Here is a 57,671-nt window from a genome sequence, read left to right as displayed (position 1 = left end):
TCGGCGTGGACACGGACAAACCCTTCACCCTGGCCGCCGTCCAGGCGATGTTGCTCGCCCGCGTCCTGCAGGCCTCGCGCGAGGCCGAGCCCACCCAGGCCATGCGGCAGCTCGCGGCGAAGAGCGTGGGCGCGAAGCGCTCGGACGCGGAGAGCCTCCGTCTGGCGGCCCTGCGCTCCTGGCTCGTTCCCAGCCCGGAACCCGCGCCCGCCACGTCCACCGCGCCGGCCTCGCGCAACGTGCTGGCCACGCCCCCGGCTCCGGCTCGCGAGGATCTCCAGACCTTCGCCGACCGGGTACGGCAGGCAGCGAAGGCCTCGACCAGCGGGCGCTTCGGTGAGGACAAGATCTTCATCTCCCACGTCTGGCGCGCCCTCCAGGGCCAGGTGCGGGGCCTGGACGAGCAGGCCTTCAAGAGCCGGCTCGTGGAGGCCAACCGGGCCCGGTTCCTCTCGCTGAGCCGCGCCGACCTGGTGGAGGCCATGGATCCCGCGGATGTCGCCGACTCGGAGACCCGCTACCTCGGCGCCACCTTCCACTTCATCTCCCTGTAGTCGCTTCTCCTCTCCCACGGTTGCCAGGGACTCCCCATGAGCCCGTCCGATCTCCGCCTCTCCGCCTTCCTCTCGGACCGCACCGAGGTCTTCCACTCCATCCAGCACCGCCACGAAATCTGGCGGCCGGATCCCTTCGACGTGGAGCGTGTGCACCAGGACGCACGTGCCTCCTTCGAGCGGCTGCTCACCCGCGCCACCACCCCGCCCGGCCTGAGCTCGGGGCGCATCCTGCTGCTGCTCGGCGAGTCCGGCTGCGGCAAGACGCACCTGGTGCGGGCCTTCCGCGCCCGTGTCCATGAGCAGTCCCTGGGCTTCGTGGGCTACCTGCAGATGACGACGTCCACGGGCAACTATGGGCGCTACGTCCTCTCCAACCTCATCGAGTCGCTGGACCAGCCCTACTTCGAGCCCTCGCAGCCCGGATCCGGGTTGATGAAGCTCTCCAGCGCGCTCTTCTCGCGCTGCGGCAAGTGGGCCGCCAGCCTCACGCAGACCGATACGGATGCGGACGACGTCCACCAGATCGTCAGCGACGCGGCCGACGAGCTCATCGATCAGCCCGCCTTCAAGGAGGTGGAGCTGGATCTGCTGCGCGCACTGCTCTACCTGCAGCGCGGCGAGTCGCGCATCAAGAACCGTGTCCTCAAGTATCTGCGCTGCGAGGATCTCTCGGATCCGGATCGCAAGGTGCTCGGCGGGATGGTGCCGCGCGTGCACGATGAGGATCCGAAGAGGATGGTGGAGCATCTGGGCCGGCTCATGCGGGCGCTGGGACACTCGCTGGTCATCTGCGTGGACCAGCTCGAGGACATGTATGATCAGAACAACGCGGGCGAGCCCTTCCGGCGCGCCATCCAGACGTTGTGCGATCTGGCCGATCGCGTGCCCTCGTCGCTGGTGGTCATCAGCTGCCTGAAGGACTTCTGGACGAAGCTGAGCCCCTTGCTCACGCGGCCGATGCTGGACCGCGTCACGTTGGATCCCGCCCCCATCGATCTGCACAGCCTGCGCACGGCGGAGGAGGCGCGGCTCATCGCGGAGAAGCGGCTGGAGTACCTCTACGATCAAGAGAACGCGCCCTTCGATGCCGCGGAGCCCACGTACCCCTTCCCCCACGAGAGCTTCGAGGCCCTCGCGGGCATGCGGGCCCGCGACGTGCTCAACGAGTGCCGCCGCTACCGGGAGCTCGCCATCCGTCTGGGCCATCTGCCCGAGCACTTCCCGCTCGTGGAGGGGCTGACGAAGCCGGACGCCCCGGAGACCATCACCGAGACCACGTCCGTGTCGGAGCTGGATCCGCTCTGGAACGACTTCCGCACCGGGTACAAGGGCTCGACGCCGGATGATGACTCGGAGCTGGCGGTGCTCCTCACGTGGGCCCTGGGCGTCAGCACGGAGGAGTTGGACGGAGGCCACCGTTTCGACGCCAGGACCCTGGGCGAGTCCATCCAGGTGGATGTGCTGCCCGGCGACACGAAGCTCCAGGTGGTGCTGTGCAACAGCAAGCCCAATGGTGGGGCCCTCGCGAGGGAGCTCGAGCAGGCGCGGAAGAATGCCAAGGGCCGCACGCCCGTCGTCGTGCGCACCACCGTCTTCCCCAGCAATCCCAAGACGCAGGCGGCCGAGGAGCTCGGCAAGCTCATCGCCAAGGGAGGGCGGCGCGCTGTGCTCGAGGACAGTGATTGCCGCACCCTGCTCGCGCTGCGGGACTTCCGTGCCCAGCACGAGTCCCGTGCCGACTTCGCCGCCTGGCTGCGCTCGGCCCGGCCCCTCACCCAGACCAAGGCCCTGCGCGACATCCTCGACCTGGAGAACCTGCGTCCCGTGGCCCGCACGCCTCCGGCCCAGGTGTCCGCGAAACCCGCCGTCTCGCAATCCGCCGTCATGCTGGAGCCGAAGCCCGCGGCGGGGTCGGCACCGCCGCGTCAGGCCGAACCGCCCCAGGAGCCTCCCCGGAAGCAGGAGCCCATGCGCATCGGTGAGCTGGAGAGCCTCTCGCGCGACACCGTCAATCTCACCCCCAAGGAGCTCATCCAGCACGCCGCTTTCCTGGGTGGCTCGGGCAGCGGCAAGACGACGCTCGCGCTCAACGTGGTGGAGCAACTGCTCCTGCAAGGCATTCCGGCCATCCTCGTGGACCGCAAGGGAGACCTCGCCGGGTACGCGAACGATGCCGTCTGGACGCGTCCCCTCGATGACCCGCGCCGCTCCGAGCGCCGGGCCCTGCTGCGTGATCGGCTCGACGTGGCGCTCTTCACGCCCGGGCATCCCCACGGCCGCCCGCTGGCCATTCCCATCGTCCCGGACGGGCTCGCCTCACTGTCCGAGTTCGATCGCAAGCAGGCCACGCAGCTCGCGGGCGACGCGCTCGGCGGCATGCTGGACTACAAGCACAGCGGGCGCGACAAGTCGTGCCGGACCGTCCTCGCGCAAGCGATCGATCAGCTCGTGCAGCTGTCGCCCGCCGGCGTCACCCTGGAGAAGCTCGTCTACTTCATCGACGAGAAGGATCCGCGGCTGGTGAACGCCGTGGGCAAGCTGGACACGAAGCTGTTCGAGAAGCTGGTGCAGGATCTGGAGACGCTGCGAATCAGCTCCTCGGCGCTGCTGGGCAGTGGAGGGGAGAAGCTCGACATGGAGCTGCTGCTCGGCCGGGGAGTGCACGCGCGGCCCGGGAAGACGCGCCTGAGTGTCATCAGCACCAAGTTCCTCGGCGACACCGACAAGGTGCTCTTCTGGGTGTCCCAGCTGCTCATCGAGGTGTCGCGCTGGCTGGGCCACCATCCCTCCACCACGCTGCAGGCGGTGCTCATGTTCGACGAGGCGGACATGTACCTGCCGGCCACGCGGCAGCCGGCCACCAAGCAGCCGATGGAGAACCTGCTGCGGCGGGCGCGCTCGGCGGGCCTGGGGGTGATGCTCGCCACGCAGAGCCCGGGGGACTTCGACTACAAGTGCCGCGACACCATCCGCTCGTGGTTCGTGGGCCGGGTGAAGGAGAGGAACTCGCTGGAGAAGATGAAGCCCATGCTCAGCGAGGCGCGGGTGGACTTCACCGCGAAGATTCCCAACCAGACCACCGGTCAGTTCCACGTGCTGCGCGAGGGCAACGTGCAGCCCATCAAGGCCGATCCGTCGGTGCTCGCCACCGAGCAGCTCCCGGATGATGAGTTGTTGCGGCTCGCGGCACTCACGCTGCCCGCGGCGGACACCCGGCGCACGGGCTCCTGACAAATCCCCTCTCCCAAGGGGAGAGGGGGCATGCGCAACACAGCGCTATTCCACCTTCGGGAGCAGGCCGGCAAGCCAGTTCGTCACCGCGTCCGAGTCCTTGCTGATCAACCCGAAGTGGATTCCAAGTTCCGGATCAGGGGCCGGCGGGACCAGAAGGTACGGCCTGTACGTGACCTTGTCTTCCCCGTTCGTTTCCTTGAGCTGCTCCACGAGGATGGTGGTGAGGGCCGCGTTCACGCGCTGGTCCGCCACGGCCTGCGAAATCCGGATCGGCGCCTGGATGGAGAGGTTCGGGTGCATGTCCCTGAACTGCTTGAACAGCGCGAGCCTGCTCGTGCTCTTGTCCGAACGAAAGAGCTGCTTCCCCGTCAACTTCCCCCAGGAGTCCGTGCTGCCCAGCCTTATCCGGCCCCGCTCCTCGACATGGTGGTACACCTTGAGGGCCTCCGGCCCCAGCACGTCCTCCGGCTTGATGCTCGGATCCCCGGCGAAGGCTCCGGAGAGGAACAGGGCGATGAAGGCATTGCCCTCATCGGGTTCCTCCCCCTCACAGGCGAGCGTGACGAGCGTTCCGATCGCGGAGGCGGGGGCCATCGCCGCCACGCCGTGCAAGGTGAGCTCCGGTGTCCACTCTGGCGCGTGGTGCGCGCCGAACAGTGCCGCCTGACCTCCCTGCGAGTGGCCGACGATGGCGAACTGATCGGAGAGCTCCGGGTGGAGCTGGCGCGCGGCCCGCACGATGTCGAGGATGCCACGGGCCTGGGACTTGCCGAGCAGGTAGGGATGAGGGCCCTCGGTGCCGAGGCCCTCGTAGTCCGTCATGACCACGGCCCAACCCCGGTCCAGGAACTTGTTGAGCAGGGGATGCGGGAAGACGTTGAAGCGGTGCGCCTCCCCGTCCACGACGTCACGGGACGGCGCGCAATGGTCGGCGCAGCCCACGGTGCCATGCGCCCAGCTGATGACCGGATAGCCACCGTCGATGGGCGCCTTCTTCGGCAGGGCGATGATGCCCGAGACGGCAATGGGCTTACCGTGAACGCTCTCCGAGAGATACACCACGAGCTCGTTGCTCCGGGCGTTGGCGAGGCAGGCCGGGCTGTTGCTGTCGAGATCGCGGTACCAGATCACGTCACCATGCGTGCCCTTCAGCATGGACGCGGGCGGACGATAGGCCTCCAGGCCCTCGGGGGCCTTCGGCGGTTGGACGGTGGTGGAAGTGGTCATGATTGGCTTTGGGTAGGTGGGGAAGGAAGGGAGAGAGCGGGTCTCTCCGTCAGGGTTTGACTTCCCGTTTCAGCCGCGAGTCCCACGGACACCAGTGGCAACCCGGGAGGAAAGCGCCGCACGCCTCGTCCAGATGATCCTCGACATAGGCCATATTGGCATCACACACCTCGATGGCCATGGTGAAGAAGGTGATCGTGTTTGGATCCAGATGGTACGACCACCTGGGGTTGTAGGGCGCCGGGCGCTTCACGATCCTGCCCATGACGTGAATCTGGTTCTTCTCCTTTCCTGAGAGGATGTCACGCGCCTGCTGGATCTTCGCCGGGTCGGTCAATTCGAAGATGAACTCCTGATCCTCCCGCTGCATGAATGAGAAGTAAGCGGTCTCGGCCATGGGCTTCACCTGGGTAGGCTACGGGTTGTGCGACCAGGTGCTGGGGAATTGCAAGAGCTGGGCGACGACCTGGTTCGGCGCACCGGCAGGCGCGAGGTCGACAGGCTGCTGAAGCTGGTAGACGTGGCCCTGCGGCGGAAACGCCGAGAGCTTGTCGTTCACCAGCCAGGCCGTCTTGGTATTCGACAGCACCAGGGGAGGGCCCCCGCCCGGCGGTTTCTCGATCGTCAGCGTGAAGTCCAGGAACTTCGTCTGCCGGAAGGTCGGCGGGAGATTGTGGGTGAGCTCGAGCAGGCTGAGCGGCGTCGTGTCGATATCGGCCTGACTCATGGTGACCTTGCCCAGCACGGGGCTGTCGGCCGACACCTCGAAGCCAATCACCTTCAGCTTCACGCCGCCGAGCCCGCCCGTGAGGTTCGCCTCCACCCGCTCCCTGATCCCCCCCTTGAAGTCCAGGTTGACGATACCAAGCACGTCGAGCTTGAGGGGAATATTGACCGCGTAGCAACTGCTCGGGATTTCCAGACCGATGGGAGGCAGCAGACCGAACATGGCTTCACTTTCCTTTGATGTGAGGTTGAAGGACGGCACGACGGGTGGCGTCGAAGGAAAGGAATAACCACCGAATCCCAATCAAGTCGATTCAGCGTTTTGTTGAATTGACAGACGGGCGAGGGTGTGCCGGTCCTCAGGCGGACGGGAGGGTGCAGCGGAAGAGGGCACCGCGGCCCGCGTGGCGGTGCTCGGCCTGGAGCCGGCCTCGATGCACCTCGAGGATGGAGCGGCTGATGGACAGACCCATGCCCAGCCCTTCCTGTTTGGTGGTGAAGAAGGGCTCGAAGATGCGCTTCAGGAGCTCCTCGCTCAGCCCCACCCCGGTGTCCTCCACCACCAGCTCCACCTGGCCCGGCTGCCGCCAGGTGCTCACCCACACCTGCCGCTCGCCGGGGACGTCACCCACCGCGTCCAGGGCGTTGATGATCAGGTTGAGCACCACCTGCTGGAGCTGCACGTTGTCTCCCCAGACGGGAAGGGGAGCGTCGAACAAGTGGAGCGTGAGCTTCGCCCCGCGCAGCTGGGCGTCCGTACCCACCAGACGCACCACCCCACTCACCAGCTCGTTGAAGTCATGAGGGGCGTACTGCGACTGGCCCTTCTTGAGCAGCGCCCGCATGTGGCGGATGACCTCACCGGCCCGCTGATCGTCGGCGATGATGTCCTGGAGCACCTCGTGCAGCAGGACCGTGTCCATGGGCGTGCGTTGCAGGAGGCGCTGGGCGGTCTCGGCGTTGGTGCGGATGGCGGCCAGGGGCTGGTTGAGCTCGTGGGCGATGGAGATGCCCAGCTCCCCCACGGCGGCCACGCGCTCCAGGTGGGCCCGCTCGTCCCGGGCCTGGCGCGCCTCCTCCTCGGCGCGCTTGCGGGGGGTGACATCCACCAGGGAGACGACAGCCCCACCCTCGGAGCGCTCCAGCCGCCGGGCGCGCAGCTCGAACCAGGTGCCCGGCATGAGGCCACGGAACTCCACCACGCCTTCATGGGAGCGCCTCGCGAGGACGTCCTCGACCAGTTCCACCACACCCTTCAGCCCTCCATGGCCCGCGCGCACCGCCTCGCGGAAGGGCTCCAGCCAGGAGCCTCCCGTCACCCAGTGCTTCCCGGCGGGCAGTCCATCCGGGCCCTCGATCCGGCTCGGGGCCGGGTTGGCGCGCAACACCACCCCACCGCTGTCGAGGATGGCCACGGAGCCCGGGAGCGAATCCAGCACCACCCCGTTCAGCCGCTGGGCCCCCATGCGCCGCCGCCGCTCCAGCAACAGCACGACGATGAGCGCCAGCATCAACAGGCCCGCGCCCAGGATGACCGTCACCTGCCAGCGGTAGCGCTCCCAGAAGCCAGGCTCGTGGAAGCGCATCACGCTGCCGGGAGGTAGCCTGCTGGTGGGAATGTGCAAGCGCACCAGCTCCCGGGCATCGAAGACGAGCTGGTTGGACTCCAGGGCCCCGGAAGGCAACTGGGCGAGGGGCTCGCCGCGGAGGACCCGCAGGGCTCGCCGCGCCACGTCCTGGCCCAGCAGCCCATAGTCCATCAGCACCCCCCCGACGATGCCACTGCCCAGCATCGTCCCGTGGACGCTGAAGAGGGGCGGGCTCCCGCCGGCGTGCAGCAGGCTCGTCACGTCGCGGGTGACGAGGCTCTGCCCCGCCGCGTCCTGCATGAAGCCCACGACGATGACGATGGTGTCCTCGGGCAGCGTCCGCGCCCGCTGCCGCAGCTCCTCCAACGTCAGCCCCGTGAGGGCGATGAGCTCACGGCCCGGCGCGGCGGCGCGGACCTCCCGCGCCACGTAGTCCCAGGCGGCCACCTCGCGAAGACTCGAGCCGAGGACGAGCGCGACGTGGCGCGTGTCCGGCAGCACTTGCAGGGCCGCCCGCACGGTGCCCGGCACGTCCAGGTCCGCCCAGTTGCCCTTCACGTAGGGACTCTGGGGCAGCGTGTCGACCAGGAACGCGTCGTTGTAGATGGAGAAGAGCGGCACCCGTGGCCACAGCTCCTGTTGCAGCTTGAGCACGAACGGGGTGGCGTCCGCGTAGACGACGATGACCTCGGGCCGCCGCTCGCGGTATTTGACCAGGAAGAAGTCGCGCAGCGCCCGCTCGTATGCGGTGCTCTCGAACCAGCCCATGTCCAGGTATTCGATGTTGACGACGACGGACCCCCGCCCCTCGTTCGTCATCGTGCGCTGGAAACCCTGGGTGAGGTCCGCGATGGCCGGCACCGTGGCGTCCTCCGGCACGAAGAGCAGCACTGTCTTCACCTGCTCGGAGGCCCCGGCGGGAAGAGTCATCAACCCCAGGAGCAGCAGGACCAGGAGGCGCATACAGGGTCCGGGAGTGTAGTCCGGGTCCTCGGGGTACGCACCCGAAGTCCGAGCGTGTAACCTGGGAGCTCGCCGCCGGGGGTACAGCGGGCCGGCGTACAGGGGACTCTCGCCGTGCAAATACCTCCACCTTCCACGCGGGGTTCGGTGTTCGTGATGGATGACGATCCATCGGTGCTGCGTGGCCTCACGCGCATGTTCCAGGTGGAGGGGTATGACGTGGAGGGTTTCTCGCACCCGCGGCAGTTGCTGGAGCGGGGACCCGGCCCACGTCCGGGATGCGTGGTGATGGACCTGCGCATGCCGGAGCTCAACGGGCTGGAGCTGCAGGAGGCGCTGGGCCGCGCGGGCTGGAAGCAGCCCCTCGTCTTCATCAGCGGGCATGGGGATATACCGGCGGCGGTGAAGGCGATGAAGGCCGGAGCGGTGGACTTCCTCTCCAAGCCCTTCAGCAGCGAGGAGCTGCTGGCGGCCGTGGAGCGGGCGCTGGAGCGGGATCGGGCGGCGAGCCGCGCCGAGCAGGAGCACGAGGCGTTGCGATCCCGCTTCTCCACCCTCAGTCCCCGGGAGTGGCAGGTGTGCCGGCTGGTGGCTCAGGGAATGCTCAACAAGCAGATCGCCGCCGAGCTGGGGACGGCCGAGCAGACGGTGCGGTTGCAGCGCTCCCGCGTCATGGAGAAGTTGGCGGTGGACTCGCTGGCGGAGCTGGTCCGGCTGTTGGAGCGGTTGGACTCCCAACCCTGACAGGTCTCCTCTGGCGTTCGCAGCTACATTCTCTACCCCACGGGACCCGTACGCGACGTGAACCGACCAGCGGAGGCCTGTGTCCGGGGCAAGGGAAGCCCACGGGCCTGCCAGCCGGGATGGGGTCTGCCAGGTTCCCTGGCCTCAGGCGGATGATACCGAACTGCTGTTCACCATCCACCGCCAGTGAGACACGCAGCGACATGCAGGTTGATGCCTACCCCGATCCGGAGTCTCCTGAAGCGGTCAGACTTCGCTGAAGGCTTGAACGGAATAACAGGGGCCAGACCATGAGAGTGATTTCTCTGCTCATGCTTGCTGTAATGGCAGGCGCCGGATGTGCCCACCCGCAACAACCACCGGAGCGGACAGTCTATGTTATTTCCGATGATTCGAGCGGAGTCGGGGGAGCGGGCGGTTACGACTGTGCCGAAGAACAGATCAAGTGTTTCGATAGATGCTGGAACCGGGCGCCCCCACTTACGAGCATTAAAAGGGGCTCTGGCAAGCACCATGAATACTGTACCGAGGAGTGCCGAAAAGAATACAATGAGTGTGTCGAAGAACAGGAGCAACTAGAACGTGAGAGGAAGAAGGATCGGCATTTCTCGAACATCGACGCGGCGCTTGAATGGCTAAGAAAGCATAACACTGAGGTGGCCATTGGAACCGTCGTTGTCGTTGCGGGCGTCGCATTCGTGGTTGCAACGGGTGGCGGCGGCGCTTTGATCCTGGCTCCCCTCGCTCTTTAAAAAGGCTCGGTGTTCAAATGACGCAAATCAAAGACTTTGAGATGGATGACGCCCTCAGAATTTTGGATACCGCGAGCAAGATGTATCAGACGGGCTCAAGAGAGGAGGCAACAATCCAACTTGCCGCGATTTCGCTGCTCTACGTCCGACGCATAAGAAAACTGGACGACTTCCTTGGGTATTACCAAGAGTTTTTCGACCCCGCGTTCAGGGTCAAGGTTTCTCATGCGTTTGTGACACAGAAAGAGGCTGATGAGTGGCTATCCAGCGGAAAAGCAGCCGACGGAGAACTCGTTAGCATTGGGGGCCAAGGCTTCCAAGTGGTCCAATCACCGAGGGGGCTGAGTTTTCTTCGGACGCCTCTTCCGGAAGAACTCGGGCCTCCAGCCTCTGAGTAAGGCCTGTCAGCCAGTCAGGGAAAGGTCACTCCATCGAAGAACTCACTCCCGCCGCTCGCCTCCTGGCCCCATAGCTTCAGGTTGAAGACGCCGCGCGCCGCCTCCTCCGTCGTCTCCACCTCCACTCCGACGCGGCCCAACTCCCCCGGAGCGATGGGCTCCAGTGGACTCACGCCGAGCGCCTTCCACTCCATGCCATCGGGCCCCACCAGCACCGCACCAGCAGGCGTCCAGGGCGTGCTCCCGTTGTTCATCAAGCTCAGCTCCACGGCCAGCCGCACCCTCTTGCCCCCGTCTTCCCCGTGCGTAGCGCTGGAGCGATAACTCCGTGCCATGATGCTGGTGAGCGTGTTGCCCGGACGCGAGATGACGCTCTGGGTGATGGTCTTGTCGGCGATGCCACCCTCTCCCAGCAACCCCTGGGCGAGCAGGCCCAGGAGCCCCGCTTGCCCGCTGCACCGTGCCTCCAGCCGCGCTTTGTCCTCCCGGCATTGCCACACTTCCGCTCGCGCTTGCTGCTCGCCCTCGCGGTAGGAGGCGAGCGTGCGCGGCTGGCGTGTCACCTCCACCTGCCGCGCGGCCTCGGATGCGTGCACTACCAGGATGAAGCGGGCGCTCGTCGGGGCCGTGCCCTCCTGGAAGAAGACCGTCATGGGCACGCGCTCTCCCCGCATGAGCGCCCGCGTGGGCACGAGAGCAAGCCCCCTCTCATCCTCTATCACCCGGAAATGCTCCCGCCCGGTCAGCTCCACGCGCCCCAGTTTCGCGTCGAAGAAGAAGCTGGTGGAGAGCCCCGGGTGGATGCACACCGCATGCGCCTCGCCGTATGTGTCTTCCGTCAGCTCCAGATGGCCCGTACCCGCCTCACAGCCAGGTGACGCGGACAGCGTAGAGGCCTCCAGGGGAGCAGCGAGCAACGCAAGTCGCAACAGGGCGGCGGAAGACAGCACGGGCATGGGGCAGGGGTCTCCCGAGGACGTGGACGGGACAGGAGAAGTGGGGCTCTACCACACCTCCTGCCCGGTCATGCCCGCCTCGCGCCCGTCCCATCACCGTCTCGCTTCCCGGATGCCCTTACGGGAAGCGATCCACCACCCGCACCTGCACAACGGGGTCCACCAGCATCTTGCCCGGCGCACTGCCGGGCCACAGCTCGAGGCCAACCTTCTTGTCCGCGTCGAGCAACTCCAGGCACACCGGGTACGTCACCCCCAGAGGCGTGCGAGCCTCGGTGAAGCGCCCGAACACCCGCCCCTCCTTGACGTACAGCCGCCCGGAGAGCCGGGTGTTGTTCGGCAGTGCGATGCGTTCGCCTCGGCCCCAGCGATTGGCATTCACCTCCCAGTGGCCCGGCACGTACAGGGGAGTGTCCTCGTCCACGCGCACGGCCCTGCCCCGCACTTCGGACCAGTGCATTTCCCTGATTTCTCCCAGGCGCAAGCCGAGCGTGACCGTCATGGTCTCCACGGCCCCAGCGGGACACGCCTGGGGGGGTGGAGCGGGGCGCTCGGGCGGCACCTGCTGCGGGGCACCCATGCAGGCCTGCAAGGCGGCACCGGTGAGGCCGAGACACGCATTGCGCAGGGCGGCTCCCCGGCGCTTGGGAGCCGTTTCGGGCTGGGGGCCAGACGTCTGCTGCTTCACGGGGGCACTGTCCTTTCGGGGCGCCAGCGGCGGGGCGGCGGCCGGGGGAGGGGGCGTCTCGGCGGGAGGCGCGACCACGGCCCGCACAGGTTCCGGCGCGAGCCCTTCCGGCGCCATTTCCTGGCCAGGGGTGAGCCACCAGGCTCCCAATGCCACGGCCAACCCCACGCCTACCGCCGCCAGCATCTTCCAGCCGCGCGCCCATGGCTTCGCGACGGGCCGGCGCTCCGGGTGCAGCGGCACCGTCCACACCACGTCCGTCCGGGCCCTCAACGCCTCGAGTGCCTCGTACAGCGCCACCGCGCCCGGGTAACGCGCCTCGGGCGTCTTGGCCAGCAACCGCAGGCACACTTCCTCCACCGCCCGGGGCACGTTCGGGTTGACCAGGTGTGGCGGCAGGGGCGGCTGGTGCAGCACTGCCTCCACGTCCTCGCCCCCGTGCTCGGCGGGCCGGAAGGGGAAGCGGCCCGTCAGCAGCCGGTAGAGGACGACTCCCACCGCGTACAGGTCATCCCCCGGCCCTGCCCGGTAATGCGCGCCCGGCTCGCCCGCGTGCGCGCGGCCATAGGCCCACGCYTCGGGGGYCCGGTAGGGCAGCGTGCCCGGGGGAAACATCCCCTTCGTCAGCGTGGGGTCKCCCTCGTGGTAGCCCACGCCGAAGTCCACCAGCACCGCCTGGCYGGTGCTCAGGYGCACCAGGATGTTGGCCTCCTTCACGTCGCGGTGCACCACGCGCGCCTCGTGCATCACCGCCAGGCCGCGCACCACCTCCAGCACCCGGTCCATCACTTCGCCCAAGGTGCGCCCGGGGTCCCGCCCCCACTCGTCCAGGGTGGGGCCCTCAATCAGCTCCAGCTTCAGCCACAGGAAACGCGGCGTGTCCTCGGGCCATTGGCCCGCGCCCACCTGGCGCCCGAGGTTGGGGTGGCGCAGGCGGGTGCCCAGGGACAGCTCACGCCAGGCGCGCTCGGTGCGTTCGGGGCTCTCCTCCAGCGGCAGCAACTTGAGAGCGAACAGGCGGCCCTCGGGGCTGCGTACCCGGTAGACGATGGCGAAGCCGCCGCGGCCCAGCACCCCCTCCACCACGTCTCCGCAAATGAGCGTGCCAACAGGCAGCGGAGGGAGGTCGAGCGGATTCAGGGCGCCTCCGCCGTGACGGGGGATGGGATGAACGGGGGCGGGGGATGGCGAAGGTGCGGACACGCGGGGCCTACCTCGTAGAACCTCAACGTATCAGGTCGTGCGCCCCGGGTGGAGTCCGGCCATCCGTACTCGCGGGTGACAGGTAGTCCCGCCCAACCGCGACGGGTAGAATCCGCCCATCGACACGAAACGAAGTGATCCATCAAGCAGCGACCTCCTCTCCCAGGAACCCGATGAGAAGGCCGGAACACAGTGAACGAGTGCCTCGATGAAGATCAGAATCGAATGGCAGAAACCCATCCTGCTTTTCAGGAACAAGCAACCCGTCTACACAGACGACGAGATCGAAGCCATTGATAACAAAGCGGGGGTCTATTACTTCGCTCGAAAACACGGGAGCAGTGTGGAGCAGCCATTCTACATTGGCGAAACGCTCGCGCTTCGAACCCGGCTGAAGCAGCACCTGAATTCAGTCAAGATCATGGACGCTCTCCGTGGATACGAGAACCCGAACACGGTGCGCATCGCGCAAGGTCCCCGGTTCTTCCACTATGGCTATCTTTCAGGAGATGCCCGGGACAAGAAGAAACGTCTCAAGATAGTCCAGCGCTACCTGATCAACGAAGCCCTCTCCATGCAATGGCTCTTGTTGAACAAGCAGGGCACCGCCATCCGTCCCACCCATACGCTTTCATTCGAGGGGAATTCGGCGGGAAGAGGCTGCTATCCCAAGTCCGCTGACGTGGAGGACTAGCGGCCCTGGGAGTAGACCCTCACCCCAACCCTCTCCCAGAGGGAGAGGGAGTTCTCAACGCTCGGGGATGTCCGCCAGCTTGAGCTTGAATTGCGTCGTCTTGCCCGCCCGGATGGGAACCGACAGTTGCCGCCGCTTTCCATCCGCTCCCTTGATGCGCAGCAGGTGTCTGCCCACCGGCACCGGCTTCTTGATGAGCGGCGTCTTCCCCAACGAGCGCCCGTTCAGGAACACCTCGGCCTCCGGCAGGACCACCAGCGTCAACGTGCCCTGCTTCACGCCTCGCACCGGCTCGTCGTCACCGTCCTTCTTCGCCGGCTCCTCCGGGGTCTCCTGCGTCCGCTCCGAAGTCCGCGCCTGCTCGGCCGCCAGTGCGGTGGGCTCTGGCTCCGCCTTCCTCTGCCCCCCTGGAGGCTCGATGGGCGTCATCGGTGACACGTCCGCCAGGGGCATGGGAATGGGCGTTCCGTCCGCCTCCTGGGCCTTCATCGCCGCGAACAGCTTCACTGCCCCGTAGCCCGCGCTCCCTCCCACCACCAGCAGCGCGATGAGCGCCGCCCAGAACATCCCCGTCCCCTTGCGCGCGGGCTGCTCCGTCGTCCGCGTGTCCTTCGCCTCCAGGGGCGCCTCCCGCGTCACCCGCCTCCCCGTGGTGTGCACCGCCCCCGCCGGCGCCTCCCCCGTCTCCGCCCTCCTCGCCCTCTGGCCCCGCGCGAGCATCGTCTCCTTTGGATCCGCCCGCCGCGGCTCCTCCGGCTTCTCCGCACGCGCACCCGGCCGCGGGGCGTCCGGCGCCGTGGATGCCATGGCCGGCTCCTCACGGCCTCCCAGCATCCGCGCCGCCTCCAGGTCCACCGGCTCCTTCGCCGACTCGACGCTCTCCAGCAGCCGGCGCGTCGCCTGCATCCGGTCCTCGAAGTGCTCGAGCATGAAGGCCGCTCGCTGCTCCGCGTCCATCAGCAGCCCGCCCGCCGCGGCCTCGATGGCCCTCGCCATCTCCCGGCCGCTCGCGAAGCGCTCCTCCCGTTTGCGCGCCAGGGCCTTGAGCACCACCGTGGACACCTCCGGTGGCAGCGTGGGCACCTTGTCCCCCGGCACCGGAATGGGCGCGTCCAGGATCATCTCCATCTCCTGGCGCTCCGTCTCCCCCGAGAACAGGCGCTCGCCCGTGAGCAGCTCGTGCAGCATCACCCCGGCGGCGAACAGATCACTGCGCCCATCCAGCGGCTCGCCCCGCACCTGCTCGGGGGACATGTACCCGGTGGTGCCCTTCACCATCCCCGCCTGGGTGCGCACCACCGCGCCGCGCGCCTTGGCGATGCCGAAGTCCAGCAGCTTCACCACCCCGTCGTACGTCACCATCACGTTCTTCTGGGCCACGTCCCGGTGGATGACGGGAGAGGGCTTGCCCCCGGGCGTGGTGAAGGCATGGGCGTAGTGCAGCGCCAGGCACACGTCCCGCACCACCGCCAGGCTGAAGCCCGCCGGCAGCACCTTGCCCCGGCGCTGGCACACGTGCGCCACCTTGTTCAGGTTCTGCCCCGCGATGAACTCCATCGCCAGGAAGAAGCCCTCTCCGTCCTGCCCCAGCTCGAACACCTGGCCGATGTTCGGGTGGCTGAGCGCCGCGGTGATGCGTGCTTCATCCAGGAACATCTTCTCGAACTGCTCGTCCCCACGAGCGTCCGGCAGCACCCGTTTGAGTGCTACATACTTGCGGAACCCGCCCGGCCCCGACGTGTAGCCCAGGAAGAGCTCGGCCATGCCACCCACCGACAGTTGGGTGAGCACCTCGTATCTTCCGATTCGCTCGCCCTGGTGCGGATCGGGAATGGCGGAATGCATGGCCGCACCATAGCCCACACACCCTGTGGACGGCCTGTGGATGGCGGGGGCTGCCTCTGTGGATAACCCAGGGGATGATCCACACCCTGTGGAAGGCCGGGGATAAGCGCCAACTTCCCCACATGTAGCAGGTTCGGGATTCCTCAGTGGTTCCGCGAGCTTACTGATTTCTCCACAAGCCCACAGCCCCTACTGTTACCCCTGATCAATATAAATACCTATTCACTCAGTACAGAAACAGAGGGCCCTGGGGACAAGTGGAACTGTGGAGAACGGCCCCCGGCCCGAGCCTTCAATTCCGGCCACGGATGAGCGAGACGAGGGTGAGGCGGGCGCGGGGTGCGTCCAGCTCGATCCCCACGTCGCAGCCGGCCAGGAGGAACTCCAGGGTGACGGGGCCGTGGCGGGGCAGCAGGCATCGCTCCTGCCAGGCCTGGACGGCGAGCCGGAAGAGCTCTCCCAGCAGGGTGTGCCGGGTGTCGGAAGGCAGCTGGTCCATTCCGGGCTGGAGCTCGTACGGGATGCAGACCGTGAAGGCCTGCGCCAATTGCTCGGAAATGGCGGATTCGATGGAAGCCATGACCTGGGAACCTGCCAGAAGCATACCGGGGGTGAGGCCCGTGATTCCGAGGGGTTGGCGGGGCTCCCCCGGGGGTGGACCGTAGAAACGCCAGTGCGCGCGAGGGTGGGCTGGTGAACGGGACGGAGGTGGATGTGGGGCGGGCCCCCTCGTCGCTCGGGGGGGGCGAGGCCTATAGGCGTGAGAGCGGGGGCTCACGCATGGCGCGCGGAACGACAGTGGACGGCTGGGGACGGGTGCTGGCGGCGATGCTGCTGTGCGGGCTGCTAGGGGCCTGCCGTGAGGAGCGGCCGCCCCTGGTGGGGTCCTCCAGCCAGGTGCGCTTCTCGCAGGAGGCGCTGGCCTTTCCGGCCACGTACGTGGGTACCTCGCGGGAGGCCTCGGTCCGGGTGGTGAGCGCGGGCCGCTCCGGGGTGGGGGTGGTGTGGAACGGGGTGCAGGGGCCCTTCTCGGCGGAGGGGCTGCCCCCGGAGGTGAGGCCCTCGGAGGAGGCCACGGTGAAGGTGCGCTTCACCCCCAGCGCCGAGGGGGCGTTCTCGGCCACGCTGGTGGGCACGGACGAGGCGGGCCGCACGGTGACGCTGGAGCTGTCGGGGGAGGCCCGGCTGGCGCCCCCCTGTCCCATGCCCTCGGCCTGCCACCGCTTCCGGTTCGACACCGGGCGCGAGGAGTGCGTGGAGGAGGTGCTGGAGGACGGCACGGGGTGCGATCCGGGCAACGCGTGCGTGCTGGACGCGGTGTGCCAGCAGGGCCGCTGCAAGGGGCGCGAGCGCGTGTGTGACGACGGCAACGCGTGCACCACGGACGTGTGCAGCCCGCTGGACGGGTGCCAGTCGGTGCCCGCGCCGCCGTGCCCGGGGGATGGGGCGTGCCAGGAGGGGTGGTGCGATCCGGCGCGGGGCTGCCAGTCGAGGCCCGCGCGCAACGGCACCTTCTGTGGCGAGGCCCGGGGGTGCGATCTGGCGGATGTGTGCGTGGAGGGGACGTGCGTGAAGCGGGATCCTCCGGACAACTTCGTGTGCGCGCCGGCGTCGCCGTGCCAGGGCGAGGGCCGGTGCCGGGGCTCGGTGTGCGAGCGGCCGCCGGCGAGGCCGCTGGTGCCGGACTGGACGTACGACGCGGCGGCCCAGGATCAGAAGCTGCACGATCTGCTGGTGGGCCCCGAGGGGGACGTGACGCTGGCGGGCTTCTTCGAGAAGCCGGTGCTGGACGCTGCGGGGGACGCGCCGGTGCAGGCGCAGGTGACGGGGCGGCGGTGCATGTTGTGGAACGAGCGGCTGCTGTGCATGGACCTGCCGCAGCAGGGGACGGTGTCGCTGATGGAGCGGGCGACGGCGGCGCCGCGGTGGAGCTTCACCCTGGGGAGGGCGAGGCCGGACATCGCGCGGCAGTCCTCGACGCTTTTCATGGCGCGGCTGGCGGTGATGGCGCCGGACCGGTTGGCGGCGCTCTTCGAGGCATACCCGGCGGGGGAGGACTCGAGGACGCAGTGCCGGCTGTACTACCTGGTGGTGCTGGACGCGGCGGGAGGGCTGGTGTCGGCGCAGCTGCTGGAGGATCCGCTGCTGTCCGAGTGCAACCACCCGCACCCGTTCGGGCTGGCGTCGGATCCCGCCGGGGACCTGTACGTGACGTTCAGCCCGACGGTGAACCCGGGGGCGCCGCTGAGGGCGGGGGCGCCGACGCTGGTGATGGCGTTCTCGTCGGATGGGGTGCCGCGCTGGAGGAGGACGCTGCCCTTCCCGGGAGGAGAGCTGGGGCTGGTGCGGGGGCTGCTGATGCCGGAGGGAGGAACGCAGCCGTTGCGCACGTCGGATGGAGAGCCGGTGGGGACGCTGCCGTTGAAACTGGGGAGGGCGGTGGCGACGCACGAGGTGCTGGTGCCGAGCCCCGCGGGAGCGACGGTGAACCCGGACGTGGTGCCGCCGGAGTCTCCGCGGTTGGAGGGGTACGCGGTGCCGGGGTTGGAGCCGGAGTGGACGTACCAGTTGCCGGCGGGGATGAGCTTCGTGTCGAAGGAGCTGCGGCTGGGAGCGTGGCCAGAGGGAGGGGTGAAGCGGACGATGGTGATGGGTTTCGCGACGGAGGGACGGCAGCCGGTGCTGGTGGGCGTGAGGGCGGGGGATGGGAGCGAGGCCTTCCGGTGCGAGCTGGGCTACACACCGCGGACGATTCCGCAGCTCTTCGAGCTGGGGCCGGGGTCGCTGACGATGATGGACGGGGCGACGAGCTGCGGGGAGTGCGATCCGCCCTTCTCGGAGAGCCGGGCGCGGTTCCAGCGCTTCACGCTGCCAGGGCTGGAGCCGGCCGAGGCGCCCTGGCCGGGGACGTTCGGCGGGCCGGGACATGATCACCACGAGGACCCGGTGCGCGCGGCGCCGTGAGAGAGGAATTCCGAAACACCACGTTCGGTCCGAGGGACGCCCGGGGAGCATCCAGGGGAGCACCCGTTCCTGCCTCGCGTTCCCGCCCCTAGCTTGAGGGGTATCGACGAAAGGCGGTGACACCGTGACACAGCCCCCGTTTCCGAGGCGCGGCCTCCTCGCTCCCCTGGCGGCGGTGCTGGTGCTGTGTCTGGGACCGTTCGCCACGGCCCAGGTCACCGTCTCCGTCCAGGAGCCCCTCCTGCTCCAGGTGGGCGAGCACCGCTTCCAGCTCCAGGTCGGCTCCCAATCCATCTCCGGCGGCGGGCTCGAGCTGTACCGTGTCCAGGGAGGCCTGCGCGGCACGCTGAAGGGCCAGCCTGTGGAGCTGAAGTGGCGCGGGGACGGTTCCATCAGCGGACGGGTCGCCGGAGCGTCCGTACAGCTCGACGCCATCCGCCGTTCCTCCCAGCCCGGGCTCGTCCTGCGCGGTTGGTTCGGCGCGGACCCGGCCGAGCTGACGCTGACCCCCACGGGCATCGCCGGCAGCATGGGAGGCTGCGACTACTCGCTGCCCCTGGCCGGCAACCGCTACATGGGCTGGCGCACGTGCGACGTCACCCGCGGCCCGCCCGCCCCCGTGACGCTGCGGATTCCCGAGAACATCGTCCCGCTCGGCCTCGCGGAGGAAGGCGCCCTCCTGGCCCTCCTGCTCTCGGACGAGGCCCTCCCTCCCGCTCCCTCCACGGGGGAGACACCGGGCGTGGGCGGCGCGGGCACCCCATCTCCATAGAGGAGAACCCAGACACAGGAGGCTCCCATGGCACGCAAGGCGTTGGCATGGCTCGCCGTGCTCGGGCTGGTGGCCCCGGCGGGCGCGCAGGAAGTATTGGGAGGAGAGCGCGGCGATGCCGGCACGCAGCGCCTGCCGGAGGACCTCCCCGACAACATGGGCGAGTTCCGCCAGACGCCCCACGATGACACTCCCGTCACCGGCGACGAGGCGGGCGTGGGCGGCTCGGGGACGGCCGGTACCGGCGACGAAGCACGGGCGGGCGAGCTCTACGGCGAGGTGGTCAGCGTGCGGGGGGAGCAACTGTGGCTGCGGCATGGCGGGGCCGTCTTCCCGCTCGAGCTGACAGAGGAAACGCGCTTCGCTCCGGACCGGAGCCAGGCGCTCCAGCCAGGACAGGAGGTGCGGGCGCGCTTCACGCTCGAGGGGGACGGTTATGTGGTGAACGCCCTGGAGCCAGCCGGGCAGGTGCCAGCGGCGAAGCAGCCAGGGGAACGGTGAGGGAGAAGAACGGAGTGCGTGCACGCGGCGCCGGTCTGGGGTAATCCCGAGCCTCGTGCCGAGCGGGAGAGCGATGGAAGACCGTCCGTACGTCCTCATGTCCAGGGACGAGCCGTCACAGCCTCCCGCGTCGACCCGGTTACCGATGCAGACCGAGCCCACCGCGATCACCTTCTGCCGGGAGGTGCTGCCAGCGGTGTCGCGCACCTTCGCGTTGAACATTCCCGTGCTGCCGCGCCCGTTGGACACGGCGGTGATGGTGGCCTACCTGCTGTGCCGGATCGCCGACACGCTGGAGGACGAGGCCCACGGCCCGGCGAGCGAGGTGTTGCTGGCGGAGCTGGCGCGGCTGAGCACGCTGCCGGCGGGGTGGGAGGAGGATGCGCGGCGCTTCTCGGAGGAGGGGGCGCGGGTGCTGCGGGCGCAGGCGCCAGAGGCGGAGGTGCGGCTGGTGGAGGGGACGGCGCGGGTGCTGGAGGCGCTGGCACTGCACGCGGCCCCGGTGCGCGAGCACGTGGCGGCCTGCGTGGCGACCATGACGAAGGGCATGGGGAAGATGGGGGACAAGGGGCGCGCCTCGGGAGGAGGCCTGGGGCTGGCGAGCATCGAGGAGACGCTGGAGTACTGCTACTACGTGGCGGGGACGGTGGGGGAGATGCTGACGCGGCTCTTCCAGTGGTACTCGCCGGCCATCGCCGAGCGTGCGGCGGCGCTGGAGCCACGGGCGGTGGCCTTTGGCAACGCGCTGCAGCTCACCAACATCCTCAAGGACGTGCGCGAGGATCTGGAGCGGGGCAGCTGCTGGCTGCCGAGGACACTGTTGGCCCAGCACGGCCTGACGCCCGAGGCGCTGCTGGAGCCCGGCAACAGGGGCGAGGCGATGAAGGCTCACGGGCAGATGGTGGCGGTGGCGCACCGGGAGCTGCGCAAGGCCTTCGAGTATGTGATGGCATTGCCGGGGCAGGAGCGGGGCATCCGGCTGTTCTGCCTATGGCCGCTGTTCCTCGCGGTGATGACGCTGCGCAAGCTGTATGGCAACGCGGCGGTGCTGGAGCGGCGGGCCGTGAAGGTGTCGCGGCGCACGGTGAAGTGGGTGGTGGCCTCGACGAAGCTGCTGGTGGGCCAGGACGCGGCGTTGAAGCTGATGTTCTCCACGCTGACGGCGCCGCTGCCCCGGTAGGTGACGTTTCGGGCAGAGCCCGCCGGTCCCGCTTCGGATGAACTTGTCCAACTGTTGGACAAGTTCGTGAAGACCGCGCCCGGGAGGTCCCCTCCCGGAGGAGCTTTCAGTTCCATGGCAGGGCGGAGCGTTTCGCCCAGTAGGTCTCCGGAGGCTCGCCGAGGCGGCGCAACTTCTCCCACGCCTCTTCCCCGAGCCTCACCTCCAGCGCACGCACGTTGCTCTGGAGTTGCTCCACGGTGGTGGCTCCGCTCAGCACCACGGACACCCACGGCTGGGCGAGCACCGCGGCGATGGCCACCGCGTCCACCGTGGCGCCCAGCTCTCCGGCCACTTCACGCAGGGGGCGCAGCGCTGGATCCTCGTTGCGAGCCGTGAGCCGTCCGTTGGCGGCGGCCTCCTTGATGATGACGCCCCAACCCGCCGCATGGGCTTCGGCGAGCACCGGGCCCACGGAGGGCTCCAGCAGGTTCCACGTGGCCTGCACGCAGGAGAACAGGGGTGCACCGCCGGCCTGGATCTCCAGGGCACGCCGCAACACCTCGGCCTGCCGGGGCCCGCTGAGCGATAGCCCCACGCGCACCCCCGAGTCCCTCAGCCGCCCGAGCTCCTCCCGGACTCCCGTGTCCTCCAGTACGCCGCTCTCGAAGGTGGCCGAATGGATTTGGTACAGCCGCAGCCAGGGTCCGAGCAGTGTCTGGCTTTCACCCCACTGCCGGCGCAGGGTGGGCAGCGAGTGGTCCTTCACCTCGTGGCGCTCGGCGTCCACACGCCAATCGGCGGTATAGGTGTAGCCCCACTTGGAGCCGGCCACGACGTCCTCCGGGCGCAGGCCACGAGCCTTCAACCACGAGGCGAGGAAGGCCTCGGCACGGCCATAGGAGCGGGCGGCATCGAAGTAGCGGAGGCCCGCGTGGTACGCCGCATCCAGCACCTCATGGGCCTGGCGCTCCATGGCCTCGACGGAGCGATCTCCGTCGAAGTCCTCCGCATGGCCGAGGGTGATGTACCCGGGGCGGCCGAGCGCGGCGAGTCCGAGGCCCAGGGGAGACACGGTGGGCCCGGAGGCCCCGAGGGTGCGTGGCATGGCCTCCTGCCTACCCGAAGCGGGCGGCCACGGGGAGGCTCGTGTGCCGGAGCCGTGGGGGAGTGGACGGCCGGATTGTGGAGAACTTGGGGACGGAGCCAGTGCCTTCCTGTAACCGGAAGGGGCCGAGCGACTTATCAACAAGATATGAGCCAGGAGAGACGAAGCCGACGCGGGGTGCTGGTGTTGCTGCCGCTGCTGGTGCTCGGGGGGCTGGCGGCCGGGGGGACGGAGCCCGGGCATTCACACGAGGAGGGCACGAAGGTGTACGCCGTCCAGAAGACCGATGCGGAGTGGAAGCAGCAGCTCACGCCCGAGCAGTACAAGGTATTGCGCAAGCAGGGCACGGAGCGGGCCTTCACGGGGAAATACTGGGACCTGAAGGCCGCGGGCACCTACCACTGCGCGGCGTGTGGCCAGCCGTTGTTCAGCTCGGAGACGAAGTTCGACTCGGGCACGGGCTGGCCGAGCTTCTGGCAGGCCCTGCCCGATGCCGTGGACACCCACGAGGACAGGAGCTGGCTCATGGTGCGCACCGAGGTGGTGTGCGGCCATTGCGGCTCGCACCTCGGGCACGTGTTCGACGATGGACCGGAGCCCACGGGCCTGCGCTACTGCATGAACTCGGTGTCGCTCGACTTCCGGCCGAAGTGAGCCTCACCCTTCGCGCTTGCGGAACACCACCGTGAAGTTGTTGCCAGGCATGTCGATGACCTGGTCGCGCTCCAGCCCGTGGGCCCGTGCCTCCTCGGTGACGGCGCCCAGCTCGCGCACACCCCAGGCCGGGTTCCGCTCACGCAGCGAGGCATCGAAGGCGAGGTTGCTCGGCGCGGTGGGGCGGCCCTCGATGAAGTACGCCCCGTAGAGGATGAGCGGCCCTCCGGGTGGCAGCACGCGGGCGGCGCCCCGCATCAATCCCTGACACGCCTCCCACGGGGAGATGTGGACCATGTTGATGCACACGATGGCGTCGGCGGACTCCACGGGCCAGGTGGAAGCCCTGGCATCCAGCGCGAGCGGCTCGCGCACATTGGGCAGACCCTCCTCCCGGCGCCAGGCCTCGATGCTCGAGCGGGCGATGGAATCCGCATCCGTGGGCTGCCATTCGAGCTGCGGAAAGGCGCGAGCGAAGAAGACGGCATGTTGCCCGGTGCCACTGGCGATCTCGAGCACGGTGCCGCGCGAGGGCAACAACTGGCGGAGGACGGAGAGGAGGGGCTCGCGGTTGCGTTCGGCGGAGGGGGCGTGCTGTTTCATGGGTTGCGCATGCTCCCTCTCCCCCTTGGGAGAGGGCGGGGGGTGAGGGTCGTCACGGACAATACCCATTGCGCGCCCGTCACAAAAATCCGCCTGATATCCCCTCTCCCCCCGGGAGAGGGACGGGGTGAGGGTATCCGAGTCCGTGTTCATCCCCGGAAGCGAGACTCCGCGTGCCTTGACCCCCTCCGTGCCCAGGGAGAGGCTGGCACGGTGTTGCCCTTCCTGCAGAGCCATCTGCCGCTGATCGCTGGTGTCCTCCTCACGCTGTTGGTCATCGGAGTCCGGGCGGCGAGCTCGGACGCGCAATTCCGCAAGGAGCTGGGAGGATCGCTCGGCTTCCTGATGACGTTCCTGGTGCTGCGCGTGGTGGACGTGCAGTTCGGTGAATCGTTGCACCCGCGAGTCCTCCCGCTGCTGCACGTGGCGTGGATGCTCACCTTCGCCTTCGGCAGCATCCGGGCGGCGATGTCGCTGGCCATCCTGACGGCAACGCGCCTGGGCATCCGTACCGCGCCGCCGAAAATTCTCCGGGACGTGGTGGAGATCTCCCTCTACGTCATCGCCGTGGTCCCCATCCTGCGCGCCGAGCTGGCCATCGATCTGACGAGCCTGCTGGCCACCTCGGCCATCGTCTCGGTGGTGCTCGGTCTCGCGATGCAGGACACGCTGGGCAACCTGTTCGCGGGCCTGTCGCTGCAGCTCGAGCGTCCGTACCAGGTGGGGGACTGGGTCACCATCAAGGAGATCACCGGGCGTGTCGTCCAGGTGGCATGGCGGGCCACGCGGCTGGAGACGTCGCGCAAGGAGATCATCACCCTGCCCAACAACGTCTGCTCCAAGGAGGCGGTGAAGAACTACTCGCGGGGCGGGCAGCCGGTGGGGATGGACCTGTCCTTCCATGGCCCGTACGACCGGGCGCCCAACGAGGTGAAGGAGGCGGTGCTGGAGGTGTTGGAGCAGGTGCCGCTGGTGCTGGGCTCGCCGCCGCCGATGTGCCGCTCGGTGGGCTTCGAGGAGCTCGGCATCCGCTACCAGGTGCGCTACTTCGTGGAGGACTACTCGCAGGCCGACGCGGTGATGGCCGAGTTCTACACGCGCATCTGGTACCGCTTCCGGCGCGAGGGCATCGAGCTTCCGGCACAGCGCAAGCTGAACATGTCGCTGGGAGCGCCGGGCTCCGAGTTCTCCGAGGAGCTGGTCGCCGACATGCTGCGGCGGGTGGACCTGTTCAAGGTGTTGCAGGAGGAGGAGCGGACGAAGCTGCGGCGGGAGATGGTGGCCCGGCGTTTCGCCCGGGGCGAGCACGTGATTGAGCAGGGCGAGAAGGGCAACACCTTCTACCTGGTGGGCCGGGGCGAGCTGAGCGTGCGCACGGGAGGGGTGGAGGTGTCCCGGCTGTCCCGGGGCAACTACTTCGGGGAGATGTCGCTGCTGACGGGCGAGCCGCGCACGGCGACGGTGGTGGCGCTCACGGACGTGGTGCTGCTGGAGCTGGGCCGGCCGGTGTTCGCCCGTCTCTTCGAGGAGCACCCGGAGCTGGCGCCCAAGCTGTCCGGAATGCTGGCGCACCGGCGCATGCAGTTGGAGGCGGCGATGGCGGCCTCGGGCGAGACGCTGCCCATCACGGAGGAGGTGGACATCCTCGGCCGGCTCAAGGGCATCTTCCGGCTCGACTGAGCAAGCCCCTGGAAACGAGAAGGGTGGAGACATGGAGCCCCCCAGCCCCGTGTCTCCACCCCGGTACCTCGTGATCTGCCGCGAGTCCTACTTCAAGAGCTACTCGTACTGCACCTGAGAACCGCCGGAGCTGTTCACCTGTACGCTCGCGGGCTTCTTCCCGGCCTTCACCGTCGAGCCACCGGACAGGTTGCCCTGGATGCTGCGCTCGGGGGAGGCCTCGACGCGGGTGCCGCCGCTGGCCGTCACGTGGAGCGACTCGAGCCGCAGCTTGCCGGCCTCGATGACGGATCCGCCGCTACCGGCAATTTTCAACTCACCCGTGCTTCCCTCGAGCGACAGCTCCGAGCCGCCGCTGGCCGCCAGCTCGACGTTCTTCGAGTCCACCTTGGTGAGCTCCACCTCGGAGCCCCCGCTGGCGGCCACCGCGAAGGAGTCCACGCGGGTGGCCTCGGCGTCCACCTCGGCGCCGCCGCTGGCCGCCACGCTCTCCACGCGCGGGCTGGTGACGTACAGGCGTACGTTCTTGAGACCCTTGTTGAAGAAGGACGAGCCCTTGTCCACCTGCGTCGTCAGCACGCCGTCCTTCACCTCGAGCTTCACGCGGGCCAGGTCGTCCTTGTTGCCCTCCAGGCGCACCGACTTGGGGCCTGGCTTCACCTCGGCGTGGATGCCGTGGCCCACCGCGATGCCGCGGAAGTCGGGGACCTCGATCTGCCCCGCCCTGGCGGCGTCCTGCGCGAAGGCGGACGTGGAGGCCAGGAGGGCAACGGGGAGGAGCAGGGAGCGCAGCTGCATGGTGGGTACCTCGGAGAAGGGAGAGGCGCGGGGCCTCGTGTCCTTCACGGTACGCACCCGGCCGCGAGCGATTGCATGCGGGCCGTCCGGCCGCTCACTCCCGGCCGAGCTTCTCGAGGGGCGCGCGGATGGAGGTGACCTCGCCCGCCTTGATTTCCACCTGGAGCTTCAGGGGTTTGAAGTTGGGCGCCACCAGCCGCAGGGTGTGTTTGCCCGGCGCGAAGGGCAGCCGGAAGAGTGGCGTCTCGCCCAGCGCGCGGTTGCCCAGGTACACCTTGGCGTAGGGCTCGGTGGCGAGCGTCAGGAAGCCCTTGCCACCCGAGGGCTCGGCCGCGCCCGTGCGCTCGCGCTCCAGGGCCTGCCAGGCCCGGTCCGCCTCGTCGGCGGTCGTCACCTGCTCGGGCGACGTCTCCACGTTGGACGCGGTGCGTGAGGCCGTCCGGCGCGAGGGTGTCACCTTGCCGCGCTTCGCCGGCTGCACCGCCTCCGGGGCCTCGGCCTGGAGTTCCTCGTCCTTCGGGGACGCCTCCGCCGGTTCTCCACTCGCGGCGGGGGCCTCGGTCTTCGTCTCGGTCTTCACCTCGGGCGAGCCCGGAGCGGTGCCGGCGTTCGCCTCCGGAGGTACCGCCGCCAGGGCGTCGGTGGGGGCCGGGGTTTCCGGTGGGGCGCTGCCTTCCGGTGCGGCACCCGCTTCCGGCGCGGCACCCGCTTCCGGTGTGGCGGTAGGCTCGGGGGCGGCTGCCTCCGGCGTAGCGCTCGCGGTGGCGGACTCGGGAGACTCGGGAGCCGGGGCCGGATCACCCGGGTTGGCGGGTGCGGCCCGGGCCTCCGGCGGGGACTTCGTGGCGGGAGGCTCGCTGGCCGCGGGTGGGGGCGGGAAGAGCCGCGAGGACACGAGTCCTCCATCCAGTCTCAGCATGACGAGGGCGGCGATCCCTCCCATGAGGAGCAGGACGAGGAGCGCGGCCCACGGCACCCTCCGGTGTGAAGGTGCCTCCGAGGCCTCGTTGGTCACGGTGGCCGCTTCCGAGGCGTTGTCTCCGCGCTTCACCGGGGTGTGTCTGCGGGAGATGGGCTGGGGATGCGCGGGCGTGAGGTCTTCCTCGTCCGTCACCTCGTCCCGGGGCCCAGGGAGGGGCCGGGAGGCCGAGGCCGGTGGCGACAGGAAGGGCACGGTGCGCAGCTCCGGCTCGTTGTCGTCGTCCTCGGGCTCCACGGGCCGGGAGGCGGTGGACGGCGGCCGGAGATACGGAACGGTGAGGAACTCGGGCCCCTCGTCGTCCTCGGGCGGCACCGCGGGAGGCCGGGAGGGCGGGGCCAGCGCCGGCAGGACGGGCATGGTGCGCAGCTCCGGCTCATCGTCCTCGGGCTCCGGCGTCCGGGCCAGGGGCGCGCGCCGGGCGGGCACGGTGGGGCTCTCGGAGGGGAGCGGGGGCGCGGCGGGCCCGGGAGGGAACGTGGGCGAGCCGGTGGGCAGGGTGACGGCGTCCAGGTGCGCCAGCGAGGACCGGCGGCCCGCGCGGGTGGAGTCGTACCGGGGCTGGGTGGCGTCCGGGTCCGAGGCGGCGGGCTGCTCGCCGGTGGGGGTGGTGCGCTGCGGCCGGATGATGGCGGTCTTCAGCCCGGGCTCCCGTGACTCCGAAGGGGCGGGCACGGCGTCCGAGCGGCCCAGGCTGCGCCGCGGCTCGGCCCGGGTCTGCTCCGGAGACGCGGTCCGGCCCTGCTCCACGGGCGTGGGGGAGCGCACCGGGCGGGGAGGCTCGGTGAGGACGGGCAGGGAGGGCAGCGTGGAAGGATCCACCGGGGCCCGGGGCGGCGTGGACTGCGGGGGCCTGGGAGGCTCGGTGAGGACGGGCAGGGAGGGCAGCGTGGAAGGATCCACCTGGGCGCGAGCCGGGCGGGCGCGGGAGGTGGAGGAGGGCGCCGGCGGATGGAGGACCCCGGTCTCCTCGGGAGGAGGAGGCGGCGTGGCGGGGAACTGGGAGGAGGAGGCCGTGCGCTTGTCCCCCGGGGACGAGGCGGAAGGCTTCGCGACCACGGGGTAGGGGACGAGCTCCGTCTGATCCGGCCGTGCGGGGGCGGGCGGCGAGAGTTGGGGCGCGGAGATGGTGGGGAGGCGCGGCGCGCTGGGGGTGGGGGTGCGCGGGGGCGGCGCGGCGGGAGCGGGAGGCGGAGGGGTGGGGGCGTCCCTGTCGGGGAAGAGCTGGGCGAGCTTCACCACGCCCGTGCTGTCCACGCCGGCCCGGCCGCTGCTGGCCAGCAGCTGACGCGTCTGCTCCAGGCGCTCGGCGAAGAGGCGCTTGAGCAACTCACTGCTCTGCTCGGGCAACCAGATGAGGGGGCCCACCGCGCGCTCCAGGGCGCGGGCGAACTCGAGCGTGGTGGCGTACCGGTCCGCCCGCTTGCGCGCGAGCGCCTTGAGCACGATGGCGTCCAGCTCGGGGGGAATGGCCTTGTTGGCGCGCGAGGGCTCGGGGATGGGGCCCTTGAGCACGGCGTTGATCACCGCCATGGGCGCCTTGCCCGGGAAGAGCCGCATGCCGGTGAGGCACTCGTGCAGCACCACGCCCAGGCTGAACAAGTCACTGCGCGCATCCAGCGGCTCGCCGAGAATCTGCTCCGGCGACATGTAGCCGCTGGTGCCCTTCACCATGCCGGCGGCGGTGCGGCTGACGGCGGACAGGCTCTTGGCGATGCCGAAGTCCAGCAGCTTGGTGACGCCCTCGTACGTCACCATGATGTTCTTCTCGGCCACGTCGCGGTGGATGACGGGCGAGGGCTGGCCGAGCGCATCCGTGAAGGTGTGCGCGTAGTGCAGCGCGAGCGCGGTGTCCCTCACGGCCGCGAGCCCGAAGCCGGGAGGCATGGGCTCGTTGGCGGCGCGGCAGGCGCGGGCCATCTCCAGCAGCGTGGCGCCCGGGACGAACTCCATGGCGAGGAACAGCTCGTCATCGTCCACGTCCAGGTCGAACACCTGGGCGATGTGGGGATGGTTGAAGGCGGCGGTGACCTTGGCCTCGTCCAGGAACATCTGGACGAACTCCTCCTGGCCCTGGATGTCCGGGAGGATCTTCTTGAGCACCACGGGTTTGTGGAAGCCGGCCAGGCCCCGCTTGGTGGCGAGGAAGATTTCCGCCATGCCACCGGTGCTCAGACGGCAGAGCACCTCGTAGTTGCCCATCTGCCGGCCGCGCACATCACCCGGCGCGAAGGGGAGCTTCGACCCAGCCATTCGAGAAAACCAAGCTTATAGGACTCGGCGCCCCAAGGTGAAAGCCACCACCGTGATTTTCGCGTGGGAGCGCAATGCCAGCGGATTCCACCCACACTTCCCTCCTCTGGAGCTGCGGGAACGCGGGCCTCGGGGCGCGGTGGGAGCCAGGTGACGCGGCACCCCTTCTTGAGAACCAAAAGAAAACTCCAGGGTGCATGGAATCCCCATGCCCTGGGTGTGACGGGAGGAGAGGGCAATCCCTACCGGCGGTACGAGGGAGCTGTTCACTGTCTGGCGCGACACGGGGGCGGGGTTGGGGAGCAACGCTTCCAGAGATCCGGCCCCGGGGTGCCGCTGCAAGGGCTTTGGCGTGTGTCCACATTGGCGGAACCGAAATTCCATCCAGGTGGCCGGTACGACGGTGGGGCAAAAAACTTTCAGTGTTCACGTAAATCAGCTCTCCACGACAAACGGAGTTCCCATGGCGACGGAGAAGGCGGAGCGCGTGCGAACGCGGGAAAGCGGCCTGGGTTACCGAATGGGTCCGGGTTTGGCGGCGGTGGCGAAGGTGGAAGGGGAGCTGCACTCGGCGGGGAGGTTGGTGCAGCTGTCACCGGAGCATCTGACGTTGAGCCTGACGAGGCCCACGGGACTGAGGCCGGGTCAGCGTACGAACGTGTTGTTGGGGTTGGGAGGAGAGGCCCGGATGCTGAGGGCCGAGGTGATGAATGTCTACGAGCCGGGCCCGGAGGAGCAGCCGGAGCTGAGCCTGCGGTTCGTGGCGCCGGCGTTGGACCAGGGCCGTCACATCGTGACGATGCTGGAGGGTTGGAGGGATCAAGGCCAGCTCGAGGCGCCGAGCTCGCATCCCATCTGGCGGGAGCGGATTACGCGGGTGGACAGGATTGGCCGCATCTTCGAGGCGCTGACGGCGAGACGGTGCCGGGGCATGGCGCGCTGTGCGGCGGGGGATGTGGAGCTGGTGGCGGCGCTCTACGACAAGTACGACGGGCGGGTGTCGTGGGAGGTGATGGGCTCGCTGCCGCCGGTGCCGTTCACGCTGGAAGTGTTTGGCTTCAGCTCGGTGCTGCACTTCCGGGTGGAGCAGGCGGTGTACGAGGACGGGCTGTGGGGCGTGCCGCTGCCGCGGGAGCTGGTGCGCTACCGGCACCGGAAGCTGAGGAGGGCGCCGGCGGGGGACGGGTGCGTGGCGCGTTTCGCGCATCCACTGTGGCCGCAGGTGAGGGTGGAGCGGGAGCTGACGGATATCTCCTACGAGGGATTGTCGTTCGCGACGCAGCCGGGGGAGGACCTGCTGTACCCGGGGCTGGTGCTGCCGGAGCTGGAGGTGGGGCTGCCGGGGGAGGAGGCGGTGAGGCTGCGGGCGGAGGTGCGCAACATCACGGGCACGGCGCTGGGGAGGCGGTGCGGGATGAAGGTGGAGCCGCTGGGCGAGCGGGCGCTGGCGCGCTGGCAGCGGCTGGTGGAGGAGCAGAGCCATCCGAACACGCGGGTGTCTGGGGATTGGAACCGGGGGACGTGGGATTTGTTCGAGCGCTCGGGGTATTTCCGGCTGTCGGGGAAGAGCCCTGGGGACTTCGAGCGGATGCAGGCGGAGTACCGGGAGGCGCACGAGAAGCTGGAGGGGAACCGGAGGCTGGGGTACCGGGTGGTGAGGCCGATGCCGAGCGGGGAGTCGGTGGAGGCGAGCCTGTCATGGCTGAAGCCATACTCGGGGAGCTGGCTGGCGCACCAGTTGGCGAGACACCAGCCGCGCAACGAGAAGCTGAGGAGCACGGCACGCGAGGCGTTGCGGGACGTGTATTTGAGAGGCTTCGAGCCGGCGCAGACGGATCCGGAGGTGAAGTGGTTCCTGGCGTACTGCGAGGCGAACGTGAGGTGGGTGCGCTTCACGGCGTTCGACTTCGCGGAGTGGTACCAGCACACGGGGCAGGCGTGCATGGTGCCATTCCGCTTCATGGAGGCGGACGCGAAGCGGGAGTGGGAGATGCCGGAGGGCTTCAGCCTGGGGGCGCCGACGGAGGAGGAGAAGGCGGCGCTGTTCGAGCGGCTGAAGGAGACGAGGCCGGAGGCATACCGGGAAGCGCTGGACCTGGTGCCGGAGCGGTTCGGGCTGGAAGGGCTGAAGCGCAAGTGGGCCGAGGCCGGACTGAAGCGCGAGCGGGACGTGCTGGTGGCGCGGAAGGACGGGCGGGCGCTGGCGGTGGGGATCCTGGAGACGGCACACGCGGGATTGAACCTGTTCCACGTGTTGGACGGGCTGCGGGTGATTTCGCTGGTGGACGAGGCCTCGGAAGAGGGGCAGCAGGCGCTGATGGCGCTCTTGGCGGGAGCGGCGGAGTGGTACCGGGCGAGAGGGCTGAGCGTGTTCGTGCACTACGTGGAGACGGAGCACACGGGGTACACGGAGAAGGCGAAGCTGGTGGACCTGGGAGAGGGGCGGATCTGGATCCTCTCGGCGCAACTGTTGCCGGACTTCATCGAGCACCTGTGCGAGGCGACGACCCCGAGGGGAGATCTCTGAAAGTCTTTATCAGCAAGTAAGCCCAATCCCTACCAATCATCACCCAATATCCCCTCGCCCTCCGGGAGAGGGACGGGGTGAGGGTGCCACGGATCCCGGGTTGAGCCCGTGCGATGCCCGTGGGCCGAGCAGGAGGCGGGTCCGTTGAGGCATGTGGGAGGGGTGTGCCACACTCCTCGCATGGCGGATCCCCTAAAGCCTGACACGGCAGTCCCGGTGGTGATTGACCGCCGCCGGTTCCTGACCTGGGTGGTGGCCTCGCCCGCGTTGATGGTCGCCGTGCGGCTGGACTCCAGCTTCGCGCAGACCGGCCCCGTGGAGACTGAGCCGGCCTCGTTCAACCTCTACATCGCCATCCAAACCGATGGGCGCGTCGTGGCGACCCTGCCCCGCACCGAGATCGGTCAGGGCATCACCACCGCCGTGGCCATGCTCGTCGCCGAGGAACTCGACACCCTCCTCGACTCCGTGGAGGTGCGCACCGCCGACGCGGACCCTCGCTGGCTCATCCAACTCACCGGTCTGTCCTCGACGATGCGCTATCTCGCAGGCCCCGTTCGCGCCGCCGCCGCGAGTGCCCGCGCCCGTCTCGTCACCGCCGCCGCGCACCGCTGGCAGCTCCTCGCCTCCCGTCTCACCACCGCCCGGGGTGAAGTCCTTGCTCCCGATGGCCGCCGCGCCGGCTACGGTGAGCTGGCCCTGGAAGCGGCGAGTGTGCTGCTGCCCGAGGTCTCCCCGCTGCCCAAGGACGTGGACGCGTACACGCTCGTCGGTCAGCCCACCGGGCGCATCGATGCCCGGGACATCGTCACCGGTAAGGCGCGCTATGCGCTCGACCTGTCCATCCCCGGGGCGCTGCCCACCGTGGTGGCCCGGCCTCCCACGCTGCGCGGCTCCGTGGTCAGCCATGACGCGTCGGCGGCGCTCGCCATGCCCGGCGTGGTGGGCGTGGTACCCCTTCCCACGGGCGTGGCTGTCTCCGCCCAGACTTTCGCCCAGGCGCTCGCGGCCCGCGACGCCCTGCGCGTCACCTGGGCTCCCGGTCCCGCCAGCCACCTCTCCGACGCGGACATCGAGGCCAGCCTGCGCGATGGGATGGGCCCCCGCCCCCTGCCGCCCCTCTTCACCGCGCGCACCCTCGAGGCCCGCTTCGACTTTCCCTATCTCGCCCACGCCCCCATGGAGACGCAGAGCTGCGTCGCCCGTGTCACCTCGGACCACGCCGAGCTCTGGCTGGGCGCGCAGGATCCGAAGTTCGCGCAGCGCGAGGTGGCCGAGGCGATCGGCTGGGCACTCACCCCACAGCGCGTCACGGTGCACACCACGCGCGCGGGCGGTGGCTTCGGCCGGAGGTTCTTCAACGAGCCCGCCGTGGAGGCCGCGCTCGTGTCCCGGGCGCTCGGGCGGCCGGTGAAGTTGATGTGGACCCGCAACGACGACATGCGCCAGGGCCGCTACCGCCCGGCCAGTCATCACCGGCTCCTCGCCTATCTGGGCTCGGGCGGCTCCATCCTCGGCTGGCACCACCGCTCCGTCATCCCCACCGTGGAGTTCCCCCACGGGTTCGGAGATCTCCTCACCTCGCTGGTGGGCACGGTCCTGCCCGGGGTGACGAGCCAGACGTTCTTCGCGCTGTCTCAGAAAGTCCCGTATCGTTTCGGGCTGGTGACGCAGCAGTTGCGCGAGGTGCCGATTCCCATCCCCACCGCCTCGTTCCGCTCCGTGTACAGCAGCCAGGTGGCGGTGGCCAACGAGCTCTTCGTGGATCAGGTGGCCCGCGAGCTGGGCCGTGACGCGGTCGAGCTGAGGCGCGCGCACCTCTCGTCGAAGCGGCTCGAGGCCGTGCTGGACACGGTGGTGCGCGAGGGGCAGTGGGGCAGGACGCTCCCGTCCGGGGTCGCGCAGGGCGTGGCCGTCCACGAGGAGTGGGACAGTGCCATCGCCCACCTCGTCGAGGTGGACGTGAGCGGCGCGGAGCCCAAGGTGCTGCGGGTGGTCATCGCCGCGGACGTGGGCCTGCCCATCAACCCCCGCGGCATCGAGGCCCAGTTGCAGGGAGCCACCATCGACGCCCTGTCGACCACGTTGAGCGCGGGCCTCCACATCGACGCGGGTGCCGTGCGCGAGGGCAGCTTCGCCGACTACCGCTGGCTGCGGATGAAGCACACGCCCGCCACCATCGACGTGCACCTCGTCCGCTCGGATGACCGGGTCGGAGGGGTGGGCGAGCTCGGTTACCCCACCGCGGCCGCCGCCCTGGGCAATGCCCTCGCGCGGGGGACGGGCACGCTGCCCACCCGCTTTCCCATCCTCGAGGCAGGAGCCTGAACATGCCGGTCCACCACTTCACGCTCAATGGCGACACGGTCTCGGTGGAGGCGCCGGAGGACACGCCCCTGCTCTGGGTGCTGAGGGATGCACTCGGTGTGACAGGCCCCAAGTACGGCTGCGGGGTGGGCGTGTGCGGCGCGTGCACCAGCCATCTCGAGGGCAATGTCTTCCGTCCCTGCATCCAGCCCGTGGGCGGCGTGGCGGGCCGGCAGGTGACCACCATCGAGGGCCTCGGAGGCGAGGGGCTCCACCCCGTGCAGCAGGCGTGGATCGACGAGGACGTCGCGCAGTGCGGCTTCTGCCAGCCCGGGCAGATCATGGCCGCGGTGGCGTTGCTGCGGCACAACCTCAATCCCTCCGATGCGGACATCGACGCGGCGATGAGTGACAACGTGTGCCGGTGCGGGACCTACGTGCGGATCCGCGCGGCCATCAAGCTCGCAGCCCGGAGGCTCCGGGGCGAAGCCACCGGGACGTGACGTTCCTCCGGCCTCGTGTACCAGCCGACGCGGGGTGCATGCCGGCGTCTGGCCATGAACGCATCCCGGTGTGTCCTTCGAGGCGCCTCCTGCACGGGCCGGTGGGAGGGTCTACCCATGCCGGGAATGACATCCCGATATGTGGTCCGCGCCGTTCTCCCGCCATCCTGGCCCATCCTCGCCGTTGCCTTGCTCGTGCTCCCCCCTTCCTCCGCCCGAGCCTTCTGTCCCACCAATGGGCTCAAGTGTGGCCTTGGCGGAACCGGGGTCACCCACGAGGACATGACGAAGCGGGCGATGACGGAACTCGGTGCCGAGTTCTTCGGGACATCGCACCAGACCCGTGCGATGCGGAGCGCCATCGGGGAGATCGCCCAGGCCAACGCCGAGGTCGACCAGGACCAGACGAATGGCTTCAAGCACTTCGACGGTGAGAGCTTCGTTCCGGGCAAGCAGCGGCTCGTTGCGCTCTTCGATGGGGTGGTTCTCTCCCTTCGGGCCGGGGATGCCCGGGGCGCCCGGCGCCAGCTCGGCCAGGCCCTCCACACGCTCCAGGATTTCCATTCCCACTCCAACTGGCTCGAGTCGGGTCACGCGGGCGCGCTTCCCGCTCTATGGCGCTCCGGCGAGCCGCTGCCCGCTTCCGCCGGGGCACAGGCCGCCACGTGCGAGGATTGCGAGCCCGTCATCCTCTCGGACGGGAGCCTCTTCCTCGACTGCGGCGGCAATCTCCTCACGCCCCTGCTGACCAGTGGCTACTACGGCGGTGAGAACGAGGTCCCCGCCACGGCTTCCAAGTGCCGCCATGGTGGGCCCTTCGACACCGGACCCGGGCCCTCCGGTGGCATCAACAAGGACACCTTCCATCAATTCCTGTCACCGCATTTCCGTCTGCACCTGGAGGCGGCGGACTCGGCCGTGGAGGCGAGCAGGCAATTCATCCGGGACCTCCAGGCCCGGCTGACCCGGAGCGAGCTCGAGCTCCTGTTCGGGGTGGGCCCCACCTTGACCCTGGCCATCGGCCCCACGGGGAGGCTGGGCCCTCTCCTCACGCTGCTCCAGTCCCAGCTCTCCCAGCTCGTCGACTCCCGGATCGGCACCGGCCAGGAGCCCTTGCGCTACGTCCTGGTGCCCTTCACGGATGCGTCCACCGGTCCGCTCCTCGTCACCCATGACCCGCTCGAGCTCAAACGCTTCCTCGGCACGCTGCTGGCCGCGGCGGGGGGTGGTTGCTCCGGGCCGTCCATGGCGGCGGTGCTCCAGGCGCTCGGTGCTTCGGGCGGGGGCGGGGAGCTCTTCCTCTTCGCCCCGCGGGCGGCCTCCCGAGATGGCCACCTGGCGTCCCAGGTTAGCGGCCTCGCCTGGCACCAGGGGACGCGGATCCATGCCTTCCTGTCCGGCTCGTGTGGAGGCGTCGCCAGTGCTTCCCCCGCTCCCGAGTACCAGCGGCTCGCGTCGGAGACGGGCGGACAGGTCTTCCTGCTCCAGCCCCTCGAAGCCGCGTCCATCACCCACCTCATCGATGCCACCGTCCGGGCCAACACCGTGGAGCTCCTCTCCGTGGCGGACGAGAGCGGGGGGAGCCGGGCCGTCTTCCCCGTGCCCGTCGACTCCACGCTGTCGCGGGTGACCTTCTCCCTGAGCGGAAGCCCATCCCTGCGCCTCACCCGGCCCGATGGCTCACCGGTGCTGGGCGTGGAGCCGGGAGTGCGGCGTCTCCAGCTCTCGACGGGCGTGCTGGTGACGGTGCTCGACCCGGCGCCCGGCGTGTGGACCGCGACCCTCGACCCGAGCGGTGGATACTCCCTCCACGTGCTCGGCGAGAGTCCGGTGGGGTTGGATCGCTTCGCGCTCGTCGAGACCGCCGGACGTCCGGGGCACCAGGGATACTTCGCGCTGGAGGGCCTTCCGGTGCTCGCCGGCCCTTCCACCGTGGTGGCCGGACTCTCCGGTGGCATCGCCTCCGCCCGCTTCGAGCTGAGAGACCCGGCGGGAGCGCTCCTCCAGCCGCTGGAGCTGACGCCCGCGCCCGGTGCTCCTCCGTTGGAGCTCACGGGGACGGTGGAGCTTCCCTCGCGTCCGTTCACCGTCTACGCCTTCGGCACCCTGCCCGGCGGAGAACCCTGGCAGCGGGTGCTGACCCGGCGGTTCCAATCCCAGACAGTGCGTCTCTTCGCACCGCCATCCCAGAGGCTCGTTCCAGGGCGGACCTCCTATACCTTCCAGGTGGAGAACTCCGGCGCTCCGGCGGCTTTCCGTTTCACCGCGCGGGATGACCGGGGTTTCGTCACTGGTGTCTCGCCCGGATCCTTCACACTCGGAAGTGGCGAGCGCCGTGCCCTCACCGTCCACCTCGAGGTGCCAGAGGACGTGGCTCCGGGCACGAGCGACACGCTGCTCGCGATGGTGGAGAGCACCGCTCCGGCGGGGACGCGCAACTTCGCGGTGGTGACGAGCGTGCCGGACCCCGAGGTCACGGTGGACTGTGGTGGAGCCCGGCCCGGCGTCGCGACCTTGTGGCCACCGAATCATGGCTTCGTCCCGGTGGGAGTGGAGGGGGTGGCGAGCTCCGATGGAAGTCCGGTGCGCATCACCATTGACCGGGTGCTCCAGAACGAGGCGCCGGGAGAGGGCGCATGCCCGGATGTTCGAGGGCTGGGTGGTTCGACGGTGGAGCTGCGCGCCGAGCGAAGCGGCTCCGGTCCCGGCCGTCTGTACCAGCTCCGGTTCACCGCCCGGACGGACACCGGGGGCCACTGCACGGGAAGCGTCCAGGTGTGTGTGCCTCACGGAAGGAAGGACTCCTGTCCCACCGCCCCTGTGGCCTTTGATTCCCATGTCTGTCCTGGGACGAAGTGATCTGGGCGGCGCACATGCCCGACCCGCCCGCCTGGATCGTCGAATTCAGCATGGACATGCTTCCCTGGAGGCGCCTCGCCATTCTCGGAGGGCTCTGTCTGGTGGCCCTCGGGGGTGCGGCCCTCCTCATCCGTGCCTTCCGGGTCCACGTGCTGCGGACCGCGGAGCCCCTCTCGGGTCAGACGGAGTAGGTGGAGTCTCCAGGCCCCGCTACTCGGACCAGACGAGCGCCAGGTCGAGTTCGATGGCCTCGAAAGGCTCGGCGCGCACCCGCTCGTTTCCGGCGAAGGAATGGACGAGCAACCATTCCCTCTCGATGAGCCGGAACACATCGAGCGTCTGAGCCAGCGGATCCACGTGCCACACGTGCCGCACGCCTTCCCGGGCGTAGATGCGCATCTTCTGGCCCTTGTCCCTGCGCCGCGTGCGCTCGGAGAGGACCTCGCACGCCCAGTCCGGTGCGAGGTCGTAATACGCCGGGGCCTCATTGCCTCCCACCGCGCGCGGCAGGCGCTCGCGCCTCCACCCGGCGAGGTCCGGCACGAGTTTGTCCGGGCGGGGGCCGAGGTGCAGCTCAGGCTCATCGATGATGACCCATCCGCCCGGTCCACCGCTGCCAAACTTGAAGGGCCCCATGAGGATGCCGCCCAGGTTCGACGTCACGTTGGCATGGGAGCGGGCAGGACGCGGGCTGAGGTGCAGCTCGCCCTCCAGAATCTGCGCCACCATCTCCTCCGGTGCCGCCTGGAAGGCCGCCTCGACGGACGGGGCGTTTCGCTCGGTGGACTCGGACTCGGGTGGGCGACGGAGGGCCATGAGGGACGATTTCATCATGCCCCTTGCCCTGTGCAATGCCGGGGCCGGGAGCCGTCTCCTTTCGAGACCCTCCGCTCAAGGTTCTACGCGCACGTCCTTCCACTGCAGCTCTGTCAGCTCCCGGCCGAGTTGCTCCCGACGGCCCTCCGCCTCGGTGACGGCCCGTCCCAGGTGTCCGACGTCGTAGGCCCGTGCCTGCTCGGGCGAGAAGATCTCCGCCACCTTCCGCAGCAGCCCGCACAACCGCGCCACATCGGCGCGCGAGCTCTCCGTGGCCTCCTTCAGCCGCCGCAGCGAGTCCTCCAGCAGGGGCTCGGCCACCACGCGCTTCAACTCCTCGGCGGTGTTCACCTTCGTTCCCCTGCCCAGCAGGCCCGCGAGCACGCCTCCGACGAGCGCCGCCCCCAGCACCGCCCAACCTCCATGCTTGCGCGCCACGCCCGTCATCATCGCCGCGCCCACGCCCGCCATTCCGCCCGTCCGCGCGAAGCCCCAGTCGAAGAAGAGCGAGCGCGGCTCCACGAGCCGGCCGAAGTGGTCCGCCAACTCCAGCTGTGCCTTGCCCTCCACATCCCGCGCCAGCTCGCGCACCAGCACCTCGTCGAGCCGCTGGCGCAGCGCGTGCGAACGGGGCTCCACCCGCGCGCTCAGCTTCTCCCGGAAGGCCCGTGTCAGCGAGCGCTGCGCCTCGGGCAGCCGCGACTCCAGCTCGCGCAGGCTCTCCTCCGCGAGCCGGGGCAATTCTCCCTCCAGCCGCTGGCTCTCCTCCCGCAGCAGCTCGTCCAGGCACAGCCGCAGGCGCGCGAGCGTCTCCGGCCGCAGCCTGGCCAGGTCCTTCATCCCCAGCAGCGCGTGCACGTCCGCGAGCACGCCGCTCCAGTTCGTCAGCGCCTCCTCCAGCAGCACCCGCTGCCGCCGCGCCAGCGCCTCCGCCAGGGCCTCGCGCACGGCCTCCAGCCCCTCACCCGTGGTGCCGGAGACGGTGAGCACGGGCAGCGTCCGTTCCGGCACCGCCTCCCGCAGCACCTGCTCGAGCCGCTCGCGCACGGTGCCGGCGGAGCTCCCCTCGGGCAGCGCCTCGCATCGTGTCAGGACGATCTGGAGCGAGCCCTCGGGAAACTCCTCGGCGAGCCGCGGCAGCCACGCCAGCACCCCCCGCGACGGAGCCTCCCCCGCCGGGAGCACCAGCAGGCAGTGCTCGGCCAGCTCGCCCACACTCAGGCCCCCGTCTCCCGCGCCTCCCGCCTCCACCTCCAGCCACTTCCAGGGGACGTCCGCGCCCAGCTCCCGCCGCAGCGTGCTCTTGCCCACCCGGGCGGCGCCCGCCACCGCCACCACCGGCCGGGCGATGCGCTCCAGCTCCGGCTCCCCCCGCTCCAGCTCCCGGGCGAAAGGCACCTGCTCCAAAAGCCGGCTCCGCTCACCGGCGAGCTGCCGGGCCAGCCGTGCCTGCTCCCGGATGTGCTCCTCGTGCCTCATGGCCCTCCTCCCTTGCCCTCCCAGCGTATCGCACCGGGCTTGGAGACATGTCCGTTGCAGGGCACTCGCGAGTCGTGGCATCTGTGTTGCAATCACAACAATTCATGCCGCGAAGGCGCTCATCAGGCGGGTGTTGCTCCCTGCCAGGGATGTGGGGGGCAGCAGACAGGGGGGAGATGCCGATCGTGGCCGAAAAAACCGAGTCGGTTTGAGGCCATACCATGATGAACATCCCGGGCCACACGTTGCTCGAGCCACTGCGGGCGACGGGCGCGAACCTCCTCTTCCACGCCGTGTGTGGGGCGGACGAGCGGCGCGTCATCCTCAAGACGCCCCTGCAGCCCTTGCCCGGCCCGCGCGAGTGGGAGCGCTACCGCCATGAGCACGGCATCCTCCAGCGGCTCCGGGACGTGGGAGGTGTACCCCGCGTCCATACGTGCGAGCTCGTCCAGGATCGCCCCCTGCTGCTGCTGGAGGAGGTGGAGGGCGAGCCCCTGTCCAAGCGCGTGGGTCAGCGGCTGGAGATCACCCGCTTCCTCTCGCTGGCCATTTCCCTGGCGTCGACGCTGGGGGAAATCCACCGGCGGGGCGTCATCCACAAGGATCTGAAGCCCTCCAACCTCATCCTCACGCCGGAAGGAGAGGGGCGCATCATCGACTTCGGCTCGGCCACGTTGCAGCGGGTGGAGCACGTGGACTCGGGGTTGCACCACGCCATCGAGGGGACGCTGGCGTACATGTCCCCGGAGCAGACGGGGCGGATGAACCGGGCGGTGGACTACCGCACGGACTTCTACTCGCTGGGCGTGACCTTCTACGAGCTGCTCACCGGCGTGCTGCCCTTCCAGGCGCAGGATGCGCTCGGGTGGTTCCATGCGCACCTGGCCCTGCGTGCGAGGCCGCCGCACGAGCTCGTCGAGTCCGTGCCGCCGTCGTTGTCGGCCATCGTGATGAAGCTGCTGGCGAAGGTGGCCGAGGAGCGCTACCAGGGCGCCGATGGGTTGAAGGCGGATCTGGAGCTGTGCCGGGAGCGGCTGCTGCGCGGCGAGCGGGACGTCTTCCCGCTGGGCGAGCACGACTTCCCGCACCACTTCCAGATGCCCCAGCGGCTCTACGGGCGCGAGGCCGCCGTGGCCACTCTGTTCGAGCGCTTCGCGCGGACGGCGCGGGGAGGGCGGCCGGAGCTGATGCTCGTCAGCGGCTACTCGGGCATTGGCAAGTCGGCGGTCGTCCATGAGTTGCACCGGCCCGTGGTGGAGCGGCGCGGCTTCTTCCTGCGGGGCAAGTTCGATCAATTCCAGCGGGACATCCCCTACGCCATGCTGGCGCAGACCATTCGCGGGCTGGTGCAGCAGCTGCTGGCGGGCACCGACGCGGAGCTGGCGAAGTGGCGCGAGCGGCTGCTCGCGGCGTGGGAAGGTCAGGGCCAGGTGCTGGTGGATCTGGTGCCGCAGCTGGAGCTCGTCGTGGGCAGGCAGCCGGCCGTGCCAGAGCTGCCGCCCGCCGAGGCACAGCACCGCTTCCACCGGGTCTTCCAGCGGTTCCTCGGTGCCTTCTCCAGCGCGGGACACCCGCTCGTCCTGTTCCTGGATGACCTGCAGTGGGCGGACCTGGCGAGCCTGAGGCTCATCCAGCACCTGCTCACGGGCCCGGAGGTAACGGGTCCGGAGGTAACGGGCCCAGAGGTGCCGCCCGTGCTGTGGGTGGGGGCCTACCGCGACAACGAGGTCAGCCCGTCCCACCCGCTGATGCTGATGCTGGACGAGGTGCGCAAGACGGGCGCGCCGGTCACGGAGCTCCGGCTCGAGCCGCTGAGCCGCGGGCAGCTCCAACAGCTCGTGGCCGATGCGCTGCCGGGGGCGGGGGAGGACATCGTCGCGCCCCTCTCGGCCGTGGTGCTGGAGAAGACGGGGGGCAATCCCTTCTTCCTCATCCAGTTCATGCTGACGCTGCATCAGGACGGGCTGGTGACGCGCACGGCGGAGGGGCAGTGGCGCTGGGATGCCGGAGGCGTCCGGGCCCGGGGTTACTCCGACAACGTGGTGGACTTCATGGTGGGCCGGTTGCGCCTGCTGCCGGAGCAGACGCAGCACCTGCTGCGCCTGGCGGCGTGCGTGGGCAATGTCTTCCCGCTCCAGATGCTGGCCCTCGTCTCCGGCCTCACGCCGGACGAGGTGGAGTACGGCCTCGAGCCCGCGCTCCAGGAGGGACTGGTGGCGCGCGGTGGCATGGAGGAGTTCCGCTTCCTCCATGATCGCATCCAGCAGGCGGCGCAGGAGCTCATCCCCGTCCAGGAGCGCAATGCGGTGCACCTGCGCATCGGCCGGCTGTTGTTGGAGCGCCTGACGCCCGAGGCGCTGCGCGAGAAGCTCTTCGACGTGGTGGGGCACCTCAACGCCGGGCTGGAGTTGCTCACCACCCCCGAGGAGCGCCTGCGCGTGGCGCGGCTCAACGCCGAGGCGGGCTGGAAGGCCAAGCGCTCGACGGCGCACCGCTCGGCCATCGCCTATTTCACGACGGCCTTCGAGCTCATTCCGGGGGACCCCTGGACGACGGACCCCGCGTTCGCCTTCAAGCTGCGGATGGATCAAGCCACCAGCGAGTTCATGAGCGGCAACACCGCCGCGGCGCTCGCCCTGGCCGGAGTCCTGCTCTCCCGGGCTCGGACCGCCACGGACATCGCCGCCGTGCACCGCCTCCGGAGCGATCTGCACCTGGCCGCCGGGGAGATCCATGCGTCCATCTCCTGTCTGCTGGAGGGCCTGGAGCGGCTGGGGATGCCCATGGCGCTGCATCCCTCGTGGGAGGAGGTGGTGGCCGCCAACGACGAGGTCTGGGCCCTGATGGGGGAGCGCTCCATCGCGAGCCTCGTCGAGCTGCCGCTGGTGGAGGATCCGGACCTGAAGGCGGTGCTCGGCATCCTGGGTGCCCTCTTCACGCCCGCGCTCTTCACCGACGAGCACCTGCTCACCCTCACGCTCTCGCGGCTGGTGGCGCTCAGCCTGCGGCATGGAAACAGCGAGGCGGCCGTGCACGGGTACTCCTGGTACGGCCTGGTGTTGGGGCCCGCCTTCAAGAAGTACCGGGAGGGGTATGCCTTTGGCGAGCTCGCCTGCGCGCTGGTGGAGCGTCACGACCTGGCCGCGGCCCGGGGCATGGCGCTCTACAGCATGGAGCTCATCAACTACTGGACGCGGCCCATCTCCCGCTCCCTGGAGCTCATCCGTGGCGCCTTCCATCACGCGCTGCAGGGCGGGGACTTCCAGGTGGCCTGCTATTGCTGCAACCACATCGTCACGGACTGCCTCGCCCTGGGCTACTCCCTGGATGATGTGTACGCGGAGTCGGTGGCCCGTTTCGACTTCGCCCACCGGGCCGGCTACCAGGACGTGCGCGAGGTCATCCGCTTCACGCGGGCCTACATCCAGCAGCTGCGCGGGCACACGCGCTCGTTCAGCACGCTGAGCGGTGAGGAGTTCGACGAGGAAGCGTTCGAGGCGGGGCTGACGCCCGAGCGCATGAGCACCCTGCGGTGCTGGTATTGGACTCTGAAGATGCAGTCGCGCTTCATGTGCGGCGCGTACGAGGAGGCGCGGGAGGCGGGAGACAAGGCCGCCGGGCTCGCGTGGTCCTCCCTCGGCCACATCCAACTGCTGGACTTCCACCTGTACCGGGGGCTGACGCTGGCCGCGTGTGTGCCGGGGGCGGCGCCCGAGGAGCGGGGGCGGTGGTTGGAGGAAATCCAGCGGCACCAGCAGCAGCTGGCGGAGTGGGCGAGCCATTGTCCCGAGAACTTCCTGGCGCCCGAGCGGATGGTGTTCGCGGAGCTGGCGCGGGTGACGGGCCGGAGCGAGGAGGCGGCGCGGGCCTATGAAGACGCGGTCCACTCGGCCCGGGAGCACGGCTTCACCCAGAACGTGGCGCTGGCGAGCGAGCTGGCGGCGGAGTTCTGGCGCGGGAGGCGCTTCGCGACCATCGCCGATGCCTATGCGCGCTCGGCGCGGGAGGCGTACCTGCGCTGGGGCGCCCTGGGCAAGGTGAAGCACCTGGAGGGCCGCTGGCCGGACCTCGTGTCCGCGGTGGGCTCCTCCCAGGTGGAGCACAGCACGGGCTCGACGCAGATCGACGCGCTGACGGTGGTGAAGGCTCAGCAGGCCATCTCCGGGGAGATCGTCCAGGAGCGGCTGGTGACCACGCTCATGCGGGTGGCCATCGAGAACGCGGGAGCCCGGCGTGGCGCCCTGTTGCTGGAGCGGGGTGACGAGCTCCGGGTGATGGCCCTCTGCGGCGTCTCACCGGGAGAGTCCCTCGTCCAGCCGGAAGAGGGGACGTCCCAGGAGCTGCCGTGGACGCTCATCTCCTACGTGAAGCGCACGCGCGAGCACGTGCTCATCGGCGACGCCACGCGGGCCCATGCCTTCCCGGCCGACGAATACCTCACGCGGGGCAAGGCCCGCTCGGTGCTGTGCCTGCCGCTGCTGCGCCAGGAGCACCTCTACGGTGTGCTGTACCTGGAGAACGAGCTGGTCACCGAGGCCTTCACCCCCGAGCGTCTCGCGCTGCTCGGGCACCTGGCCTCGCAGGCCGTCATCTCCATGGAGAACGCGCGGTTGTACGCCGAGGTGCAGCACGCCGAGGCGGCCCTGCGGCACGCCAACGACGAGCTGGAGGCGAGGGTGGAGGAGCGGACCCGCGAGTTGCGGGAAGCCCAGGCCCGCCTGGTGGACACGGCGAGAGTGGTGGGAATGTCGGAGGTGGCCTCCAACGTGCTGCACAACGTGGGCAACGTGCTGACCAGCGCGGTGGTGAACCTGGAGGTGCTGCGGCAGACGGTGGCCGGATCGAGGCTCACCCGGTTGAAGCAGGTGTCGGGCTTGATCGAGGAGAACCGTGGGCAGCTGGGGGACTTCTTCACCAGGGACGCGCGGGGGCTGCGGATGCCGGACTACTTCGCCGCCCTCACCGAGGAGCTGCTGACGGAGCAGGCGAAGGTGCGCGATGGCCTGACGGAGATGGGCTGGCACGTGGAGCACATCCGCTCCATCGTCCAGGTACAGCAGAACTATGCGAAGACGGTGCTGATCATCGACGAGTGCGAGCTGTCGGATTTGGTGGACGACGCACTGCGCATCCAGATGCCGGCGCTCGAGCGCCACGGCGTCTCCGTCACCCGCGAGGTGAAAGACTCACGCCGGGTGCGGGTCGACAAACACAAGGTGTTGCAAATCCTCATCAACCTCATCAGCAACGCCAAATACGCCCTGGATGGGGTACCCGCGGGCGAGCGGCGGATGCTCGTGCGGCTCCACCTGGAGGGGGGCATGGCGCGCATCCAGGTGGTGGACAGCGGTGTGGGAATCCCTCACGGCATCCGCGAGCGGCTCTTCTCGCACGGTTTCACCACGCGTAGGGATGGGCATGGGTTCGGCCTGCACTCGAGTGCACTCGCCGCGCAGCTGCTGGGAGGCCACCTGCTGCTGGAGAGCGAGGGGCCGGGCAAGGGGGCTACCGCCACGTTGGAGCTCCCGCTCCAGCCGTGACGTCAACGCCTCGGCCATCAGTGATGTCCGTTGCAGAACACTCGCGAGTCGTGGCATCAGTGTTTGCACTCACAACGGTGCATGCCGCGAAGGTGCTCCCCATCCGGGCACCGCGACCTCTCCGGGACAAGAGGGACCGAGGCGGACATGGGGGAAGACATCATGAGCGCAGCCGAGAACTCCGTATTTAGTTTGAGGCCAAACGAATCATGATGGACATCCCCGGCCACACCCTGCGCGGTGCCCTGCGGACCACGGGCGCCAACCTCCTCTTCAACGCCGTGTGTGGGGCGGACGACCGGCCCGTCATCATCAAGACGCCCGCGCAGCCCTCGCCCGGCCCGCGCGAGTGGGAGCGTTACCGCCGTGAGGGCGGCATCCTCCAGCGGCTGCGCAACGTGGAGGGCGTACCGCGGGTGCACTCCTGCGAGCTCGTCCAGGATCGCCCCCTGCTGCTGCTGGAGGAGGTGGAGGGCGAGCCCCTGTCCAAGCGCGTGGGCCAACGGCTGGAGCTCGACTGCTTCCTCGGGCTGGCCATCTCCCTGGCGTCGACGCTGGGGGAAATCCACCGGCGGGGCGTCATCCACAAGGATCTGAAGCCCTCCAACCTCATCCTCACGCCGGAGGGGGAGGGACGCATCATCGACTTCGGCTCGGCCACGTTGCAGCGGGTGGAGCACGTGGACTCGGGGCTGCCCCATTCCATCGAGGGGACGCTGGCGTACATGTCCCCGGAGCAGACGGGGCGGATGAACCGGGCGGTGGACTACCGCACGGACTTCTACTCGCTGGGCGTCACCTTCTACGAGCTGCTCACCGGCGCGCTGCCCTTCCAGGCGAGGGACGTGCTCGGGTGGTTCCACGCCCACCTGGCCAGCCATCCCCAGCCGCCGCACGAGCTGCTCGAGTCCGTGCCGCCGTCGCTGTCGGCCATCGTGATGAAGCTGCTGGCGAAGGTGGCCGAGGAGCGCTACCAGGGCGCCGACGGGCTGAAGGCGGATCTGGAGCGCTGCCGGGAGCGGCTGCTGCGCGGCGAGCGGGACGTCTTCACTCTGGGTGAGCACGACTTCCCGCACCACTTCCAGATGCCCCAGCGGCTCTACGGGCGCGAGGCCGCCGTGGCCACGCTGGTGGAGAGCTTCAAGCGGACGGCGCGCGAGGGGAAGCCGGAGCTGGTGCTCGTCAGTGGCTACTCGGGCATTGGCAAGTCGGCCGTCATCCACGAGTTGCACCGGCCGGTGGTGGAGCGGCGCGGCTTCTTCCTGCAGGGCAAGTTCGATCAATTCCAGCGGGACGTCCCCTACGCCACGCTGGCGCAGGCCATCCGCGGGCTGGTGCAGCAGTTGCTGGCGGGCACCGACGAGGAGCTGGCGGTGTGGCGTGAGCGGCTGCTCGCGGCGTGGGAGGGCCAGGGCCAGCTGCTGGTGGACCTGGTGCCGCAGCTGGAGCTCGTCGTGGGCAAGCAGCCGGCCGTCGCGGAGTTGGCGCCCACCGAGGCCCAACGCCGCCTCCACCGCGTCATCGAGCAGTTCCTCGGCGTCTTCTCCACCCGCGAGCACCCGCTCGTCCTGTTCCTGGATGACCTGCAGTGGGCGGACCTGGGGAGCCTGAATCTCATCCAGCACCTGCTCGCGGACCCGGAGGTGCCGCCCGTGATGTGGGTGGGGGCCTACCGCGACAACGAGGTCAACCCGTCCCACCCGTTGATGCTGATGCTGGACGAGCTGCGCAAGACGGACGCGCGCCTCACCGGTGTGCGGCTCGAGCCGCTGAGCCTCGAGCAGTTGCGGCGGCTCATCGCGGACGCGCTGCCCGGGGCGGGGGAGGACGTGGTCGCGCCGCTCTCGGCGCTCGTGCTGGAGAAGACGGGGGGCAATCCCTTCTTCCTCATCCAGTTGATGGTGACGCTGCACCAGGACGGGCTGCTGGCGCGCCTGCCGCAGGGCGGGTGGCGGTGGGATGCCGAGGGCGTGCGGGCCCGGGGCTACTCCGACAACGTGGTGGACTTCATGGTGGGCCGGCTGCGCCAGCTGCCGGAGGCGGCCTGGTCCCTGCTGCGCCTGGCGGCGTGCGTGGGCAATGACTTCGCGCTGCGCAGGCTGGCCATCATCTCCGGCCTGGAGCCGCTCGACGTGGAGCGCCACCTGGAGCCGGCGCTCGAGGAGGGCATGCTGGCGCGCAGTGCCGCGGATCGCATGCGCTTCCTGCATGATCGCATCCAGCAGGCGGCCCAGGAGCTCATCCCCGAGCAGGAGCGCAAGGCGGTGCACCTGCGCATCGGCCGGCTGCTGTTGGCGAGCATGACGCCCGAGGAGCTGCGCGAGAAGCTCTTCGACGTGGTGGGGCAGTTCAACGCCGCGGTGGAGTTGCTCACCACGCCCGAGGAGCGCCTGCGCGTGGCGCGGCTGAACGCCGAGGCGGGCTGGAAGGCGCGGAGCTCGGCGGCGCACCGCTCGGCCATCGCGTACTTCAAGGTGGCCTTCGAGCTGATGCCGGGAGACCCCTGGAAGGTGGAGCCGGAGTTCACCTTCAAGCTGTGCCTGGACTGGGCGGCCAGCGAGCTGATGAATGGCAACGCCGCCGGGGGGCGCAAGCTGGTGGACGTGCTGCTCACGAAGCGGCGGAGCATCGCGGACACCGCGGCCGTCTACCGCTTGAAGGGCGAGCTGCACATGGGCGCCGGCGGGCAGATAGAAGAGGCCGCCTCGTGTCTGCTGGAGGGCCTGGGGTTGCTGGGCATGCACCTGCCGCCCCGCCCCACCTGGGAGCAGGTGGTGGAGGCCCACGAGGAGGTGCAGGCCCTGATGGCGGGGCGCTCCATCGAGAGCCTCGTGGAGCTGCCCCTGATGAGCGACCCGGACATGAAGGCCATCATCGGGTTGCTGGCCTCCCTGTTCACCCCGGCGTGCTGCATCGACAACAACCTGCTCATCCTCCAGCTGTGCCGGGTGGTGTCGATGAGCCTGCGCCATGGCAACAGCGAGGCGTCCGTCATTGGCTACTCCTGGTACGGCCTGGTGCTGGGCCCCGTCTTCAAGAAGTACCGGGAGGGCCATGCCTTCGGGGAGCTCGCCTGCGCACTGGTGGAGCGTCACGGCTTCGCCTCGGCCCGGGGCATGGCGCTCTACAGCATGGAGACCATCAACCCCTGGACGCGGCCGATGGCGCGCTCGCTGGAGCTCATCCGCGGCGCCTTCCACCACGCGCTGCAGGGCGGTGACTTCCAGGTGGCCTGCTACTGCTGCAACCACACCGTCACGGACCGCCTGATGCTGGGCCACCACCTGGACGATGTGCACGCGGAGTCGGTGGCCCGCTTCGACTTCGCGCGCCGGGCCGGCTTCCAGGACGTGATGGACGTCATCCGCGGCAGCCAGCGCTACGTGCAGCAGATGCGCGGGCTCACGCGCTCCTTCGACACGTTCACGGGGGAGGACTTCGATGAGCCGGCCTTCGAGGCCTCGCTCACCCCCGAGCGCATGAGCACCATGCGGTGCTGGTATTGGATTCACAAGATGCAGGCGCGCTTCATGTGCGGCGCGTACGGCGAGGCCCGGGAGGCGGGAGACAAGGCCGCCGAGCTGCTGTGGACCTCCATCGGCCACATCCAGCTGCTGGACTTCCACCTGTACCGGGGGCTGACGCTGGCGGCGAGCGTGGCGGACGCGGCGCCCGGGCAGCGGGAGCGGTGGCTGGAGGAGCTGCGCGGACACCACCGGCAGCTGGCGGAGTGGGCGGAGCAGTGCGCCGGGAACTTCCTCGCGCCCGAGCGGATGCTCGCGGGCGAGCTGGCGCGGGTGACGGGCCGGAACGAGGAGGCCATGAGCGCGTACGAGGAGGCGCTCCAGTCGGCCCGGGAGCATGGCTTCATCCAGAACGTGGCGCTGGCGAGCGAGCTGGCGGCGAACTACTGGCGCGGACGGCGCTTCCAGACGATCGCCGAGACGTATGCCCGGGGAGCCCGTGAGGCGTACCTGAGCTGGGGCGCGGGCGGCAAGGTGAAGCACCTGGAGGACCGGTGGCCAGAGCTCGTGCTCTCGGGGGCCTCGGAGCGCGAGTCCTCGTATGACACGGACACGTCGCGGATCGACGCGCTGACGGTGGTGAAGGCGCAGCGGGCCATCTCCGGGGAGATCGTCCAGGAGCGGCTGGTGACCACGCTCATGCAGGTGGCCATCGAGAACGCGGGGGCACAGCGCGGCGCGCTGCTGCTGGTGCGGGGGGACGCACTCCGGGTGGTGGCCATCTCCGGCGACTCCCCGGAGGCCCCCATCGTCCTGCCTCCCGAGGGCGCGCCGGCCGAGCTGCCGTGGACGCTCATCTCCTACGTGAAGCGCACGTGCGAGCACGTGCTCATCGGGGACGCGGCGCGGGTGCACGCCTTCCCATCGGACGAGTACCTGCAGCGGGGCAAGGCCCGCTCGGTGCTGTGCCTGCCGCTGCTGCGCCAGGAGGCGCTCTACGGCGTGCTGTACCTGGAGAACAACCTGGCGGCGGAGGCCTTCACGCCGGATCGCCTGGAGCTGCTCGGGCACATCGCCTCGCAGGCCGTCATCTCCATGGAGAACGCGCGGTTGTACGCCGACGTGCAGCACGCCGAGGCGGCCCTGCGGCGCGCCAATGACGAGCTGGAGGCGAGGGTGGAGGAGCGGACCCGGGAGCTGCGCGAGGCGCAGATGCGCCTGGTGGACACGGCGCGCGCGGTGGGAATGTCGGAGGTGGCCTCGAACGTGCTGCACAACGTGGGCAACGTGCTGACCAGCGCGGTGGTGAACCTGGAGGTGATGCGGCAGACGGTGGCCACTTCCCGCCTCAACCGGCTGAAGCAGGTGTCGGGCTTGTTCGAGGAGAACCGTGGGCAGCTGGGGGACTTCTTCACGAGGGACGCGCGGGGGCTGCAGATGCCGGACTACTTCGCCGCGCTCACCGACCAGTTGCTGGCGGAGCAGACGAAGGTGCGCGACGGCCTGACGGAGATGGGCTGGCACGTGGAGCACATCCGCTCCATCGTCCAGGTGCAGCAGAACTACGCCAAGACGGCGCTGCTCATCGACGAGTGCGAGCTGTCGGAGCTGGTGGATGACGCGCTGCGCATCCAGATGTCGGCGCTCAAGCGCCACGGCGTCACCGTCACGCGGGAGTTGATGGATTCACGCAAGGTGCGCGTGGACCGGCACAAGGTGCTGCAAATCCTCATCAACCTCATCAGCAACGCCAAATACTCGCTGGACGGGATGCCCGAGGGAGAGCGGCGGATGTCCGTGCGGCTCCACGTGGAGGGGGAGCTGGCGCGCATCCAGGTGGTGGACAGCGGCGTGGGCATTCCCCAGGAGATTCGCGACCGGCTCTTCTCACACGGTTTCACCACGCGCCGGGATGGACATGGGTTCGGCCTGCACTCGAGCGCACTGGCCGCGCAGCTGCTGGGAGGCAAACTGCTGCTGGAGAGCGATGGGCCGGGCAAGGGGGCCACGGCCACGCTGGAGCTTCCGCTCCGCTAGGTTTCCGCCTGGACCCGCGGCTTCGGGCGAGCGGTGCTGAAGGCTTGCTGATGTAGTCTTCGGCCCCCAGCGCCGGACTCGCTGTTCACGCCGCGCACGTCAACCCATGCTCCGAAGCTCGACTCTCTCGCTTCTCTTCGCCGGATGGGCAGTAGCGCTCCTTCCCACCGCCGCCGGAGCGGCCGACCTCTCCGCGCGTTTCGCGCTCGGGGGCGGCGCGCGGTTCGAGGGCGCGCCTGGGCGTCCCGCGCTCGACCTCGCCGTCCGCGCGGACCTGCTCCTTCCCCGCACCGTGGGCGACTACTGGGGCATCGGCCCCTCGGTCGAGCTCCGCACCACCGGCTTCGATGCGCTCGACCTCGCCGGAGGGTTTTCGCTCTTCGCGCCGCTGGGCTACTACTTTGGCCTCTCCGTGAGCGCCGGCGTCGGGCAGTCCTTCGCCGGTCCAGGGCGAGGGCTCCACGCCTTCACGCAGCTCGGTTGGGGCATGCGCGCACCGTTCGCCACCGAGCCTTACGGGTCCAGTCAGCCCGTGCGCCACTCGCTCTACTCGACCGGCGGCGGCCTCTATGTGCGGTATGCGCGCTCGCTGAATCTCGAGGACCGGTCGGTGCTCTCCGCCGGAATCGAGTTCGACCCGGCAGCGGTCGTCGGAATGGTCGAAATGCTCTCCTGGCTCTTCACCTCTGCGGGTAGGGGCTGAGCAGCGTGTTCCCTTCGCACGGTGGGCGTTCGTCCTTCCTCTCGGCGACTTTGGCGCTCACGCTGCTGGGGTGGCCCGCGCCCGCGCGCTCCGCATCGACGTCGTGGGCTCAGGTCCAGCGGTGCGAGAACCTCGTGGACACTCCGCTCGGAAGTGGACGTGGCCGGAGGTGGGCGGGAAGGGTCGTTTGACGGAAGTCCTGGGGCCCTGGCAGCCTCGGGGTACCTTCCCCAAGGTATGCAGGAGTCTTCCGTCGTGCCCGACCTCTTCACGCCTCTGACCCCCACGCAGAAGGCCGACTTCCACCGGCGCTACCTCGCCTATCTGCGCGGGCGCGACGGCGAGCCCCAGTGGCAAACCCATACGTTCTCGGTCCGCGAGGCGTTCTACCAGCGGATCGACCAGCGGCCCGTGCGGCGCACGGGAGCGCCCGTGGTGAGCCAGGACGTGTTCGACCACCACCACGTGCGGTACCGGCCCGGGGAGAAGCTGGACGAGCCCACGCTCTGGGCGCTGTGCGTGGCGAAGACGAACCGGGGCGAGCGCTTCGGCGTCGAGTACGCCCACCGCATTGGCACCGCGGAGCGCAATGGCGATCCGGGCAACCCCACGACGTACATCGGAATCGAGGAGTTCTATCACACGCGGATCTTGAGGGACGTGCTGCGGGTGATTGGGCTCGAGATGGAGATGTTGGATCCGAGCCTCACTCAGCAATGGCTCATCAAGACGATGGCGCGGCTGCCGAAGAAGCTGGGCCTGCCGTTGATTCTGTGCGGGGAAATCACGGGCGTGGCGATGTTCCAGCTGCTGCTGAACAAGGCGCGGGAGCTGTTCGCGGACCAGCCGGGGCCGCTGGCGCGCATCGAGGAGCTGTTCGCGCAGATCATGGTGGATGAGGTGGGGCACGTGCACTACGCGCGCAGCCAGTTGGACGCCCCGGGGCTGACCATCGCGAAGTGGCTGCTGCCGCTGGTGGCGCGCGGCATCGTGGATGGGATGCCCGAGTACTACCAGCTCTTCGGACGCGAGCGGCTGATGGAGGAGGTCCTCCGCGCCGACGTGGACGCCGCCGCCCGGCCGTATCCGGATCGATTCATCCCGTTCGACGCGGAGGAGCAGGCCCGGCCCGCGGCGTGAGGGCCAGGAGAGAAGTGGGTCTCCCGAGCGCGGTCTCAAGCAACTGGTCCGATTGCAGGGTTGGTCGGAACAGATGGGGAATGGCAGTCGAGCGAGGAATCCCTCGGTATTGGCTAAGAGGGGCATTAGAGCCGGTTTCGGTAGGAGGCGCGGCAACTCCTCCTCTCAAGGAGCGGCTTTCCAGAAAAGTGCCCTATAGCAACAGGTGCTAATGTTGTGACCTGATGGCCTCCACCGGTCCGAGCACCGTTGACCCCAGTGTCGGCATTGCGGCGGCCTCCACCGGATTGGGCTTCGCCTGCCGTACTTTGGTGGCCTCTATTGGGCATGAGGTGACCCCGTGGATTCCGTGCTGCCATGGTGGTTTCCACCGGCCTGTGTTTCTTCACCCAAAGTCGTGCGCCCACGCCAGAGTAGAGGGCAAAGCAACGAACAAGGGATATTGCCGTCTCCATGTAAAATTTAAAATATATGGTTTTTAGGGGAAATCTCCATGTGTTTGGCATAGATCATTTGAGTCTCACCTTCACTTGGAGTCGCCTCAGGAGTCACCGTGCTGCGACAAGAAACAACCTTCGTCCTCTCCCTCTTCCTGTATGGACTGCTTTGGAGTGGTTGCGGCCAGCCTACGCAACTCACCCCTGTATTGACCGATGAGGCCTTCACGGCTCAAGAACAGACGCTCGTCACCACTACACCCGCTGTTGCTGCGGGAAATGCCCATACCGTAGTGTTGAAGGAGAATCGCACTGTCTGGACCTGGGGCGGCAACTACTTCGGGCAGCTCGGAGATGGCACAGAGGCGGATCGCCGCCATCCAAGGCGGGTCGGCAATTTGAAGGACATAACCGCAATTTCTGCGGGAAGTTACTTCACGCTGGCGCTCAAGGCAGATGGCAGCGTGTGGTCCTGGGGAGACAATTACGCTGGTCAGCTCGGAGATGGCACGAACGCAAGGCGACACCATCCGGTCCAGGTGCAAGGACTCTCGAACGTGATTGCCCTCGCTGCAGGTGACTACCACTCGTTGGCACTCAAGGCGGATGGCAGCGTGTGGTCCTGGGGGGATAACTACTACGGTCAGCTCGGAGATGGCACGGTCGGGGCAAGTGCCGTCCCCGTGCAGGTGCAGGGCCTAACGGGAGTGATCGCCATCGCGGCGGGCGACTACTACACGCTCGCACTCAAGTCAGATGGAACAGTCTGGGGATGGGGCGATAACGCCCAGGGTCAACTCGGAGACGGCACGACCGATGCGAGTTCCTTTCCAGTGCAGGTGCAGGGCCTCTCCGACGTCACCGTCATCGCTGTGGGCAGCACGCACTCCCTTGCTCTCAAAGCGGACGGAACTCTGTGGGCGTGGGGTGACAACTCCTACGGTCAGCTTGGAGACGGCACGACCAATTCGAGCGTGAGCCCGGTTCAGGTCTCCAGTATCTCCGGTGCGAGCGCCATTGTAGCGGGCAGTTCCCACTCCCTGGCCTTGATAACTGGAGAAGTATATGCATGGGGTGACAACTACTACGGCCAGCTCGGAGATGGGACGACGAATACGAGCGTCACCCCCGTGCCGGCGCAGGGCCTGACGGGAGTTACCTCCATCGCCGCTGGAGGCTTCTACACGGTCGCGCTGGTAAATGGAGCGGTGAAGGCCTGGGGTGACAACTACTTCGGCCAGCTTGGAGACGGGACCCTCGATTCAAGCCCAGCTCCCGTGCAAGTAATGGGATTCAACAACATCATTTCCGTCGCCGCGAGCGAAAATAACCACTTGGCTCTCAAGGAGGATGGAACTGTCTGGACCTGGAGTGATTCCGGCACCACGGCTCCCGTGCAAATCAACGGACTGACGGGCGTGACCGCCATCGTCGCAAGTTCGGCACACGCCCTAGCGCTCAAGGCAGATGGAACCGTCTGGGCCTGGGGCGCCAACTCCTACGGCCAGCTCGGAGATGGAACCGTCACGTCTCGTTCGACGCCTAGGCGTGTGCAGGGTCTAACGAGTGTTATCGCTGTTGCCACTGGCGATCGGCATTCACTCGCATTGAAAGCCGATGGAACCGTTTGGGCCTGGGGCTATAACAGCTGGAGTCAGTTGGGGGATGGAGGCTATGCGAACCGTTCCACTCCCGTGAGGTCGAAGATCACGGGCGTGAAAGCGATCACCGCTGGTTATGGATACTCACTTTACCTCAAGGCGGATGGAACCGTCTGGGGGGTGGGATACAGCCAGAGCGGCGCACTGGGAGCCAGTTCAACTGTTTACCTAATCGCGACACAGATACAAGGTATCACTGGAGTGACGAGTATCGTCGCTGGCGGGCACCATGTGGCAGCAGTCACAGCACATGATCTGATGTGGACTTGGGGATACAATAGCGACGGACAGGTTTGCCATGGTTCAACTGACAACAACATGACCCCTATCATGTGTCCTTACGTCCCAGTCTATACTGTTGCAGCGGGCTATAAGCACACTCTCGTGCTCTTTAGGGGCGGATATCTGTACGCTTGGGGTGATAATGCATCTGGACAGCTTGGGAATGGGACGACCAATGACAGCGGCGAATCCAGTAATTTTGTGTCAGTCTACCCTTCTATGACTATGATCTCCACAAGCGAGACGCGTTCACTGGCATTGCACACGGATAACTCCGTGTGGGCCTGGGGTGGAGGAACAACCGCCCCGACGCAAGTGGAAGGCATCACCGACACGCACCCCACTGCATTCACCGTCACCCCATAATATCTCGGGCCCGGCGCTCTTTTCCTGGAGAGCTGGGCCCGAGATGTTTCCCTGTCCTCCCCCCTCCTGGTAGGGCTGCCTGGACGTGTGTGTGCCTAAGGTCCCGACTCGGTAGGGCCCTCCTGAACATCCGCTCCCGAGGAGCAGCCTGTCTGAAGCAGTTCCTACCGAAAGTCGAACAATAGCGCTGTAACTGGGCGCCTCAATGATGTCCAGCTCTTCGGGGCGGGTCTACGTCTGGAGCAAGTGAGGTCTGTGTACCCGCTGCCCTGAGCGCTGCGGCTGCTAGTGACGAACGGATGCACCTCTCAGTGAGAGAACAGGGGGCAGTGAGGTTCCGTGCGCACGCCCTACATTCCCGGAGCCGTGCCCAGAGCGAGTTTCTAGGGACGATGCACGGCACGCCAAGAGGGCCACGGTTCAAGCAACTCGTGAAGGTGTCAAAGAGTTCAGGGCACGAACCTTTGCAACCAGTGTCCTAGCTGACTCCACTTATGGTTGGGCGCAACTGCCCAACTAGTGGGGTGACAGACCAATGCTATGTTCTCGTAGCTACATCCCCAATCCGGGGCGAAGTCGAATGGTTTCCATCGCTTGGTGTCAGGCTCGAACATCTTTTGAAACAGAGGCCAGTACTCCTTTCCATATGCCACGACAAATCGTGGGCTCTGGGCAGAGAAGAGATGGTGATAGGTTTGAATTCGCTGCGTTTGAAGCCGTGCTAGGTAGGTTGATCGCGATCTCAGCGCAGGAATCTCATTCTGAAATTTAGCGTAAGGCCAAGTTCGCGTATCCGGCGATGGGAGTGGATAGAGCTCGCAGACGAGTGTCTCTTCGTGAGGCCGCCCCCAGCGCGTTGCCTGATAACCACGTCGATCATCAGCGTCCGCCGAGCTGCGTTCAGCAGTACGGAGGGCCAGCAGTAGCTTGCTCCAGGTGGCCTGCAATGCAGGTCGCCGTTCGCGGAAGTGTTTTTGGTAGATCGGATGGTGGCGATGATAGCGCCACATGTCTTCGACCCAGTCACCTTCAAGGCGCTGCTCAAGCTCCCCAGGTGCGCAGGCTTCCTCCATTCCGAGGAACCAGTAGCGGGCGGCCGGGTTCCCGTATCCGAGGCGATGGTTCAGCCAGAGTTTCAAACGCTGCGAATCCATTTGATATACAGCCCCGCCTTCCACCAAGTCGGGGAACTTCTACTGCTGTCCCCGCCTTCTGCGTGAACTATCGGGTGAGGCTCTCCGACCTATCTCGCTACACCCCCGGAGCCGTGCCCTGGGCGCGCTCCTGGCGGCGGCGGCGCACGGCGCGCCAGGTGAGCCACAGCCCGAACAGCAGCACGAGCACCGCCGCCACCGTGAAGATCAGTCCCATGCGGCTCGCCTGCGGCCGGTTGTCGTGCCACAGCGTGAAGCCCGGCGACTCGGGGTTCTTGAGGAAGCGGTTGACCGAGACGACGGTGCGGTTGGCCTCGCGCTCCTCCTCCATCCACTGGTGCGACAGCGGGAACTCGCCCCGCGTGGTGACGAGCACCGGACGGTAGATGTTCTGCTGGTCGCCCCGGGGCGTGCGGCTCCGCTCGACCCGGGCGCTTTGAATCTCCCCCGGGTAGAAGGCGAGCGGCCGCTCCTTCGTCAGCCAGCCGCTACGGGTGAGGGCACAGCCCCCGCCCCGCTGACACTGCAGCTCGGTGCGGGCCTTCGTGTCCAGGAAGCTCAGCCCGAAGACGAAGAAGGGCACGGACAGCGCCAGGACGCCGATGGCGGCGATGAACAGGGAGCGCGAGGGGGTGACGGAGGGCGCGGTATCGCTCACGGCCCCGTCATAAACCCGCACCGGGGTGCCGAGCACGCGCAAACGCACGTCCCGCTCCGTTGACCGGTACCCACCCCGTCCCTCCCGAGTGTCCACCACCGGTGCTCCCACCTCCTTCCCGGGTGCACGCCGCGTCAATCCAGGGCATCGACGGGACTCACAGGAGGTGGTGATGAAGGCGGTGGCCGTGTTCCCGAAGGGCCGCGAGGTGAAGGTCATCGACGTGCCCGAGCCGAAGCTGCGCTCCCCTACCCAGGTGCGGGTGCGCACGCTGGAGGTGGGCGTGTGTGGCACCGACAAGGAGGTGGTGGAGGGGAAACACGGCAAGCCCCCCGAGGGCGAGGACCACCTCATCGTCGGCCACGAGTGTCTGGGGGAAGTGGTGGAGGTGGGCGAGCAGGTGGAGAACCTGAAGCCCGGGGACCTGGTGGTGCCGCGGGTGCGCCGGCCGTGCCCCCGGGACGAGTGCGCGCCGTGCCGGGCGGGGTACTCGGACTTCTGCGTCACCGGCGAGTACACCGAGCGGGGCATTCAGGCGGCCCACGGCTTCTGCGCGGAGCTCTTCGTGGAGGACGCCCTCTACCTGCACAAGGTGCCTCGCGAGCTGCGGGGCGTGGCGGTGCTGACCGAGCCGCTCACCATCGCCGAGAAGGCGCTGCGCGCGGTGGCGCATATCCAGACACGCATGCCT

At 68.6% G+C, this 57,671-nt stretch carries 38 protein-coding genes (2 of these 38 running past the window's edge); 23 read left to right on the top strand and 15 right to left on the bottom strand.

The genetic code is table 11. The features are described from left to right. Nucleotides 1–554, top strand: partial view of a hypothetical protein gene (locus BO221_RS07970; RefSeq protein WP_073559793.1) — the 3' portion only. The gene continues 475 nt to the left of window position 1, outside the view; the window shows 554 of its 1,029 coding nt (coding positions 476–1,029); its start codon lies beyond the left edge, outside the window; its stop codon occupies nt 552–554. Nucleotides 555–590: 36 nt separating this feature from the next. Then, nucleotides 591–3,788 carry an AAA family ATPase gene (locus BO221_RS07965; protein ID WP_073559792.1) on the top strand — a complete coding sequence of 1,066 codons (3,198 nt, stop codon included), beginning with the start codon at nt 591–593 and terminating at the stop codon, nt 3,786–3,788. A 45-nt stretch (nt 3,789–3,833) separates the two neighbouring features. Here the strand turns inward: BO221_RS07965 and BO221_RS07960 are convergent, their stop codons facing one another. The 4 genes from BO221_RS07960 to BO221_RS07945 all read right to left on the bottom strand — a co-directional run bounded on the left by BO221_RS07960 (nt 3,834) and on the right by BO221_RS07945 (nt 8,296). Beyond that, on the bottom strand, nt 3,834–5,018 hold the full coding sequence (locus BO221_RS07960) for an alpha/beta fold hydrolase (protein WP_073559791.1): 1,185 nt from the start codon (nt 5,016–5,018) through the stop codon (nt 3,834–3,836). Nucleotides 5,019–5,067: 49 nt separating this feature from the next. Continuing rightward, nucleotides 5,068–5,415, bottom strand: a complete 348-nt coding sequence (locus BO221_RS07955) for a calmodulin (protein ID WP_073559790.1) — start codon at nt 5,413–5,415, stop codon at nt 5,068–5,070. Nucleotides 5,416–5,433: 18 nt separating this feature from the next. Next, nucleotides 5,434–5,967: a hypothetical protein gene (locus BO221_RS07950; RefSeq protein WP_073559789.1), complete on the bottom strand. Its 534-nt coding sequence runs from the start codon at nt 5,965–5,967 to the stop codon at nt 5,434–5,436. Between the two features lie 136 nt (nt 5,968–6,103). Then, nucleotides 6,104–8,296: an ATP-binding protein gene (locus BO221_RS07945; RefSeq protein ID WP_073559788.1), complete on the bottom strand. Its 2,193-nt coding sequence runs from the start codon at nt 8,294–8,296 to the stop codon at nt 6,104–6,106. 156 nt (nt 8,297–8,452) lie between these two features. On the opposite strand from BO221_RS07945, the gene BO221_RS07940 reads away from it, so the two are divergent. The 3 genes from BO221_RS07940 (at nt 8,453) to BO221_RS07930 (ending at nt 10,190) form a co-directional block, all read left to right on the top strand. Then, entirely contained in the window at nt 8,453–9,040 is a 588-nt protein-coding gene (locus BO221_RS07940) for a response regulator transcription factor (protein ID WP_073559787.1), read from the top strand. A gap of 290 nt (nt 9,041–9,330) precedes the next feature. Further along, complete coding sequence (locus BO221_RS07935; protein WP_073559786.1) at nt 9,331–9,792, top strand: hypothetical protein; 462 nt, start codon at nt 9,331–9,333, stop codon at nt 9,790–9,792. Nucleotides 9,793–9,809: 17 nt separating this feature from the next. Beyond that, on the top strand, nt 9,810–10,190 hold the full coding sequence (locus tag BO221_RS07930) for a hypothetical protein (RefSeq protein ID WP_073559785.1): 381 nt from the start codon (nt 9,810–9,812) through the stop codon (nt 10,188–10,190). A gap of 14 nt (nt 10,191–10,204) precedes the next feature. Here the strand turns inward: BO221_RS07930 and BO221_RS07925 are convergent, their stop codons facing one another. Then, nucleotides 10,205–11,146, bottom strand: a complete 942-nt coding sequence (locus BO221_RS07925; protein ID WP_083680843.1) for a DUF2381 family protein — start codon at nt 11,144–11,146, stop codon at nt 10,205–10,207. A 118-nt stretch (nt 11,147–11,264) separates the two neighbouring features. Then, the gene (locus BO221_RS07920) at nt 11,265–13,037 is read right to left on the bottom strand and encodes a serine/threonine-protein kinase (RefSeq protein ID WP_083680842.1); all 1,773 of its coding nucleotides are present in this window, start codon (nt 13,035–13,037) and stop codon (nt 11,265–11,267) included. 208 nt (nt 13,038–13,245) lie between these two features. On the opposite strand from BO221_RS07920, the gene BO221_RS07915 reads away from it, so the two are divergent. Further along, nucleotides 13,246–13,731, top strand: coding sequence for a GIY-YIG nuclease family protein (locus BO221_RS07915; protein ID WP_073559784.1), 486 nt, complete (start codon nt 13,246–13,248; stop codon nt 13,729–13,731). Nucleotides 13,732–13,785: 54 nt separating this feature from the next. Here the strand turns inward: BO221_RS07915 and BO221_RS07910 are convergent, their stop codons facing one another. Together BO221_RS07910 and BO221_RS07905 are read right to left on the bottom strand one after the other, a co-directional pair. Then, nucleotides 13,786–15,576 carry a serine/threonine-protein kinase gene (locus tag BO221_RS07910; protein WP_073559783.1) on the bottom strand — a complete coding sequence of 597 codons (1,791 nt, stop codon included), beginning with the start codon at nt 15,574–15,576 and terminating at the stop codon, nt 13,786–13,788. Nucleotides 15,577–15,868: 292 nt separating this feature from the next. Beyond that, the gene (locus BO221_RS07905; RefSeq protein ID WP_083680915.1) at nt 15,869–16,156 is read right to left on the bottom strand and encodes a hypothetical protein; all 288 of its coding nucleotides are present in this window, start codon (nt 16,154–16,156) and stop codon (nt 15,869–15,871) included. Nucleotides 16,157–16,356: 200 nt separating this feature from the next. Between BO221_RS07905 and BO221_RS07900 the strand changes: the two genes are divergently transcribed. From BO221_RS07900 to BO221_RS07885, 4 genes are all read left to right on the top strand, one after another. Next, nucleotides 16,357–18,540 (top strand): tenascin-X, encoded by a 2,184-nt coding sequence (locus BO221_RS07900; protein WP_073559781.1) that lies wholly within the window; start codon nt 16,357–16,359, stop codon nt 18,538–18,540. Nucleotides 18,541–18,664: 124 nt separating this feature from the next. Next, nucleotides 18,665–19,312: a hypothetical protein gene (locus BO221_RS07895; protein ID WP_073559780.1), complete on the top strand. Its 648-nt coding sequence runs from the start codon at nt 18,665–18,667 to the stop codon at nt 19,310–19,312. 27 nt (nt 19,313–19,339) lie between these two features. Continuing rightward, nucleotides 19,340–19,813: a hypothetical protein gene (locus tag BO221_RS07890; RefSeq protein WP_073559779.1), complete on the top strand. Its 474-nt coding sequence runs from the start codon at nt 19,340–19,342 to the stop codon at nt 19,811–19,813. Nucleotides 19,814–19,886: 73 nt separating this feature from the next. Further along, entirely contained in the window at nt 19,887–20,993 is a 1,107-nt protein-coding gene (locus BO221_RS07885; RefSeq protein WP_233165780.1) for a phytoene/squalene synthase family protein, read from the top strand. A gap of 106 nt (nt 20,994–21,099) precedes the next feature. On the opposite strand, the gene BO221_RS07880 is transcribed toward BO221_RS07885, so the two are convergent. Then, the gene (locus tag BO221_RS07880; protein ID WP_073559777.1) at nt 21,100–22,080 is read right to left on the bottom strand and encodes an aldo/keto reductase; all 981 of its coding nucleotides are present in this window, start codon (nt 22,078–22,080) and stop codon (nt 21,100–21,102) included. Nucleotides 22,081–22,344: 264 nt separating this feature from the next. Between BO221_RS07880 and msrB the strand changes: the two genes are divergently transcribed. Beyond that, nucleotides 22,345–22,734 carry a peptide-methionine (R)-S-oxide reductase MsrB gene (msrB, locus tag BO221_RS07875; RefSeq protein WP_073560260.1) on the top strand — a complete coding sequence of 130 codons (390 nt, stop codon included), beginning with the start codon at nt 22,345–22,347 and terminating at the stop codon, nt 22,732–22,734. Between the two features lie 3 nt (nt 22,735–22,737). Here the strand turns inward: msrB and BO221_RS07870 are convergent, their stop codons facing one another. After that, nucleotides 22,738–23,337: a DUF938 domain-containing protein gene (locus BO221_RS07870; protein ID WP_073559776.1), complete on the bottom strand. Its 600-nt coding sequence runs from the start codon at nt 23,335–23,337 to the stop codon at nt 22,738–22,740. A 213-nt stretch (nt 23,338–23,550) separates the two neighbouring features. Here BO221_RS07870 and BO221_RS07865 point away from each other — a divergent pair, with 213 nt between their 5' ends. After that, entirely contained in the window at nt 23,551–25,017 is a 1,467-nt protein-coding gene (locus tag BO221_RS07865; RefSeq protein WP_073559775.1) for a mechanosensitive ion channel family protein, read from the top strand. Nucleotides 25,018–25,116: 99 nt separating this feature from the next. On the opposite strand, the gene BO221_RS07860 is transcribed toward BO221_RS07865, so the two are convergent. Then, nucleotides 25,117–25,815, bottom strand: coding sequence for a head GIN domain-containing protein (locus BO221_RS07860; protein WP_073560259.1), 699 nt, complete (start codon nt 25,813–25,815; stop codon nt 25,117–25,119). A gap of 94 nt (nt 25,816–25,909) precedes the next feature. After that, complete coding sequence (locus BO221_RS57255) at nt 25,910–29,047, bottom strand: protein kinase (protein ID WP_073559774.1); 3,138 nt, start codon at nt 29,045–29,047, stop codon at nt 25,910–25,912. A gap of 520 nt (nt 29,048–29,567) precedes the next feature. Here BO221_RS57255 and BO221_RS07850 point away from each other — a divergent pair. From BO221_RS07850 to BO221_RS54795, 5 genes are all read left to right on the top strand, one after another. Then, nucleotides 29,568–31,574: a PilZ domain-containing protein gene (locus BO221_RS07850; RefSeq protein WP_233165779.1), complete on the top strand. Its 2,007-nt coding sequence runs from the start codon at nt 29,568–29,570 to the stop codon at nt 31,572–31,574. Nucleotides 31,575–31,754: 180 nt separating this feature from the next. After that, a complete protein-coding gene (locus BO221_RS07845; protein WP_073559772.1) occupies nt 31,755–33,902 on the top strand; it encodes a xanthine dehydrogenase family protein molybdopterin-binding subunit in 2,148 nt (715 codons plus the stop codon). Nucleotides 33,903–33,904: 2 nt separating this feature from the next. Then, nucleotides 33,905–34,384, top strand: coding sequence for a (2Fe-2S)-binding protein (locus tag BO221_RS07840; protein WP_073559771.1), 480 nt, complete (start codon nt 33,905–33,907; stop codon nt 34,382–34,384). A gap of 282 nt (nt 34,385–34,666) precedes the next feature. After that, entirely contained in the window at nt 34,667–37,243 is a 2,577-nt protein-coding gene (locus tag BO221_RS07835; protein ID WP_073559770.1) for a hypothetical protein, read from the top strand. A gap of 14 nt (nt 37,244–37,257) precedes the next feature. Next, nucleotides 37,258–37,434, top strand: a complete 177-nt coding sequence (locus BO221_RS54795) for a hypothetical protein (protein WP_158079800.1) — start codon at nt 37,258–37,260, stop codon at nt 37,432–37,434. 19 nt (nt 37,435–37,453) lie between these two features. Here BO221_RS54795 and BO221_RS07825 read toward each other — a convergent pair whose 3' ends face one another. Further along, a complete protein-coding gene (locus BO221_RS07825; RefSeq protein WP_073559768.1) occupies nt 37,454–38,059 on the bottom strand; it encodes a Uma2 family endonuclease in 606 nt (201 codons plus the stop codon). Nucleotides 38,060–38,134: 75 nt separating this feature from the next. Beyond that, nucleotides 38,135–39,538: a hypothetical protein gene (locus BO221_RS07820; protein WP_073559767.1), complete on the bottom strand. Its 1,404-nt coding sequence runs from the start codon at nt 39,536–39,538 to the stop codon at nt 38,135–38,137. A gap of 221 nt (nt 39,539–39,759) precedes the next feature. Between BO221_RS07820 and BO221_RS07815 the strand changes: the two genes are divergently transcribed. The 5 genes from BO221_RS07815 to BO221_RS07795 all read left to right on the top strand — a co-directional run bounded on the left by BO221_RS07815 (nt 39,760) and on the right by BO221_RS07795 (nt 55,168). After that, complete coding sequence (locus BO221_RS07815) at nt 39,760–45,078, top strand: ATP-binding sensor histidine kinase (RefSeq protein ID WP_073559766.1); 5,319 nt, start codon at nt 39,760–39,762, stop codon at nt 45,076–45,078. Between the two features lie 209 nt (nt 45,079–45,287). Beyond that, nucleotides 45,288–50,579 carry an ATP-binding sensor histidine kinase gene (locus tag BO221_RS07810; RefSeq protein ID WP_073559765.1) on the top strand — a complete coding sequence of 1,764 codons (5,292 nt, stop codon included), beginning with the start codon at nt 45,288–45,290 and terminating at the stop codon, nt 50,577–50,579. Between the two features lie 106 nt (nt 50,580–50,685). After that, on the top strand, nt 50,686–51,282 hold the full coding sequence (locus BO221_RS07805) for a hypothetical protein (RefSeq protein ID WP_073559764.1): 597 nt from the start codon (nt 50,686–50,688) through the stop codon (nt 51,280–51,282). A gap of 255 nt (nt 51,283–51,537) precedes the next feature. Then, entirely contained in the window at nt 51,538–52,422 is an 885-nt protein-coding gene (locus BO221_RS07800; RefSeq protein ID WP_073559763.1) for a hypothetical protein, read from the top strand. A 553-nt stretch (nt 52,423–52,975) separates the two neighbouring features. Beyond that, nucleotides 52,976–55,168, top strand: coding sequence for a hypothetical protein (locus BO221_RS07795; protein WP_083680838.1), 2,193 nt, complete (start codon nt 52,976–52,978; stop codon nt 55,166–55,168). A 1,251-nt stretch (nt 55,169–56,419) separates the two neighbouring features. Here the strand turns inward: BO221_RS07795 and BO221_RS07790 are convergent. Continuing rightward, nucleotides 56,420–57,028 (bottom strand): hypothetical protein, encoded by a 609-nt coding sequence (locus tag BO221_RS07790; RefSeq protein ID WP_143195330.1) that lies wholly within the window; start codon nt 57,026–57,028, stop codon nt 56,420–56,422. A gap of 124 nt (nt 57,029–57,152) precedes the next feature. Here BO221_RS07790 and BO221_RS07785 point away from each other — a divergent pair, with 124 nt between their 5' ends. Then, a protein-coding gene (locus BO221_RS07785) for a glucose 1-dehydrogenase (RefSeq protein WP_073559761.1) crosses the window boundary here: on the top strand, nt 57,153–57,671 show its 5' portion. The gene runs 576 nt beyond the window's last position; 519 of the gene's 1,095 nt are visible here — the first part of the coding sequence; its start codon is at nt 57,153–57,155; the stop codon falls past the right edge of the window.

Source organism: Archangium sp. Cb G35 (assembly GCF_001896145.1).
Taxonomy (GTDB): Bacteria; Myxococcota; Myxococcia; order Myxococcales; family Myxococcaceae; genus Archangium; species Archangium violaceum.
This window is presented reverse-complemented; position numbering and strand designations above follow the sequence as displayed.

Coding starts and splice junctions, on each gene's coding strand:
- BO221_RS07945 (WP_073559788.1), bottom strand. CDS start 8,296: ATGCGCCTCCTGGTCCTGCTGCTCCTGGGGTTGATGACTCTTCCCGCC.
- BO221_RS07860 (WP_073560259.1), bottom strand. CDS start 25,815: ATGCAGCTGCGCTCCCTGCTCCTCCCCGTTGCCCTCCTGGCCTCCACG.
- BO221_RS07910 (WP_073559783.1), bottom strand. CDS start 15,576: ATGCATTCCGCCATTCCCGATCCGCACCAGGGCGAGCGAATCGGAAGA.
- BO221_RS07940 (WP_073559787.1), top strand. CDS start 8,453: ATGGATGACGATCCATCGGTGCTGCGTGGCCTCACGCGCATGTTCCAG.
- BO221_RS07810 (WP_073559765.1), top strand. CDS start 45,288: ATGATGGACATCCCCGGCCACACCCTGCGCGGTGCCCTGCGGACCACG.
- BO221_RS07930 (WP_073559785.1), top strand. CDS start 9,810: ATGACGCAAATCAAAGACTTTGAGATGGATGACGCCCTCAGAATTTTG.
- BO221_RS07870 (WP_073559776.1), bottom strand. CDS start 23,337: ATGAAACAGCACGCCCCCTCCGCCGAACGCAACCGCGAGCCCCTCCTC.
- BO221_RS07905 (WP_083680915.1), bottom strand. CDS start 16,156: ATGGCTTCCATCGAATCCGCCATTTCCGAGCAATTGGCGCAGGCCTTC.
- BO221_RS07900 (WP_073559781.1), top strand. CDS start 16,357: ATGGCGCGCGGAACGACAGTGGACGGCTGGGGACGGGTGCTGGCGGCG.
- BO221_RS07885 (WP_233165780.1), top strand. CDS start 19,887: ATGGAAGACCGTCCGTACGTCCTCATGTCCAGGGACGAGCCGTCACAG.
- BO221_RS07965 (WP_073559792.1), top strand. CDS start 591: ATGAGCCCGTCCGATCTCCGCCTCTCCGCCTTCCTCTCGGACCGCACC.
- BO221_RS07880 (WP_073559777.1), bottom strand. CDS start 22,080: ATGCCACGCACCCTCGGGGCCTCCGGGCCCACCGTGTCTCCCCTGGGC.
- BO221_RS07815 (WP_073559766.1), top strand. CDS start 39,760: ATGATGAACATCCCGGGCCACACGTTGCTCGAGCCACTGCGGGCGACG.
- BO221_RS57255 (WP_073559774.1), bottom strand. CDS start 29,047: ATGGCTGGGTCGAAGCTCCCCTTCGCGCCGGGTGATGTGCGCGGCCGG.
- BO221_RS07960 (WP_073559791.1), bottom strand. CDS start 5,018: ATGACCACTTCCACCACCGTCCAACCGCCGAAGGCCCCCGAGGGCCTG.
- BO221_RS54795 (WP_158079800.1), top strand. CDS start 37,258: ATGCCCGACCCGCCCGCCTGGATCGTCGAATTCAGCATGGACATGCTT.
- BO221_RS07955 (WP_073559790.1), bottom strand. CDS start 5,415: ATGGCCGAGACCGCTTACTTCTCATTCATGCAGCGGGAGGATCAGGAG.
- BO221_RS07835 (WP_073559770.1), top strand. CDS start 34,667: ATGACGAAGCGGGCGATGACGGAACTCGGTGCCGAGTTCTTCGGGACA.
- BO221_RS07890 (WP_073559779.1), top strand. CDS start 19,340: ATGGCACGCAAGGCGTTGGCATGGCTCGCCGTGCTCGGGCTGGTGGCC.
- BO221_RS07850 (WP_233165779.1), top strand. CDS start 29,568: ATGGGTCCGGGTTTGGCGGCGGTGGCGAAGGTGGAAGGGGAGCTGCAC.
- BO221_RS07935 (WP_073559786.1), top strand. CDS start 9,331: ATGAGAGTGATTTCTCTGCTCATGCTTGCTGTAATGGCAGGCGCCGGA.
- BO221_RS07925 (WP_083680843.1), bottom strand. CDS start 11,146: ATGCCCGTGCTGTCTTCCGCCGCCCTGTTGCGACTTGCGTTGCTCGCT.
- BO221_RS07915 (WP_073559784.1), top strand. CDS start 13,246: ATGAAGATCAGAATCGAATGGCAGAAACCCATCCTGCTTTTCAGGAAC.
- BO221_RS07820 (WP_073559767.1), bottom strand. CDS start 39,538: ATGAGGCACGAGGAGCACATCCGGGAGCAGGCACGGCTGGCCCGGCAG.
- BO221_RS07805 (WP_073559764.1), top strand. CDS start 50,686: ATGCTCCGAAGCTCGACTCTCTCGCTTCTCTTCGCCGGATGGGCAGTA.
- BO221_RS07950 (WP_073559789.1), bottom strand. CDS start 5,967: ATGTTCGGTCTGCTGCCTCCCATCGGTCTGGAAATCCCGAGCAGTTGC.
- BO221_RS07845 (WP_073559772.1), top strand. CDS start 31,755: ATGGCGGATCCCCTAAAGCCTGACACGGCAGTCCCGGTGGTGATTGAC.
- BO221_RS07825 (WP_073559768.1), bottom strand. CDS start 38,059: ATGGCCCTCCGTCGCCCACCCGAGTCCGAGTCCACCGAGCGAAACGCC.
- BO221_RS07840 (WP_073559771.1), top strand. CDS start 33,905: ATGCCGGTCCACCACTTCACGCTCAATGGCGACACGGTCTCGGTGGAG.